The 57,671-nt window shown below is 35.2% G+C and carries 48 protein-coding genes and 4 tRNA genes (2 of these 52 only partly in view); 13 read left to right on the top strand and 39 right to left on the bottom strand.

The annotated features are described in order from the left end of the window. A protein-coding gene (locus BIW12_RS11120; protein WP_071185172.1) for a cation:proton antiporter crosses the window boundary here: on the bottom strand, nt 1-346 show its start. Its footprint begins 1,802 nt before the window's first position; 346 of the gene's 2,148 nt are visible here — the first part of the coding sequence; it begins with the start codon at nt 344-346; its stop codon lies beyond the left edge, outside the window. A 292-nt stretch (nt 347-638) separates the two neighbouring features. Between BIW12_RS11120 and BIW12_RS11115 the strand changes: the two genes are divergently transcribed. The 7 genes from BIW12_RS11115 to scpA all read left to right on the top strand — a co-directional run bounded on the left by BIW12_RS11115 (nt 639) and on the right by scpA (nt 8,520). Then, nucleotides 639-1,520, top strand: coding sequence for an SDR family oxidoreductase (locus BIW12_RS11115; RefSeq protein ID WP_071185171.1), 882 nt, complete (start codon nt 639-641; stop codon nt 1,518-1,520). A 482-nt stretch (nt 1,521-2,002) separates the two neighbouring features. Next, nucleotides 2,003-2,794: a hypothetical protein gene (locus BIW12_RS11110; protein ID WP_071185170.1), complete on the top strand. Its 792-nt coding sequence runs from the start codon at nt 2,003-2,005 to the stop codon at nt 2,792-2,794. A gap of 248 nt (nt 2,795-3,042) precedes the next feature. Next, on the top strand, nt 3,043-3,651 hold the full coding sequence (gene udk, locus BIW12_RS11105; RefSeq protein WP_071185169.1) for a uridine kinase: 609 nt from the start codon (nt 3,043-3,045) through the stop codon (nt 3,649-3,651). Nucleotides 3,652-3,745: 94 nt separating this feature from the next. Continuing rightward, nucleotides 3,746-4,072 (top strand): FtsB family cell division protein, encoded by a 327-nt coding sequence (locus BIW12_RS11100; RefSeq protein WP_071185168.1) that lies wholly within the window; start codon nt 3,746-3,748, stop codon nt 4,070-4,072. A 125-nt stretch (nt 4,073-4,197) separates the two neighbouring features. Then, on the top strand, nt 4,198-5,565 hold the full coding sequence (locus BIW12_RS11095) for a methylmalonyl-CoA mutase subunit beta (RefSeq protein ID WP_071185167.1): 1,368 nt from the start codon (nt 4,198-4,200) through the stop codon (nt 5,563-5,565). Between the two features lies 1 nt (nt 5,566). Next, entirely contained in the window at nt 5,567-6,346 is a 780-nt protein-coding gene (locus tag BIW12_RS16575; protein ID WP_071185166.1) for an energy transducer TonB, read from the top strand. 2 nt (nt 6,347-6,348) lie between these two features. Beyond that, entirely contained in the window at nt 6,349-8,520 is a 2,172-nt protein-coding gene (gene scpA / locus BIW12_RS11085) for a methylmalonyl-CoA mutase (protein WP_071185165.1), read from the top strand. 232 nt (nt 8,521-8,752) lie between these two features. Here scpA and BIW12_RS11080 read toward each other — a convergent pair whose 3' ends face one another. The 5 genes from BIW12_RS11080 to dapF form a co-directional block, all read right to left on the bottom strand. After that, nucleotides 8,753-9,391 carry a peptidoglycan-binding protein LysM gene (locus BIW12_RS11080; protein ID WP_071185164.1) on the bottom strand — a complete coding sequence of 213 codons (639 nt, stop codon included), beginning with the start codon at nt 9,389-9,391 and terminating at the stop codon, nt 8,753-8,755. Between the two features lie 97 nt (nt 9,392-9,488). Beyond that, on the bottom strand, nt 9,489-10,379 hold the full coding sequence (locus BIW12_RS11075; RefSeq protein WP_232227081.1) for a DUF2279 domain-containing protein: 891 nt from the start codon (nt 10,377-10,379) through the stop codon (nt 9,489-9,491). A 26-nt stretch (nt 10,380-10,405) separates the two neighbouring features. Beyond that, nucleotides 10,406-11,446: an endolytic transglycosylase MltG gene (mltG, locus tag BIW12_RS11070; RefSeq protein WP_071185163.1), complete on the bottom strand. Its 1,041-nt coding sequence runs from the start codon at nt 11,444-11,446 to the stop codon at nt 10,406-10,408. 10 nt (nt 11,447-11,456) lie between these two features. Beyond that, nucleotides 11,457-11,990 (bottom strand): GNAT family N-acetyltransferase, encoded by a 534-nt coding sequence (locus BIW12_RS11065; RefSeq protein ID WP_071185162.1) that lies wholly within the window; start codon nt 11,988-11,990, stop codon nt 11,457-11,459. 24 nt (nt 11,991-12,014) lie between these two features. Beyond that, nucleotides 12,015-12,797, bottom strand: coding sequence for a diaminopimelate epimerase (dapF, locus tag BIW12_RS11060; protein WP_071185161.1), 783 nt, complete (start codon nt 12,795-12,797; stop codon nt 12,015-12,017). 135 nt (nt 12,798-12,932) lie between these two features. On the opposite strand from dapF, the gene BIW12_RS11055 reads away from it, so the two are divergent. Together BIW12_RS11055 and BIW12_RS11050 are read left to right on the top strand one after the other, a co-directional pair. Beyond that, complete coding sequence (locus tag BIW12_RS11055) at nt 12,933-14,336, top strand: Do family serine endopeptidase (RefSeq protein ID WP_071185160.1); 1,404 nt, start codon at nt 12,933-12,935, stop codon at nt 14,334-14,336. A gap of 100 nt (nt 14,337-14,436) precedes the next feature. Then, complete coding sequence (locus tag BIW12_RS11050; protein ID WP_071186345.1) at nt 14,437-15,555, top strand: lactonase family protein; 1,119 nt, start codon at nt 14,437-14,439, stop codon at nt 15,553-15,555. 62 nt (nt 15,556-15,617) lie between these two features. Here BIW12_RS11050 and BIW12_RS11045 read toward each other — a convergent pair whose 3' ends face one another. The 5 genes from BIW12_RS11045 to BIW12_RS11025 form a co-directional block, all read right to left on the bottom strand. Further along, nucleotides 15,618-17,072: a peptidoglycan endopeptidase gene (locus BIW12_RS11045; protein WP_071185159.1), complete on the bottom strand. Its 1,455-nt coding sequence runs from the start codon at nt 17,070-17,072 to the stop codon at nt 15,618-15,620. 212 nt (nt 17,073-17,284) lie between these two features. Next, nucleotides 17,285-19,546: an aconitate hydratase gene (locus BIW12_RS11040; RefSeq protein WP_071185158.1), complete on the bottom strand. Its 2,262-nt coding sequence runs from the start codon at nt 19,544-19,546 to the stop codon at nt 17,285-17,287. A 125-nt stretch (nt 19,547-19,671) separates the two neighbouring features. After that, nucleotides 19,672-22,443 (bottom strand): bifunctional aconitate hydratase 2/2-methylisocitrate dehydratase, encoded by a 2,772-nt coding sequence (locus tag BIW12_RS11035; protein ID WP_071185157.1) that lies wholly within the window; start codon nt 22,441-22,443, stop codon nt 19,672-19,674. Between the two features lie 316 nt (nt 22,444-22,759). After that, the gene (locus tag BIW12_RS11030) at nt 22,760-23,734 is read right to left on the bottom strand and encodes an AAA family ATPase (RefSeq protein ID WP_071185156.1); all 975 of its coding nucleotides are present in this window, start codon (nt 23,732-23,734) and stop codon (nt 22,760-22,762) included. 77 nt (nt 23,735-23,811) lie between these two features. Continuing rightward, complete coding sequence (locus tag BIW12_RS11025; RefSeq protein WP_071185155.1) at nt 23,812-25,239, bottom strand: peptidylprolyl isomerase; 1,428 nt, start codon at nt 25,237-25,239, stop codon at nt 23,812-23,814. A 313-nt stretch (nt 25,240-25,552) separates the two neighbouring features. Here BIW12_RS11025 and BIW12_RS11020 point away from each other — a divergent pair, with 313 nt between their 5' ends. Then, nucleotides 25,553-27,142, top strand: a complete 1,590-nt coding sequence (locus BIW12_RS11020) for a peptide chain release factor 3 (protein WP_071185154.1) — start codon at nt 25,553-25,555, stop codon at nt 27,140-27,142. 67 nt (nt 27,143-27,209) lie between these two features. On the opposite strand, the gene BIW12_RS11015 is transcribed toward BIW12_RS11020, so the two are convergent. The 20 genes from BIW12_RS11015 to BIW12_RS10920 form a co-directional block, all read right to left on the bottom strand. Beyond that, the gene (locus BIW12_RS11015; RefSeq protein WP_071185153.1) at nt 27,210-27,563 is read right to left on the bottom strand and encodes a hypothetical protein; all 354 of its coding nucleotides are present in this window, start codon (nt 27,561-27,563) and stop codon (nt 27,210-27,212) included. 174 nt (nt 27,564-27,737) lie between these two features. Further along, nucleotides 27,738-28,040, bottom strand: coding sequence for a DUF3467 domain-containing protein (locus BIW12_RS11010; protein ID WP_071185152.1), 303 nt, complete (start codon nt 28,038-28,040; stop codon nt 27,738-27,740). Between the two features lie 91 nt (nt 28,041-28,131). Beyond that, nucleotides 28,132-32,439, bottom strand: a complete 4,308-nt coding sequence (gene rpoC, locus BIW12_RS11005; RefSeq protein ID WP_071185151.1) for a DNA-directed RNA polymerase subunit beta' — start codon at nt 32,437-32,439, stop codon at nt 28,132-28,134. Nucleotides 32,440-32,676: 237 nt separating this feature from the next. After that, complete coding sequence (rpoB, locus tag BIW12_RS11000) at nt 32,677-36,489, bottom strand: DNA-directed RNA polymerase subunit beta (protein WP_071186343.1); 3,813 nt, start codon at nt 36,487-36,489, stop codon at nt 32,677-32,679. 266 nt (nt 36,490-36,755) lie between these two features. Beyond that, nucleotides 36,756-37,127 carry a 50S ribosomal protein L7/L12 gene (gene rplL, locus BIW12_RS10995; protein ID WP_071185150.1) on the bottom strand — a complete coding sequence of 124 codons (372 nt, stop codon included), beginning with the start codon at nt 37,125-37,127 and terminating at the stop codon, nt 36,756-36,758. Nucleotides 37,128-37,214: 87 nt separating this feature from the next. Beyond that, the gene (rplJ, locus tag BIW12_RS10990; RefSeq protein WP_071185149.1) at nt 37,215-37,712 is read right to left on the bottom strand and encodes a 50S ribosomal protein L10; all 498 of its coding nucleotides are present in this window, start codon (nt 37,710-37,712) and stop codon (nt 37,215-37,217) included. Between the two features lie 22 nt (nt 37,713-37,734). Beyond that, nucleotides 37,735-38,424, bottom strand: a complete 690-nt coding sequence (gene rplA, locus BIW12_RS10985) for a 50S ribosomal protein L1 (RefSeq protein ID WP_071185148.1) — start codon at nt 38,422-38,424, stop codon at nt 37,735-37,737. Between the two features lie 13 nt (nt 38,425-38,437). Further along, on the bottom strand, nt 38,438-38,875 hold the full coding sequence (gene rplK, locus BIW12_RS10980; RefSeq protein ID WP_071185147.1) for a 50S ribosomal protein L11: 438 nt from the start codon (nt 38,873-38,875) through the stop codon (nt 38,438-38,440). A gap of 66 nt (nt 38,876-38,941) precedes the next feature. Beyond that, nucleotides 38,942-39,493, bottom strand: a complete 552-nt coding sequence (gene nusG, locus BIW12_RS10975; protein WP_071185146.1) for a transcription termination/antitermination protein NusG — start codon at nt 39,491-39,493, stop codon at nt 38,942-38,944. 9 nt (nt 39,494-39,502) lie between these two features. Next, nucleotides 39,503-39,700 (bottom strand): preprotein translocase subunit SecE, encoded by a 198-nt coding sequence (secE, locus tag BIW12_RS10970; RefSeq protein ID WP_071185145.1) that lies wholly within the window; start codon nt 39,698-39,700, stop codon nt 39,503-39,505. Nucleotides 39,701-39,718: 18 nt separating this feature from the next. Continuing rightward, a tRNA-Trp gene (locus BIW12_RS10965) sits at nt 39,719-39,789 on the bottom strand. A gap of 59 nt (nt 39,790-39,848) precedes the next feature. After that, nucleotides 39,849-41,036 carry an elongation factor Tu gene (tuf, locus tag BIW12_RS10960; RefSeq protein ID WP_071185144.1) on the bottom strand — a complete coding sequence of 396 codons (1,188 nt, stop codon included), beginning with the start codon at nt 41,034-41,036 and terminating at the stop codon, nt 39,849-39,851. Nucleotides 41,037-41,090: 54 nt separating this feature from the next. Next, nucleotides 41,091-41,162, bottom strand: a tRNA-Thr gene (locus BIW12_RS10955). Nucleotides 41,163-41,218: 56 nt separating this feature from the next. Beyond that, a tRNA-Tyr gene (locus tag BIW12_RS10950) sits at nt 41,219-41,299 on the bottom strand. A gap of 57 nt (nt 41,300-41,356) precedes the next feature. Then, nucleotides 41,357-41,433, bottom strand: a tRNA-Thr gene (locus BIW12_RS10945). Between the two features lie 91 nt (nt 41,434-41,524). Next, entirely contained in the window at nt 41,525-41,827 is a 303-nt protein-coding gene (hpf, locus tag BIW12_RS10940) for a ribosome hibernation-promoting factor, HPF/YfiA family (RefSeq protein ID WP_071185143.1), read from the bottom strand. Nucleotides 41,828-41,845: 18 nt separating this feature from the next. After that, on the bottom strand, nt 41,846-42,754 hold the full coding sequence (locus tag BIW12_RS10935; RefSeq protein ID WP_071185142.1) for a tyrosine-type recombinase/integrase: 909 nt from the start codon (nt 42,752-42,754) through the stop codon (nt 41,846-41,848). 74 nt (nt 42,755-42,828) lie between these two features. Next, on the bottom strand, nt 42,829-43,023 hold the full coding sequence (gene rpsU, locus BIW12_RS10930) for a 30S ribosomal protein S21 (RefSeq protein ID WP_035659878.1): 195 nt from the start codon (nt 43,021-43,023) through the stop codon (nt 42,829-42,831). A 159-nt stretch (nt 43,024-43,182) separates the two neighbouring features. After that, nucleotides 43,183-44,325 (bottom strand): acyl-CoA dehydrogenase family protein, encoded by a 1,143-nt coding sequence (locus BIW12_RS10925; RefSeq protein ID WP_071185141.1) that lies wholly within the window; start codon nt 44,323-44,325, stop codon nt 43,183-43,185. A gap of 15 nt (nt 44,326-44,340) precedes the next feature. Then, entirely contained in the window at nt 44,341-45,231 is an 891-nt protein-coding gene (locus tag BIW12_RS10920; protein ID WP_071185140.1) for a ComEA family DNA-binding protein, read from the bottom strand. Nucleotides 45,232-45,416: 185 nt separating this feature from the next. On the opposite strand from BIW12_RS10920, the gene BIW12_RS10915 reads away from it, so the two are divergent. Further along, nucleotides 45,417-46,898: an amino acid permease gene (locus BIW12_RS10915; RefSeq protein WP_071185139.1), complete on the top strand. Its 1,482-nt coding sequence runs from the start codon at nt 45,417-45,419 to the stop codon at nt 46,896-46,898. A gap of 57 nt (nt 46,899-46,955) precedes the next feature. Here BIW12_RS10915 and BIW12_RS10910 read toward each other — a convergent pair whose 3' ends face one another. The 4 genes from BIW12_RS10910 to BIW12_RS10895 form a co-directional block, all read right to left on the bottom strand. Beyond that, nucleotides 46,956-47,183, bottom strand: a complete 228-nt coding sequence (locus BIW12_RS10910; RefSeq protein ID WP_035659873.1) for a PspC family transcriptional regulator — start codon at nt 47,181-47,183, stop codon at nt 46,956-46,958. 52 nt (nt 47,184-47,235) lie between these two features. Next, on the bottom strand, nt 47,236-48,507 hold the full coding sequence (locus tag BIW12_RS10905; RefSeq protein ID WP_071185138.1) for a DUF2851 family protein: 1,272 nt from the start codon (nt 48,505-48,507) through the stop codon (nt 47,236-47,238). 73 nt (nt 48,508-48,580) lie between these two features. After that, on the bottom strand, nt 48,581-49,063 hold the full coding sequence (locus BIW12_RS10900) for a 3'-5' exonuclease (RefSeq protein ID WP_071185137.1): 483 nt from the start codon (nt 49,061-49,063) through the stop codon (nt 48,581-48,583). Between the two features lie 6 nt (nt 49,064-49,069). Then, complete coding sequence (locus BIW12_RS10895) at nt 49,070-51,022, bottom strand: putative porin (protein WP_071185136.1); 1,953 nt, start codon at nt 51,020-51,022, stop codon at nt 49,070-49,072. 292 nt (nt 51,023-51,314) lie between these two features. Between BIW12_RS10895 and BIW12_RS10890 the strand changes: the two genes are divergently transcribed. Continuing rightward, entirely contained in the window at nt 51,315-51,974 is a 660-nt protein-coding gene (locus tag BIW12_RS10890) for a ribonuclease HII (RefSeq protein WP_071185135.1), read from the top strand. A 155-nt stretch (nt 51,975-52,129) separates the two neighbouring features. Here the strand turns inward: BIW12_RS10890 and lipB are convergent, their stop codons facing one another. The 3 genes from lipB to BIW12_RS10875 form a co-directional block, all read right to left on the bottom strand. After that, nucleotides 52,130-52,825 carry a lipoyl(octanoyl) transferase LipB gene (lipB, locus tag BIW12_RS10885; protein WP_071185134.1) on the bottom strand — a complete coding sequence of 232 codons (696 nt, stop codon included), beginning with the start codon at nt 52,823-52,825 and terminating at the stop codon, nt 52,130-52,132. 229 nt (nt 52,826-53,054) lie between these two features. After that, nucleotides 53,055-53,819, bottom strand: coding sequence for a hypothetical protein (locus BIW12_RS10880; RefSeq protein WP_071186341.1), 765 nt, complete (start codon nt 53,817-53,819; stop codon nt 53,055-53,057). A gap of 153 nt (nt 53,820-53,972) precedes the next feature. Continuing rightward, nucleotides 53,973-54,785 (bottom strand): hypothetical protein, encoded by an 813-nt coding sequence (locus tag BIW12_RS10875; RefSeq protein ID WP_071185133.1) that lies wholly within the window; start codon nt 54,783-54,785, stop codon nt 53,973-53,975. A gap of 295 nt (nt 54,786-55,080) precedes the next feature. Here BIW12_RS10875 and lysS point away from each other — a divergent pair, with 295 nt between their 5' ends. Beyond that, nucleotides 55,081-56,784, top strand: a complete 1,704-nt coding sequence (gene lysS / locus BIW12_RS10870) for a lysine--tRNA ligase (protein ID WP_071185132.1) — start codon at nt 55,081-55,083, stop codon at nt 56,782-56,784. A 63-nt stretch (nt 56,785-56,847) separates the two neighbouring features. Here the strand turns inward: lysS and BIW12_RS10865 are convergent, their stop codons facing one another. Next, nucleotides 56,848-57,671, bottom strand: the 3' portion of a protein-coding gene (locus BIW12_RS10865) for a 2-hydroxyacid dehydrogenase (RefSeq protein WP_071185131.1). It continues 202 nt past the right edge of the window; the window shows 824 of its 1,026 coding nt (coding positions 203-1,026); its start codon lies off the right edge, out of view — the gene reads right to left on this strand; the stop codon is at nt 56,848-56,850.

Genomic DNA, 57,671 nt, shown 5'->3' with positions numbered 1-57,671 from the left:
AACCTATAGCCAACGGAAAAATAAAGGTGCAAAAACCAAACAGAAGACTCTTATTTCTATTAGCCTTAAACTCATTCATATCCAATTCTAAGCCGGCTATAAACATGATATACAACAATCCGATAGTCGAAAACAAATCGATAGCTGAATTTTTTTCCAAAATATTCAAACCATGAGGTCCAATAACAACTCCCGAAATGATTAAACCAATAATACCGGGAATATTCAGCCTTTTTAAAAGAATGGGAGACAATAATATAATGAACAAAATCAATGAAAAAACCAATACGGGGTTTCCTAATGGCAATTCAAATTCATGTATTAGGTGATTTATAAAATCGGTCATATTTTGATTTATTTTTTAATAAATGATTCGTTAGTTTAAAAGAATCGAATGTTCTAAAAACTGACTTAACAACAAAAAAACACAATTATTTTGCTGCAACAAACACAAGGTCATTTTAACAAATATAAAAACATATACATAAAACACCGCACGATTAATTTAATTTAAGACAGATTTAATATTCAAATAGCTTCAATTTTGTGACATTGGGAGCTTTCAATTAAAAAATCTTAATTTTAAATTCCTGAAAAAATTAGTCTAATTTGTATATTTACCATAAAACGATAAACAAATGAACTTTAGCCAAAAAATGTTACGGGACGATGCCCTCCAAGGAAAAGTAATTGTTGTTACCGGTGGAGGTAGCGGACTGGGAAAAGCTATGACCAAATATTTCCTGGAACTGGGCGCTAAAGTAGCCATCACTTCCCGCGATTTAGAGAAATTGAAAAATACGGCTGCCGAATTAGAAGCGGAAACTGGCGGAATTTGTTTGCCTCTACAATGTGATGTGCGTCATTATGAAGAAGTCGAAAACATGTTGCAACAAGTCTTGAAGGCTTTTGACAAAGTAGATATTTTACTCAACAACGCTGCGGGCAACTTCATCTCTCCTACCGAACGCTTATCGGCTAATGCCTTTGATACCATTATTGATATTGTTCTAAAAGGAACCAAAAACTGCACCCTGGCTTTTGGAAAACACTGGATTGACAGCAAGCAAACTTCGGCTACCGTTTTAAATATTGTGACCACCTATGCCTGGACGGGTTCAGCCTATGTGGTGCCCAGCGCCACTGCCAAGGCAGGCGTTCTCGCCATGACCCGAAGTCTTGCCGTGGAATGGGCTAAATACGGCATCCGAACCAATGCCATTGCGCCAGGACCATTTCCTACCAAAGGCGCCTGGGACAGATTGCTTCCCGGTAATCTTGCCGAAAAATTTGATATGGCTAAAAAAGTACCACTCAAACGCGTGGGTGACCATCAGGAATTAGCCAATTTGGCCGCTTATCTGGTTTCTGATTTCTCAGCTTACATCAACGGTGAAGTCGTGGTAATTGACGGTGGCGAATGGCTCAAAGGCGCCGGACAATTTAACATTCTGGAAGCCATTCCTGAAGAACTTTGGGACCAACTCGAAATGATGATTAAAGCCAAGAAGAATAAATAAAACCTTTTTATTTTTTTGAGCGTTCCCCCGCCTCCACTCTGTTACGGCGAGGTCAGGCTGTACGCTATATCTTTTGTGAAGTCCCGAAGTTTCGGGACTCCACAAAAGGATACCGCTTCCATCCTTAACGCGAACCCAACACTATCAAGTTTGTCTTTACAAGGAAGAACTCTAATCATGATTAAAAGTCGAAGTAATCTCTACACTGATTTTCAATATTTTCAATTAAAAACGGAGTTACTTGTGAAGATTCCTCCTTCGTCGGAATGACAAGATTGTGGATATAAATACCTTAAAAAAGTTTCACACAAGCCAAAACCGCCCAGTTTGTCATTCCGACGAAGGAGGAATCTCAGTATTACTTTTCAGAATTCAATAGAAAAGCAAAAAAATACCAAGTTACTTTCTGTAAATATTTATTGATATATTTGAGAAATTATAAAACGCTAAAAAAATTTTAGTCTATACTATCAGAAACAAATATGAGAGAATTTAATACAAAAGAAAAGTTAATAATAAAACAAATAGCTAATATAGATGTAAGTTCTATGGCAACTTGTAGCAAGTTTCTCCAAGATAATTTCTTTACAAAAGACACCAAAAAAGCTTTAATTGTAAATCACACTACAAAAGACATCCTGTTTTATATTGAGCCAAATCTTTATAATGATATTAATGAAATAAGAAAATCTAATTATGAACTTTTTGAATTACTTGTTCTTTTGAAATACCTAAAAGAAAACCGCTATATATCTTTAATCACGACTAAACAACCAGTATCGTCCTTCGAAGCACTATATTCAGAGTTTGATTCTTCAATTTCACAAAATGGCAATCAATTAATTTTAAACACTAATGGAGATTATCTTCTTACCAATCAACCGGATTTAATTAAAGATTCAAACAATCAAATAATTCTTAAAGGAGGGCTGTTAAATGAATATTATGATTTAATTAATGATACTGTATTTGGCCTTATATTTCCTAGTCAAGAACTTATTCAATTAGTGAAGCATAATTTTAAGTCAAAAGAAGATAGAAAACATAGACAGAATATTTGTGCAGCTTGGTTTGGGATAGTAATTGCATTAATTTTAGGATTATTAGGTATATGGAATCCTTTAGAAAATGATTCTGAGGTAAAAACAAAACAAAGCATTCAAATTTTAAACAAACTGGATACAATAAAAAATAATAGCTTAAAAAGCTCTTCGTATCTAAATGAAATAAACACAAGACTTAAAAAACAATATACCCAAAAAAAGAAACCCTAAATAAAAAACACCTTAACTCCGCAAAGTTTGCAACTTTGCGGCAGTGATTATCGGTTTACAACCGATACTATAGCTGTCACAGACAGCAAAACGCTTTCTCAAAGTCAAAGACTTTGAGGAGCAAAAACAGACCGTTTCTTTTAACGTTTCCAAAAAACTATCCGTATTAATCCGTTTAATCTGTGTTATCCGTGGCCTAATGCGATTAAATTCCTATTTTTGTTTTATAATAACTACAAAACCATTTTATGCTCATTATAGGAATTGCAGGCGGAACAGGAAGTGGAAAAACAACGGTGGTGCACCAAATCATGAAGCAATTGCCTGATGCCGAAGTAGGCGTTATTTCTCAGGATTCTTATTATAAAAAAACGACCAATCTCAGTTATGACGAACGCGCTTTAATCAATTTTGATCATCCCAGAGCCATCGATTTCGACTTATTAGTCACACATTTGCAGGAACTCAAGGAAGGCAAAACCATTCAGCAGCCCGTATATTCTTTTGTGACCCACAACCGTACCGAAGACAGCATCAGCACACATCCCCGAAAAGTAATGATTGTGGAAGGAATTTTAATTTTGGCTCATGCCCAATTAAGGGATTTGTTTGACATCAAAATCTACGTTCATGCCGACGCCGACGAAAGACTCATCCGCCGACTAAAAAGAGACATTGCCGAGCGCGGTCGTGATATGGATGAAGTTTTAAACCGTTATCAACAAACCTTAAAACCCATGCACGAACAGTTTATTGAGCCTACAAAAGCATTTGCCGATATTATTATCCCCAACAACAAATACAACACCGTAGCCATAGACATGCTTCGCACAGTAATAAATCAAAAAATTCTATAATTTTATTGTAATTTTATAATAACACACTAAAATACTAATGCCGTTTTACTTTTATCAAAAGCTGATTTTAGTTTAACCTGACATAAAAAAACTAATGAAAAACCCCTATAAAGACAAAGCCTGGTTTCAATTTTTAAGCAACAAATACATTTGGTCCTTATTGTTTTTTGTAACCTGGATGCTATTTTTAGACAATTACTCCTATTTTGACCACAGTGTTTTAAACGACCAAATTGAAGAATTAGAAGACAATAAAACCTATTATCAGGAAGAAATTATAAAGGATGAAGCCCAAATTAAGCAGCTTAAAAATCCGCAGCAGGTAGAAAAATATGCCCGCGAAAAATACTATATGAAAAAAGACAGTGAGGATATTTACATCATTGAATTTGAAGGCGACACTATCGAAAAGAAACAATAAATTATTAACTTTCTCGAAGTTTACACAGAACTAAAAAAAATCTGTGCAAATCTGTGTAACCTGCCTGTCGGCAGATAGGTCTGCGGTAAAAAAACAGAAGCAAAGCTTCAAAAAATCAAATTAAAATGGCTACTAATCTATTCGAAGATTTCGACCCTGTTTCATCAAAGCAATGGAAACAAAAAATCCAGTTTGAATTGGATGGAGCCGATTATAACGAAAGCTTGGTTTGGAATTCGCCAGAAGATATTAAAGTCAAACCCTTTTACCATCGGGATGATTTTAGTAAAACCACCACGGCTGCCACAAAAGCATCGCAATTTAAAATCTGCCAAAACATTTTTGTCTTTGATGTAGAAAAATCCGTAGAAAGAGCCTTGGATTCTTTAAAAAGAGGAGCCGAAAGTTTACGATTTACAATCGAAAATGAATCTGTTGACATCCAAAAACTGTTGGAAAAACTTCCGCTGAAAAACACGGCAATTTACTTTGACTTAAAGTTTTTATCGGTTGCTTTTATTTCGAAAGTTAATACCATTGTAGAACAAAAAAAAGCTACTGTATTTTACAATCTGGATCCTATTGGACAATTAGCCAAAGAAGGCAATTGGTTTTCGACCAAAGAAAAAGACAATTTTGAAACGCTTCGTTTATTGTCGAAAACAACCAGAGAAAGTTCTTTAATCAGCATTAATTCTGCTTTATATCAAAATGCAGGAGCGAACATCGTTCAACAAATTGCTTATAGTCTGGCTCACGCCAATGAATACCTAAACCGGATTCCAACTATTCATCAAGCCATTGTTTTTGAAGTTGCCGTAGGAAGCAATTACTTTTTTGAAATCGCCAAATTGCGTGCGCTACGCTTGTTATTTCAATTGATTGCAAAAGAATATTATCACGATAAAGATTGTCATATTTTGGTAACGCCTACAAAACGCAACAAAACATTGTATGATTACAATATCAATATGTTGCGCACCACGACCGAATGTATGTCGGCAATTTTAGGCGGGGCGGATGCCATTGCCAATTTGTCTTACGATTCCATTTATCATAAAAACAATGAATTTGGAGACCGAATAGCCCGCAATCAATTACTGATTCTTAAAAACGAAAGCTATTTTGACAAAGTAAACAATCCTGCCGACGGAAGTTATTACATCGAAACCCTAACACAACAACTGGCCGAAAAAGCCTTGACTTTGTTTAAAGAAATAGAAGCCAATGGTGGCTTTTTAAAGCAATTGAACGACGGAATTATCAAAAGAAAAATTCAGGAAAGCGCCGATAAAGAACAACAACTTTTTGATTCGGGTAAAGAGATTCTTATTGGAACCAATAAATATTTGAATCCAAAAGACAAAATGAAAGAGCAAATCGAATTGTATCCTTTTGTAAAAATAAAGCCTCGAAAAACCCTGATTACGCCAATTATAGAAAAAAGATTGGCAGAAAAATTAGAACAAGAACGACTAGAAACAGAAAAATAATATGAAAAAAATTGCCTTACTTATTTTACTGGTGAGCTCACAAATAATGCTTGCTCAAACTAAAATTTATTCGGAGAAAGAAGTTGATAATCAGCCCTATTTTCCTGGCGGATGGAACGAATGGATTGGTTTTGTTGAAAAAAACATGAAATGGATACCTGAAAAAAAGGGAGCACAAAATATCCAAATAGAATTTACTGTACAGGCAAATGGTGCAATTACTGATATTAAAGTAATTAATCCTAAACCAAATATAAATGAAAAAGAAGCATTGCGTGTTATGGCATTGAGCCCAAAATGGATTCCAGCAACCTTAGCAGGAAAAAAAGTACCCTGCCGTCTAAAATATGGCATGTTCAATCCTTGGGCTGATACTGAACCCGCTTTAACTGTAGCCCCTTTCAGCAATTCAAATCGCATTACACCTGTAATAAATGACGATGATAATTTAATTTACAGTGCTGCAGGTATAGAAGTAAAACCCAAATTTCCTGAAGGATTCGAAAAATTCTACCAATTTTTCAACAACAACTTCCAAGCACCTGATGAAGAAGGCTTAAAAGGAAAGGTTTATGCAACCTTCATTGTAGAGAAAGATGGTAGCTTATCGGATATAAAAATTCTTCGTGACATTGGCTATGGAACGGGTAAAGAAACAATTCGAGTATTAAATCTTTCACCTAAATGGAATCCCGGAATACAAAATGGAAAACCAGTACGAGTAATGTACTCAATGCCTTTTACAATTGGAGGAATTAAAACCTTGCCAGAAACAAAATAATTATGTTGAGAAAAGACCTCCGACATATTCAACTCAATCCTCAGCCATCCGAAGCTAATGCTAGCTTCGAATTTTCTTTTGCCAAAGAAAAAGAAAATGCAGCTGCTGAAAACTTTGTAACAGCTGAAGGAATCGAACTAAAACAAAGCTATTCGGAGCAGGACATTGAGGATTTAGAACATTTGGATTTTGGAGCAGGTTTCCCTCCTTATTTACGCGGTCCACATACAACTATGTACGTTCAAAAACCCTGGACGATTCGTCAATATTCCGGTTTTTCAACTGCCGAGGAAAGCAATGCATTTTATAGAAAAAATATCAACGCGGGACAGGAAGGACTTTCTATTGCATTTGATTTGGCAACCCATCGCGGCTATGATTCCGACCATGAACGCGTAGTGGGCGATGTTGGAAAAGCAGGCGTAGCAATTGATACTGTTGAAGATTTCAAAATATTATTTGACCAAATTCCATTGGATAAGATGTCGGTTTCGATGACCATGAATGGAGCTGTTTTACCCATTATGGCATTTTATATCGTAGCCGCAGAAGAACAAGGTGTTCAGCCAGACCAACTTTCGGGAACCATACAAAATGACATCTTAAAAGAGTTCATGGTACGCAATACTTATATTTATCCACCGGAAGCTTCGATGAAAATTACTGCTGCCATTTTTGAATACGTCAGCAAAAAAATGCCCAAATTCCATTCGATATCCATATCAGGTTATCACATGCAAGAAGCGGGAGCCACTGCCGATATTGAATTAGCTTACACCCTTGCCGATGGATTAGAATACATCAGAACCGGACTTTCAACGGGAATGAAAATTGATGAATTTGCTCCTCGATTATCATTTTTCTGGGGAATTGGCATGAATCATTTTATGGAAATTGCCAAAATGAGAGCGGCAAGAATGATTTGGACCAAACTAATCAAAAGCTTTAATCCAAAAAATCCTAAATCACTAACCTTGCGCACCCATTGTCAAACCAGCGGTTGGAGTTTAACGGCTCAGGATCCGTTTAACAATGTAGCCCGTACCTGTATTGAAGCCAGTGCCGCAGTATTTGGCGGAACACAATCGCTTCACACCAATTCCTTAGATGAAGCTATGGCCTTGCCAAGTGATTTTTCAGCTAGAATTGCGCGAAATACTCAATTATTTTTATTAGAAGAAACTAAAATAACAAAAACAGTCGATCCTTGGGCCGGCAGTTATTATGTTGAAAGTTTGACCAATGAAATTGTAGAAAAAGCATGGAAACTAATTGAAGAAATAGAAGCCCTTGGCGGAATGACCAAAGCATTAGCTACTGGAATTCCAAAATTGCGAATAGAAGAAGCCGCAGCAAGAAAGCAGGCACGTATTGACAGCAAACAGGATATAATTGTAGGCGTTAATAAATTCAAATTAAAGAAAGAAGCGTCTTTAAATATTTTAGACATTGATATTGAAAAAGTTCGAACACAACAACTCGAACGTCTCCATCAGGTAAAAACAAGCCGAAATACTTTAAAAGTAAAAGAAGCTTTAGAAAAAATTACTCTTTGTGCTCAAACCGGAGCAGGAAATTTACTGGAATTAGCCATCTATGCTGCCAGAGAAAGAGCAACATTAGGCGAAATTAGTCAGGCGTTAGAAACAGTATTCGGAAGACATAAGGCTCAAATTAAATCTTTTAGCGGTGTGTATAGTAAAGAAATAAAAGAAGACGAAAGCTTTGAAAAAGCAAAACAACTGGCAGATGCTTTTGCCAAACAAGAAGGTCGGCGCCCTAGAATTATGATTGCAAAAATGGGACAAGACGGGCACGATAGAGGTGCAAAAGTAGTTGCTACTGCATTTGCCGATATGGGTTTTGACGTTGACATTGGTCCGCTTTTTCAAACTCCGGCTGAAACTGCTAAACAGGCTATGGAAAATGACGTTCATATACTGGGTGTTTCTTCCCTTGCCGCTGGTCATAAAACACTGGTTCCACAAGTAATCGAGGAACTAAAAAAACTGGGACGTGAAGATATTATGGTTATTGTAGGCGGGGTTATTCCTCCACAGGATTACCAATTCCTGTTTGATGCCGGTGCTGCAGCGGTTTTTGGACCGGGCACTAATAGCAGTAAAATAGCAGTTACAATTCTAAGTCTCTTTGTAAAAGACGAACAAAATTGATAAAAAATTAGAAGATGAGCATTAAAAAAACGGGCACAAATTACACAAATAAACGCAAATCAAATCCCGCTTTAATTACATGAATCTACCGAAGCCGGATAGAAATTTATGTCATCCGATTTTAATTTGATTGGAATTAGTTACGATTAGTATAATATTTTTTTTAAAGTACACAAGCCAAAAAAGCCCATTTGCATCAAAACAAACGGGCTTCTCTATTTATGCTGAATAATTAAAGTGTAACTACTGCATTAACATTAGGCACAATAAACGAAGTGTCATAACCTCCAAAGGCTTTCAAATAACTTCTTATAGAAGTACCGTAGGCATCTCTAATGTACCTTTTGCCATTACTTCTAAAGTATTTTTTTACTGAACCTGCCCCACCCAAATGAGCGGCTGCTAAAATACCTGATTCAGTTACCAAAATACCGTTTACGACCTTTCCGTCGTATTTAGCAATAACATCCTTTAAAATTGATTTGTTTTTAGATAATAAAGCAACAAATGCTTTTTCTTGTAGTTTAGGACTCTTTAGGAATTTATCTGTATCGTGAATTCCAATAGACCTTAAAGTTTCATTTCCGAATTGGTACTTTCCTAAATACCCTAATGAATTGACTTTTTTGTACTTGTTTTGGGATTCTTTAAACCCAATTGCTTCTTTGAAGCCGATGAAGAAATTCCCTGTAAAAGGAATATTCGAATTAGTATATTCTTGCTTTTCTAATGATGGTAATGAATATGAAACTCCATCATTATTCTTTGTAAAAAACCACTCATTTGTATCCAATTTGTGTGGTTTAAAACTGTAACTTAAAAAGACCACAATTACAGTCAGACTAGTGTAAAAATACCATTTTTTTATCATAAATTATATTTCTTCTAAACCTGTCACTTTTAGAAATTACTGCATGCAAATATACAACTTTTTAACAGAAAGCTGTAAATCAACATATTAAAGTTTTCTAAAAATACAAAAGATGAGCTCTAACCCCCTCGTTAGCCGAGTATTCGATAGTGGGTGCCGGAATTTTCAAAACTGAAAAAACAGAAAAAAATGTCTTTAAAAAATGGGATTTAGTCTCAATTTTTGTCAAATCGAGGTCTAAACTAAGATAAAATTGTCGTGATTTAGGCTGATTTAGGTCTGAAATAATTACGGAATTTTCGTCTTTTCCGGTCAGCATTCTATCGGCTCCATAGCCTATGGCAATATTCAAAATTTTTGGAATTTTTGCCTCTTTAAAAAAGGACTTAAAATTGACCGATAACCAATAGGTTTGACCATTGTAATCTTTTAAAATTTGTTCGCTAAAATTACTGCCTAAAACTTCAGGTCGGTATTGTGCAAATCGGGTGGTATGAAAAGAAAATTTGGGTGTAATACGCTGTTCTTTCCAAAGCAATTCCTGAGAAACATACAAAGCCGTTCCGCTAGCATTAGCAATCACATCCCCTGTTGAAGCTCCCCATTCAGAAGAAAAACCGTCCAGGACTTCCACAGCGGTTAAAAATGCAAATCCTAATCCTGACCCATAAATTAATTGCTGTTTAGTACCTGCACCACTCCATTGCAACATTTCGCTACCCAAACGACCAATATGATAAGCCGAAAAAACATGTCCAGCCTTATCCATTTGCAACCACTCCTGATTGTCATTTATAAAATGAAAGTTGGATCTTGGATAATCGGCGTACCATAACTGGTTCAAACCGACTAAACTTATAGCAGAAAAAGCTGCTTCCGAAACGAAAACAGCTTTTTGTCTTTTAATATTTAAAGTATCCGAAGGTTTCAAAAAAGATTGTATTCCACTTTGAGCCACACAATTTGAAATTGCAAGCAACAAACTCAAGAAAAAAAAGCTTTTAAACTTCAAAACTATCTTTTAATTCCCTGAGCATTCACCCAATCAGAATATTTTTTAGCATTAATATTGTGCTCTGCCAAAGTAGCCGCAAATTCATGATATCCAAAACGATCCACACTTGCACAGAAATAAATAAAATCATTTTTCTCGGGATTTAAAACTGCTTCTAAAGCCGTAATATCAGGCATAGCAATAGGTCCGGGAGGAAGACCAACCACTTTATAAGTGTTGTATGGTGAACTCAAAAACAAATCGTTATAGAAAACTCGTTTGATAACCTGATTAAAATCGTTATCCTTTTTCTTTTTAGCAAAAATAACCGTCGGATCAGCCTGAAGTGGCATTCCAGCGCGTAATCTGTTTAAATAAACACCTGCAATTCTGGGTCTTTCGTCTTTTTTAACCGATTCTTTATGTACAATAGAAGCCAATGTTGTTACTTCTATGGGTGTTAATCCTTGTTTTTCAGCTTTGGCAACACGCTCTTTATCCCAAAAATTACGGTATTCCTTAATCATTTTATCTCTAAACTTCTCTGCCGAAGTATTCCAATATACCTCATAAGTATTAGGGATAAACATGGATAAAACGTTCTCTTCGGTAAAACCATTTTCTTTTAAAAATATAGAATCTTTAAACGAATTCAACAAAGACAAACTATCAGCTTCAATTTGAGAACCTACACGACCTGCTAAATTCTCTATTCGTTCCTGATTGTTAAAAGCTAATTTTACAGCTACATTGTTTCGCATTGCTTTAACCAATTCGTAACTATTCATTCCCTTGGTCAACAGGAAACGCCCTGATTTTACATTTTCAGGATAACTCATTTTATTAGCGACCATTTCAAAACGATCTAAATTAGTTACATAAAGAGTCAACGAATCCAAGGCTTGTTGGTATGTTGCATCGGTTGGAATATGAACATAAACTTCGTTCTCTGCAAATTTAGTATTATCTGAAAATATCTGGCTAATTAAAACAAAGCCATAAATAATCAATGCCGAAATAATCGTAATAAAAGCGATTGAAATAATTTTTTTTGGGGTCAAAGCTAAAAATTTAAAATTGTTGATTAATTAATTGATAGATGGCTTCGTCTTGATACACTCCGTTGATAAGATTCCAATCCTTTTTAACACCTATACATTGAAAGCCAAATTTAGTAAAAAGTGCTTTACTTGCTTCATTTCCCATAGCAATATTTGCATACAACTGATGTAAATTAAGATGATGGAATGAATAGCGAATCAATAATTCTAATGCTTCAGAACCAATTTTCAGATTTCTATTCGCATCATTTAAAATCATAATCCCTACTCCTGCCCTATTATTTTTAGGATCAAAATCAAACAAATCAATTAAACCCAAGGCCGGAAAATCCTGATCCTGACAAATGGCTAATCGCAATTGCTTGGCTTCATAAATATCCTGATGCGCATTTTCAAGATATTGACGAATTAAAAATCGGCTATAAGGAGTTTGAGTATTGCTCACTTCCCAAATACTTTGATCATTTTCTACGGCATAAATAAATTCCAAATCATTGGGTTCTAATGCTCGTATGTAGATATTATCTCCTTTTAAAGTAATCATTTTGAAGTGAGTTTCTATTGATGATTATATTTCGATAGTACCTTCAAAAACAAATTTTGCCGGACCGTTCAGGAAAACATTAACATATTTATTACCTTCTTTTTCGAAAGAAACTGATAATTTTCCACCTTCAACATTCATGTTAATAGCAGTCAAATCGGTTTGTCCGGTAGCGTTCATTGCAATAGCTGCTGCAGTTGCCCCGGTTCCACAAGCTAAGGTTTCGTCTTCTACTCCACGTTCATAGGTACGAAGTGCAAAAGTGGAATTATCTATTTTTTTTACAAAATTGATATTACTTCCTGCTTTGCCATACAATTCTCCGTAACGAATGGCAGCACCGTTTTCTTTTACATTATAATGTTCTAAATCATCCACTAATTGTACATGATGCGGCGAACCTGTATTTAAAAAACTATAATCCGGGTTAATTTTTATACTATCAACATCAATCATTTGCAAAGAAACAATTCCGTCTTTATCGACTGAAGCATGATGCAATCCATCTACAGCATTAAATGAAGTACTATCACCAATTACATTTAATTGTTTCGCAAAAGCGACCAGACATCTTCCACCATTTCCACACATAGTACTTTGATTCCCATCTGAATTGTAATACACCATTTTAAAATCGGTTTCTGGATCATTTTCAAGCAACATCAATCCGTCCGCTCCTATTCCAAATCGTCTGTCACAAAGACGTTCAATTAGTTTCGTATCTTCTTTCGGAAAAAAATTGGTACGATTATCGATGATTACAAAATCGTTTCCGGTACCTTGGTATTTATAAAATTGTATTAACATTATTTCTAAATTTGTTTTACAAAAGTACAAACTATTAATGAAATGTTAATCATTGTTAAACAGCGTTAAAGTGTTTTTTAACATTCGATTTTCATTATAAATTTACTTTACAAATAACAAAAACTGTTAGCTATTATGAAACAATTCTCAAGTCTATTTTTAGTCTCACTTTTAAGTGGAGCCACTACTTTAGGGGCTTATAAATTATTATTTGACAATGACGGTTATTTTTCGAATGACAAAAAAACCTTAACAACACTAGCTTCTGACCCTTACGCAAAAAGAGTTGGCTTATCTTCAAACGTATTAGATTTTACGGAAGCAGCAGATAAAACTATCCATACAGTTGTTCACGTAAAAAACGTTTCGTATCAAAAAGTAAGCGACCCTATTCTTGAATTTTTCTACGGCTACAGAGGTGGAGGACAATCTCAGGAACAGGTAGGTACGGGTTCAGGGGTTATCATTTCGGAAGACGGCTATATTGTAACCAATAATCACGTAGTAAAAGATGCTTCAGAAATTGAAATTACCTTAAACAACAAAAAATCATATAAAGCAAAATTGATTGGCACCGATTCTAAAATGGACATTGCGCTACTAAAAATTGATGCCGATGAAAAATTACCTTATAGCACTTTTGGAAATTCCGACGATGTAAAAGTGGGCGAATGGGTACTTGCAGTAGGAAATCCGTATAATCTGACCTCTACAGTAACTGCGGGAATTGTATCGGCAAAAGCCAGAAATCTTGGTACTGATGGCATTCAGTCTTTTATCCAGACAGATGCTGCAGTAAACCCGGGAAACAGTGGTGGCGCATTAGTAAACACCCGTGGTGATTTAATTGGAATCAACACCATGATTACTTCTATGACAGGTTCCTACGTAGGTTATTCTTTTGCAGTTCCGTCTAATATTACCCGAAAAATAATCGAAGATATTATGGAATTTGGTAATGTACAACGCGGAATTTTAGGAGTTGAAGGTGGTGAGCTGAATGCAAAAGCATCCAAAGAATTAGGTATCAAACAAACGGAAGGTTTCTATATTAATAATGTTCGAAAAAATACCGGAGCCGATAAATCAGGTTTGAAAAAAGGTGATATTATCATAAAAATTGACAACCAAAATATTGCGACTTTTGCTGATTTATCCGGATATATTAATACCAAGCGACCAAATGACAAAGTAGCGGTAACCATTATCAGAGAAGGCAACAGCCAAACTATTCCTGTTACATTGAGCAAAAATGAATTTTTTAATACCGAGTTCAAAGGAATCGAATTAGAGAATATTTCGGCCGCTGATAAAAAGAAATTCCGTGTTGATTATGGTGTAAAAATCAAATCAATTAACAACGAAAACTTAAGCCAATACGCCGAAGAATTAAAAGGTAATATCATTATAAGTATAGACAATGTCAAAATCAAAGACATTGAAACGGCTTCAAAACTTTTGAACAACAAAGACGAACGTCAAAGCGTTCGAATTGAAATGATTAATAAAAACGGAGAAATTATTCGAATTATTATTTAATTTTTGAACAACTCACTATCTAAAAAGCCGGTAATTTTACTGGCTTTTGTTTTTTATAAAAAAAGAAATACTTTTAACTTCTACCCATAAAACTAAAAACTTGAAAAAACCATTCCTACTATTACTCGCTTTAATTAGTTTTCACATTACTTATTCTCAAAACAGCTATGTCTTTTTTGGTTCTTATACCCCTGATAAAAGCGCAGAAGGAATCTATATTTACCAATTAGATACCATTAAAGGTAAATTATCTAAAATAACCAGTATCAGTAACATTTCAAATCCTTCTTATTTGAGTATATCAAATGAAGGTCAATTTATATATGCCTGTACCGAAAGCAAAACCCCAAACGCAGGCAGTGTTAGCAGTTTTAAATTTGACCCTCAAAACAAAAGTCTGACATTTTTAAACAGTCAAAAAACAAATGGAGAAAACCCTGTCTATCTTTCATTAGATCACACCGGAAAATGGCTTGTCGACGCGAATTATACAGGAAGCAGCATCTCAATATTTCCTATTGCAGAAGATGGAAAAATAAATCCAATTGTACAACACATCCCTTTTACTGAAGGAAGCATCAATCCTGAAAGACAAAAAAGTTCTCACGTACATTCGGTGTTTTTTTCTCCAGACAACAACTATATTATTTCTCCTGATCTGGGTGCTGATAAAATTAGAATCTTTCCTTTTGACAACAACAAAAAAGAACCTTTAGATATCAGCAACAGTAATTTTGTAAAAAGTACTCCGGGAAGTGGCCCTAGACATTTTGCGTTTCATCCCAATAAAAAATGGGGGTATTCTATTGAAGAAATTGCCGGAGCCATTAGCTCATACACCTTTGAAAAAGGGCAGCTAAACCTTATTGAGAGAATTAAAATTCAATCTAAAAAAGAGTCAAAAGATTTTGGCAGTGCTGAAATTCTCATTAGCTCAGATGGAAAATTTTTATATGTTTCGAATAGAGGAATTGAAAATAGTATCTCTATTTACGGTATCCAAAAAAACGGCACACTAAAAAGTGTTGCTACCCAATCCAGTTTAGGAAATCACCCTCGTAATTTTGCTATTAGCCCTTCCGGAAAGTTTTTGATTGTTGCCAATATGAATAGTGAAAACGTAATTGTTTTTAAAAGAAATCCAAAAACAGGTTTATTAAAAAAAGTAAGCGAATTGAAACTTAAAAACATCTCCTGTGTTAAAATAAAAAACATTTAAGTTTTTAAAACAAAAAAAGTGCTATAGCAGCACTTTTTTTGTTTATAATTTCAATTCAAATTCTATAAAACCCGATTGATTTGAGTTACTCTCGTACTATAATATTTTTCTTTTATTGACGAAATAATAACACCTCCGCCAACAGAAGCGTGAATAAATTTAATATCTCCATCAGTAACTTCAACAACCATTCCTACATGATTAATTTGACTTCTTCCATTAGTCTTGAAAAATATTAAATCTCCTTTTTGAGCATTTTCAGCATCAATTTTCACTCCGTAATGTGACTGCTCAAAAGACGACCTTGGCAACTGAATATCAAATGCTCCAAAAGTAGAACACATCAAACCCGAACAATCAAAACCTTCCTTAGTAGTACCTCCAGCTCTGTAACGTACACCAATATTTTCGGAAGCTCTGGAAATCAATTGGTCTATAAAATCAGGTCCATAAATAGATTTTACATCATTACCAACCATATCAGTTGTAAAAGAATCATCACTAAAATCAAATTTTACTGCTGGTTTAGCATTTAATTTAGATGTACGAATTGTTAATTTTTCACCTACTAAAAGCTTATTTACAATCTTAGGATTCTGATTTTCTAACTCTTTTACCGTAAGTCCGTATTGTTTTGCAATTCCGTATTTCGTTTCTTTAGCTAAAACTTCATGACTCAACTCTACCTGAATATCATCTGTAACCTTAACTTCTTCACTTACTACAATTGTAGCCGACTCCTTTTTAGATTCAACCTTTACTTCCTCTTTATTAACAGCAACACCGCTATTTTCTTCAAACAATCGCTTATTGGTAGTTGGAATTACAATTTTCTGACCGATTCTTAGTGCTTGTTTTTCTAATATTGGATTGGCTTTTTCAATATCAGCTACTGAAACGCCATATTCTTTAGCAATACCATAAAGTGTTTCTTTTGCTAATACTTCTTTTAAAATATTCCCTTTAAAATCATTAACAACAACCACCAAAGTATCTTCCTTTACAGGAATTGGCTGAGAAATAAGTTCTTTTTTAACCTCTTTAATTTCTGCTTTTGAAACTTCCTTTTGAGGAATAGTATTCTCTGCTATTAAATCCTTCGATTCAACAACCGGTACATTAACAGTATTCCCAACTTGCAAACCTCTTTTCTCTAACAGAGGATTCAAAGCATATAAATCAGCAACTTTAACTCCGTATTGTTTAGCTATCCCATACAAAGTTTCTTTAGCCAAAACTATATGTTCTTTTTGAGCAACATTTGATTTAGAGACTTCAACCAACGGTTTTTTGATGGCTGATATAGCAACCGGTACCAACAAAATTTCTTTGAATTTTATTCCTTTCTTAGCATCGGGATTAATTTCATAAATAGCGGCTGGTTTTATATTATACTGTTCTGCAATTTTAGATATTGTTTCTCCTTTAGCTACTGTGTGCTTCATGTATTTTTCCTGAGAAAAACCATTAAACTTACAAAACAGAACCAAGAAAACAATCCAAAATTTAGACCTCATAAAACTTTTTTAAATTAATAATACAGCTCACTCATTTACAACACATTAGAAAATAAAGGATTTTCTAACAACAAAAAATTGATAAAAGCGAATTTAACATTTTAATACCAATAAACCCAATCTTACCAGTACTTTAAGTTATTTTTTAGCATATATTTAAAAAAAATGTGTCCTGATTAAACAGAACGCATTATATCGCAATAAAAAATAAATTATACTTGAGCTGCAATCAAATTCAATGCTGAACCGGCAACAAACCATGCTATTTGACTTTCATTGTAAGTATGATTAGCCACAACCTTATCTTTAGAACCATCAGCATGAACAAACTCAAGGGTTAAGGGTTTTCCCGGAGCAAAATCGACTAAATCAACAAAATTGATCGTGTCATCTTCCTGAATTTTATCATAATCCGTTTCATTAGCAAAAGTCAATGCCAACATCCCTTGTTTTTTCAAATTCGTTTCATGGATACGGGCAAATGATTTCACCAATACTGCTTTCACCCCCAAGAAACGAGGTTCCATAGCGGCATGCTCGCGAGAAGAACCCTCGCCATAATTATGATCCCCCACAACAATTGAAGGAATCCCGGCAGCTTTATAAGCTCGCGCTACAGCAGGAACAGCATCATACACTCCCGTAAGTTGATTTTTAACAGAATTCGTATTCTGATTGTAGGCATTAACCGCTCCAATCAACATATTGTTCGAAATATTATCTAAATGCCCTCGGTAGCGCAACCAAGGTCCTGCCATAGAAATATGATCAGTTGTACATTTCCCATAAGCTTTAATCAACAATTTAGCATCCACAATATTTTTACCATCCCAAGCTTCGAAAGGTGCTAAAAGCTGCAATCTGTCCGATGTAGGAGAAACCACTACCTCTACTCCTGTACCGTCTTCTGCCGGAGGCTGAAAACCTGCATCTTCCACATCAAATCCTCTTGATGGTAATTCATCTCCATAAGGAGTACTTAACCTTACTTCCTCTCCTTTATCATTAATTAAAGTATCAGTCAAAGGATTAAAATCCAATCTTCCTGAAATTGCCAAAGCAGCAACCATTTCCGGTGAAGTCACAAAAGCATGAGTATTGGGATTTCCATCCGCACGTTTTGAAAAATTACGATTAAAAGAATGTACGATAGTATTTTTTTCGCCCTTATCAGCTCCTGCTCTATCCCATTGTCCTATACATGGCCCACAAGCATTGGTAAACACTTTAGTACCCATTTTTTCGAAAGTAGCAATTATACCATCCCTCTCGATAGTATAACGAATTTGCTCAGATCCCGGATTAATACCAAACTCCGCTTTGGGAGTTATCCCTAATTCAACCGCCTGATTTACTATAGAAGCCGCACGAGCCATATCTTCATATGAAGAATTAGTACAAGAACCAATTAATCCCCACTCTACTTTTAACGGCCATCCATTAGCCTCGGCCTCTGCTTTCATTTTTGAAACCGGAGTTCCTCTGTCTGGAGTAAATGGACCATTAATATGAGGTTCTAATTCTGATAAATTAATTTCAATTAACTGGTCAAAATATTGCTCCGGATTAGCATAAACTTCAGTATCAGCCGTTAAATAAGAAGCTACTTTATCCGCTGCATCCACAACATCCTGACGTCCTGTTGCTGCTAAATACCTTCTCATAGAATCATCATATCCAAAAGTAGAAGTTGTAGCACCAATTTCTGCTCCCATGTTACAAATAGTCCCTTTACCGGTACAAGACATATTGGTTGCACCTTCACCAAAATACTCAACAACAGCTCCTGTTCCTCCTTTTACAGTCAGAATATCAGCCACTTTTAATATTACGTCTTTAGGAGCTGTCCAACCCGATAATTTTCCGGTTAATTTTACACCAATTAATTTAGGAAATTTCAACTCCCACGACATCCCCGACATTACATCGACAGCATCAGCTCCACCAACTCCAATTGCCAGCATGCCTAATCCTCCTGCGTTTACAGTATGTGAATCGGTACCAATCATCATTCCGCCTGGGAACGCGTAATTTTCCAACACAATTTGGTGAATAATTCCTGATCCCGGTTTCCAAAAACCAATACCATATTTATTCGAAACTGATGACAAAAAATCAAACACCTCTTTAGATTGAGTGTTTGCTACAGCTAAATCCGTAGAAGCTCCAACTTTAGCCTGGATTAAGTGATCACAGTGAACCGTTGTAGGCACTGCCACCTTTGACTTCCCAGCATGCATAAATTGCAACAAAGCCATTTGTGCAGTCGCATCCTGACAAGCCACTCTATCAGGAGCAAAATCAACATAATCAACCCCTCTTCCGTAGGCTTGCTTCGCAATACCATCCCAAAGATGACTGTATAAAATTTTCTCTGTTAAAGTAAGCGGACGACCAACAATTTTACGTGCTGCATCAACACGACTCGCCATGTTAGCATACACTTTTTGAATCATTTCAATATCAAAAGCCATAAGTTCTATATATTTTATGTTATTCTATTTTAAACCATACAATATACAAAAAATAAAAGAGCCTATAAAGAAAAAGCCCGAGTTTTACAACTCGGGCTTTAGATATGATTAACTAATCTAATTGTTTATTTAACTAATTGTTTATGAGAAGGTGCAAACTTAGTCAAGTTAATACCATCTACTGCAGCTGTATATTCGTCTATAGTAGGAGTTCTACCAAGAATTGTAGAAAGAACTACAACCGGCGTAGAAGAAAGTAATGATTCTCCTTTTTTAGTATCAGTATCTTCTACAACTCTTCCTTGGAAAAGACGAGTAGATGTTGCCATTACTGTATCACCTTTAGCCGCTTTTTCCTGGTTCCCCATACAAAGGTTACAACCTGGACGCTCTAAATACAACATGTTTTCATATTCTGTACGTGCTGCCGCTTTAGGAGCATTATCGTCAAATTCAAAACCTGAATATTTTTGTAAAACTTCCCAGTCACCTTCTGCTTTCAATTCATCAACAATATTGTAAGTTGGAGGTGCTACTACAAGTGGTGCCTGAAATTCCACTTTACCTTGTTGCGCTTCGATGTTTTTAAGCATTTGAGCAAGGATTTTCATATCTCCTTTATGAACCATACAAGAACCGATAAATCCAAGATCTACTTTTTTCTCTCCACCATAGAAAGAAAGTGGTCTGATAGTATCGTGCGTATAACGTTTAGAAACATCAGCGTTATTTACATCCGGGTCAGCAATCATTGGCTCAGCAATTACATCAAGATCAACCACTACTTCAGCATAATATTTAGCATTCGCATCCGGAGTTAAAGCTGGTTTTTCACCAGATCTAATCTCAGCAATTCTCTTATCTGCTTTAGCAATTAATCCTTTCAATACTTGCTTAGCATTATCCATACCTTTATCAATCATGATTTGGATTCTACCTTTAGCAATCTCTAATGATTCAATCAAAGTTTCATCTTCAGAAATACAGATAGACGCTTTAGCTTTCATTTCAGCAGTCCAATCCGTAAATGTAAAGGCCTGGTCAGCAGTAAGTGTTCCAATGTGAACCTCGATAATTCTACCTTGGAATACATTTTCACCACCAAATTGCTTCAACATTTGCGCTTGTGTAGCATGAACAACATCACGGAAATCCATGTACGATTTCATCTCCCCTTTGAAAGTTACTTTTACAGACTCTGGGATTGGCATAGAAGCCTCACCAGTAGCTAATGCAAGAGCAACAGTTCCTGAGTCAGCACCAAAAGCAACACCTTTTGACATTCTTGTATGAGAGTCACCACCAATAATGATAGCCCATTCATCAATAGTAATATCGTTAAGTACTTTGTGGATTACATCAGTCATTGAATGATATACTCCTTTAGGGTCACGAGCAGTAATCAAACCGAAATCATTCATAAATTTCATTAATTTAGGAATATTAGCCTGCGCTTTTTTATCCCAAACTGAAGCAGTATGACAACCTGATTGGTAAGCACCATCAACGATTGGCGAAATTACTGTAGCTGCCATAGATTCTAATTCCTGAGCAGTCATCAAACCCGTTGTATCTTGAGATCCAACAATGTTTACTTCTACACGAACGTCTGAACCAGCGTGCAATACTTTCCCCGGAGTTGTTCCTACAGCATTTCTGTTAAAGATTTTCTCAACAGCTGTAAGACCTTGTCCTTCATGAGAAATTTCTTTTGATGGAGCAAATACAGCAGGAGCTTCAATTCCTAAAGTTTTAGCAGCGAATGTTTGCAATTTTTTACCAAATACAATCGCATAAGATCCACCAGCTTTGATGAATTCCATTTTTTGAGGAGTGAATGATCTTGAAATATCAATCAACTCTTGGTCTCCATTATATAATTTTTTTGTTTTTGTATTAATTGTTAAAACAGTACCTGTAGCAACAGAATATGCTTGCTCTAAAATCGGCTCACCACTTTCGTTACGAACAACATTTCCTTCTGCATCAACTTTCTTTACCCAGTTTTTAAGATCTAAACCAATACCTCCGGTTACATCAACAGTAGTTAAGAAAATTGGAGAAATACCATTTGTTCCACCTACAATAGGAGCAAAATTCACAAATGGAATGTATGGACTTGCTTGCTTTCCTGTCCAAAGTGCTACGTTATTTACACCTGACATACGAGAAGAACCAACTCCCATTGTTCCTTTCTCTGCAATCAACATTACTGATTTATCCGGATGTTGTGCCTGCAAAGCTTTGATTTCCTCTTGTGCCTGAGGAGTAATCATACATTTTCCGTGTAATTCACGGTCAGAACGAGAGTGAGCTTGATTTCCTGGAGAAAGTAAATCCGTAGAAATATCTCCTTCACCAGCAATAAAAGTTACCACTTTGATTTCTTCGGCAACTTCAGGAAGTTTAGTAAAGAACTCTGCTTTAGCATAACTTTCGATAATCTCTTTAGCGATAGCATTACCATTTTCGAAAGCTTCTTTCAAACGGCTGGTATCTGCATCATAAAGATATACTTGAGTCTTAAGAACGCTTGCAGCTTCTTTAGCAATTGCAGCATCATTACCCAAGGCTAAATCCAGTAAAACTTTAATAGAAGCTCCACCTTTCATGTGTGATAACAACTCAAAAGCAAAAGCCGGAGTGATTTCTTTCACTACAGATTCGCCCAAAATAATCTCTTTTAAAAACTTAGCCTTCTCTCCAGCAGCACTGGTAGTTCCCGGCAAAGTGTTGTAAATAAAAAATTGAAGAGAATCTTCTCTGTTGGCGTTATCTAAATCTTTAATTTGTGCAATGATTTCGCTTAACAATTGAGCATCATCAATTGGCTTTGGGTGAAGTCCCTGAATTTTTCTTTCTTCGATCTCCTTGATGTAATCGCTATAAATGTTCATAATTGAATTCTTTGTTAATGGCAAATTCCTTGATTACTCAATTCCAAAAGCCACAATATTTAGGTGATTTTTATTTATTTGTGATGCAAATTTAGGTATTTAAGCCGAGAATTAAAAACAATTTAATTCCTCCAGACTACCAAAACATTTATTATTGAAAAATACGCACTCAGAAAGCATTAAACTAAGAAAAAAACAAATTTTAACTTAATTTATAAACAATCAATAATGCGAAAACTATTTTCTAACAAACTTAAAACAACTTGTTATAGCGAAAAGTATGTTTTTCAGCATAAACAGTCTATTTCAAAAAAAATTAAACAAGTTTAGCTATTATCATTTCTTCAGTAATTCCCTCGGCATCAGCTTTGTAGTTTTTAATTATTCGATGCCTTAAAATCGAAGTCGCAACAGCAATTACATCTTCAATATCCGGAGAGAATTTTCCGTTGAAAGCAGCATGAGCTTTAGCTGCCAAAATTAAATTCTGAGAAGCCCTGGGTCCTGCTCCCCAATCCAAATAATTCTTAACAAAATCTATTGCAAATTGACTATCCGGACGCGTTTTACTCACCAAAGTCACAGCATATTCAACCACATTATCAGCCACAGGAATCCTGCGAATTAAATGTTGAAAATCTATAATTTCCTGCGCTGTGAATAATGGATTTATTTTATGAACCAAATCAGAAGTGGTTCTTTTTACCACCTGAACTTCCTCTTCAAAAGAAGGATATTCTAATTTCACAGCAAACATAAAACGATCCAACTGTGCTTCCGGCAAAGGGTAAGTCCCTTCCTGCTCAATTGGATTTTGAGTTGCCAAAACAAAATAAGGCAAATCTAATTTATGATTCACCCCGGCAATTGTCACCGAACGTTCCTGCATAGCCTCCAGCAAAGCTGCCTGAGTCTTAGGTGGTGTTCTATTGATTTCATCTGCTAAAATAATATTTGAAAAAACAGGCCCTTTTACAAATTTAAACTGACGATTTTCCTGCCCGACGGCAGGCGTGGCATCCAGAATTTCACTTCCTAAAATATCCGAAGGCATTAAATCCGGCGTAAACTGAATTCTTTTAAAATGAAGTCCTAGAGCCTCCGAAATAGTATTCACCATCAATGTTTTGGCCAAACCAGGAACCCCCACTAAAAGCGCATGTCCTCCTGAAAAAACACATAATAATATTTGATCTATTACTGCTTCCTGACCTACAATAATTTTTGCTATTTCTTTTTTCAACTCAGTTCGTTTCTGAACCAAATTATGTATTGCCGCTACATCAGACATTATAAACTATTTTAAATTAAAAAAGAGCTAACTCTATGAATTCATAAAGCTAACTCTTTTTAGTTATTTTGACCAAATTATTTTTTCAACCAGTTATTTGTAAAACTACAATCTCTGTATTCTCCAATAATTTTAATATACGTCTCTTTAATTTTTTCATCAAACCATTTACCGATAGCCTTGATTTGCTTTTCCTTTAATGCCAAATCTTTAATCTTAACATAATCCTGAGCATAATCTGCGGTATGTTCGTTGATTCGGTTAGTAACAGTCACAATTTTATATTGTTTTTTTCCTGATTTTGTTTCGTCTAAAACCGGTAACGAAATCTCACTATCTTTTAAATTTGAAACTTGCGAATACAATTCAGGATCCATTTTAGTCAATTCAAAACGAGTATCCTGTGTGTTTGGATTAATCAAAACACCACCATTAGCTCTTGTTTCTTTTTGATCCGACATGGTTCTTGCAGCATCTGCAAATGAAATTTCCTTATCTACAATTCGCTTTCTAATCAAATTGATTTTTTCTTTTGCTTCGTCTAATGCTTCTTTGCTAACTGTTGGCGTTAACAATATATGACGCAATTCTAATTCCTGCCCTTTTATCTTCTCCAAATAAATAATATGAAAACCATATTCGGTTTCAAAAGGAGCCGATATTTCACCTTCTTGTAAGCTAAAAGCAACATCTTTAAACTCTTTTACAAAAGGTGTTTTACGGGTCATTTTATAAAAACCACCACTGGATCTGGAACCCGGATCCTGAGAATACAAAACAGCCTTGGTCGCAAAACTGGAGCCTTCCTGAATGTCTTTTTTAAAACCATTCAATCGATCTATCACTTTTTGTTTTTCAACTGCAGTTATTTTAGGCTCAATAATTATTTGTGAAACTTCCATTTCGGCACCAAAAACAGGCAATTCATCTTTTGGCAATTTTTTGAAAAAATTACGAACCTCTTCCGGAGTAATTTCAACTTCATCAACTATCTTTTTTTGCATTTCAGAAGTCAGCTTATTTTCTTTCAAAATATCAAAAAAATAACTTCTAAATTCCTCCTCTGTATCTTTTTTGTAATATTTAATTACTTTCTCCATCGAACCAATTTGCTGCACCATATAACTCAATCGTTCATCCATCAGCGATTTTACTTCAGTATCAGTTACCTTCACACTATCCTGAATAGCCTGATGTGCATATAATTTATCTTCCAATAATTTCCCTAACATCTGGCATCTTGGAATATCTTTAACGGAACCACCCTGACTGGTGATTTCCAAAAAAGCCTTATCAATATCCGAATCCAAAATAATATAATCCCCTACATTAGCAATAACTCCGTCTATTTTTTGTCGTTTAGACGTTGTTACTTTTTTCTCTACAACAACGCTATCTTTTATTATTTCCTGAGCATTAACTGTTGTATTCAATAAAAATATTATAAAAAATAAAAGTGATTTTTTAATATTTATGGATTTCATTCTTATGGTTTTTAAAGGCATTTGCTTTGGGAATTTTATTTTTTAGTTGTCATCTGATATTCTATCAATTGATAAGAAAACAACATAAAAGTATATTATTTATAATTTGTTATAGTAAAAACGAACAAAAATAACAATTCAATTACATTATACAACTATCCACCTGACTATTAACAAAAAATTATAGTCAAAAAAAACAAACCATATCCACAATACCTTTAGTTCAATTATCACCAACCTAATCTCTACGTAAAACTCTTCCAATTAACAGAGAACTTATTTATTTTCAAATCGCATATATAAATAGTACTTTTGCAAACTATTTATACGAAATATGAGCTTTTTAAAAGAAATACAACGCCGAAGAACCTTTGGAATTATCTCGCATCCTGATGCCGGAAAAACAACTCTTACTGAAAAACTACTACTTTTTGGAGGTGCAATCCAGGAAGCAGGTGCGGTAAAAAACAACAAAATTAAAAAAGGAGCTACCAGTGACTTTATGGAAATTGAACGTCAGAGAGGAATCTCGGTATCGACTTCTGTTTTAGCTTTTAACTATAAAGACAAAAAAATCAACATCCTGGATACTCCGGGACACAAGGATTTTGCCGAAGACACTTTTAGAACCTTAACCGCTGTTGACAGTGTTATTGTGGTAATTGACGTAGCAAAAGGAGTCGAGGAACAAACTGAAAAGTTAGTCGCAGTTTGTAGAATGCGTAAAATTCCGATTATTGTTTTCATCAACAAATTAGATCGTGAAGGACATGACGCTTTTGATTTGATGGATGAAGTAGAACAAAAACTGGGACTTACTGTTACTCCGTTGAGTTTTCCTATTGGAATGGGTTATGATTTTCAGGGAATTTACAATCTTTGGGAACAAAACATCAATTTATTTAGTGGAGACAGCCGTAAAAATATCGAAGAAACAATTGCTTTTGAAGATGTTCAAAGTCCTGAATTAGAAAAAATAATTGGACAAAAACCTGCTGATCGTTTACGTGAAGAATTAGAGTTGATTGATGAAGTTTATCCAAAATTCAATCAGCAGGATTATCTGGACGGAAAATTACAACCTGTATTTTTTGGTTCGGCTTTGAACAATTTTGGTGTTAGAGAATTATTAGATTGCTTTGTTGCAATTGCTCCATCACCAAGAGCAAAAGAGTCTGAAACACGTTTAGTTGATCCAAAAGAAGAAAAATTATCAGGATTTGTATTTAAAATCCACGCCAATATGGATCCGAAACACCGAGACCGTTTGGCTTTTATAAAAATTGTTTCAGGAACTTTCGAAAGAAACAAACCGTATTATCACGTACGTCAAAAGAAAAATCTAAAATTCTCCAGCCCGAATGCCTTTTTTGCTGAGAAAAAAGAAATTGTTGACATCTCTTATCCTGGAGATATTGTAGGGCTTCACGATACTGGAAATTTCAAAATTGGTGACACCTTGACAGAAGGTGAAATCATGAATTTTAAAGGAATTCCAAGTTTCTCTCCGGAACATTTTAGATACATCAATAATGCCGATCCTATGAAGGCAAAACAGTTGGATAAAGGGGTTGACCAATTAATGGACGAAGGTGTTGCACAGTTGTTTACTTTAGAAATGAACAACCGAAAAGTGATTGGTACTGTTGGTGCACTTCAATATGAGGTAATTCAATACCGTTTAGAGCATGAGTATGGCGCAAAATGTACTTATGAAAATTTCCCGGTACACAAAGCTTGTTGGGTAAAACCTGATGATGCAAAAAATGAGGAATTCAAAGAATTCAAACGAATCAAACAAAAATTCCTTGCCAAAGACAAATACGATCAACTAGTCTTCCTGGCAGATTCGGATTTCACAATCCAAATGACTCAAAATAAATACCCAAGTGTTAAATTGTTTTTCACCTCTGAATTAGAATAAATTCCATAAAAAAAACGGTCTCATGTAATTGAAACCGTTTTTTTTTATGAATTATATTTTTTTAGGCTTAAGACAATGAATTTTCGTAATTCACTACTTTTTTCAAAAAAGCTTTAATTAACAAACGATTAGGAGCCATTCCTGAAGTAATAATTGATTTTTTAGCATTACATTCCTCAGTCGATAAAGTAGAATTTGGATCTTGTTTTGTCCCCATAAACCACAATGCAAATTCCATATTTGAAGTAGCTCTTGAACTTTCTAATTTCACATTTGTTGATTGTACTTTTTCAGCAAAACCAGTATTAGAAATAGCTTTATCCTGTGCAAAAGCAGAAAAAGAAACCATAAAAAACAACACAAACACAACTATTAGTTGGGTTAATTTTGAGTTAGCTTTATTTATTTTTACGTTGTTCATAGTTTTTGTTTCTACAATTATGATTTTATTATGAAACAAATCTATTGCAATAGAAAAACAGTAAAAAACATTTCCGACAAACTACTCTAAAACTCGTTTAGCTACTAAAAAAAAGCAATTTCACATTATAAAAGAATAAAAAAAGGCTCTCAATGAAATGAAAGCCTTTGTATTTTATGCTTGTCCCGCTGGACCAAAATTAAGCGGAATGGGTGCGTGTTCCGTTTCTTTGATTTCGCCATGAGCTACTTCAAAACGGTGAATATTTTCACCTATAGCCTTTAACAATCTCTTAGCGTGTTGTGGAGTCAAAACGATTCTTGACTTCACCTTAGCCTTAGGAACACCGGGCATGATACTTACAAAGTCTAAGACAAACTCCGAAGAAGAATGATTGATTATTGCTAAATTAGAATAAATTCCTTCGGCAATTTTTTCGTCTAATTCAATATTGATTTGTTCTTGTTGATCTTTCATCTTTTTCAATTTTTAAAGTGACAATATAAAAAAAATAGAAAGACTACACGAGGTAATCTTTCTATTTCTTAATTTAAAAACATATTATTTATTAATAAATATATTCTTCTTTGTTTGCCATCATATCGTTGTAATCCTCTTTAGAACCTACAATAGCGTTATCATACTCTCTCATACCTGTACCAGCAGGGATTCTGTGTCCTACAATAACATTCTCTTTCAACCCTTCTAAAAGATCCACTTTTCCTGCTACAGCAGCCTCGTTTAATACTTTTGTTGTTTCCTGGAACGAAGCAGCAGAGATAAACGATTTTGTTTGAAGCGAAGCTCTTGTAATACCTTGTAATACCGGAGTTGCAGTTGCAGTAACTACATCACGGGCAACAACAAGATTTTTATCAGTACGTTTCAATAAAGAATTCTCATCTCTCAATTGACGTGGAGTAACGATTTGACCTTCTTTTAAGTTAGAAGAATCTCCTGCATCCTCAACCACTTTCATACCGTATAACTTATCATTTTCAACGATAAAATCTTTAGTATGAATCAACTGATCTTCCAAGAACAATGTATCTCCCGGATCCTGAACCTGAACTTTACGCATCATTTGGCGAATTACAACCTCAAAGTGCTTGTCGTTGATTTTTACCCCTTGCAAACGGTAAACCTCTTGAATTTCATTTACCAAGTACTGTTGAACAGCAGATGGTCCTTGAATTCTTAAAATATCATCCGGTGTAATTGCACCATCAGATAATGGAGATCCTGCTCTTACAAAGTCATTTTCCTGTACAAGAATTTGACTGGATAATTTCACCAAGTATTTCTTAACTTCTCCAAATTTAGATTCGATGATAATCTCACGGTTACCTCTTTTGATTTTTCCAAAAGAAACTACACCATCAATCTCAGAAACCACAGCTGGGTTAGAAGGATTACGAGCCTCTAAAAGCTCAGTAATTCTAGGTAAACCTCCGGTAATATCTCCTGATTTAGAAGAACGACGTGGGATTTTAACCAATACTTTACCTGCTTTAATTTTCTCTCCATCTTCAACCATCAAGTGAGCTCCAACCGGTAAGTTATAAGAACGAATCAACTCACCATCTTTACCATAAACTAATAAAGTAGGAATTAATTTTTTGTTTCTGGCCTCAGAAATTACTTTTTCCTGGAATCCTGTTTGCTCATCGATTTCAACCATGAACGTTTGTCCTTGCTCTAAATCTTCATAAGCAATTTTACCGGTAAACTCAGAAACGATAACCCCGTTATATGGATCCCATTTACAAATTACATCACCTTTTCCAATAGACTGACCGTCTTTCACATAAATACTGGAACCGTAAGGAATATTATGTGTATTTAAAACAATACCTGTTTTCTCGTCAATTAATTTCAATTCTGTAGAACGTGAAATAACGATATCCACTTCGTTTCCTTCGTTATCTTCTCCTTTTACTGTTTTCAAGTCTTCTACTTCAAGTCTTCCTGGGAATTTAGCAATAATGCTAGACTCTTCAGAGATACCTCCGGCAACCCCTCCAACGTGGAATGTACGAAGTGTTAACTGTGTACCTGGCTCTCCAATAGACTGAGCAGCAATTACTCCTACTGCCTCACCTCTTTGAGTCATTTTTCCTGTTGCAAGGTTACGTCCGTAACATTTAGCACAAATACCTTTTAAAGCCTCACAAGTTAATGGAGAACGTACTTCTACTTTTTCTAAAGGAGAAGCTTCAATTGCTTTCACAATTGTCTCGGTTATTTGTTGCCCTGAAGCTACTAATACTTCATTAGTAAGAGGATTAATTACATCTTGTAATGCAACACGTCCTAAAATTCTTTCTCCTAATGATTCAACGATTTCTTCATTCTTTTTCAATGCTGAAACTTCAACACCTCTTAATGTTCCACAATCTTCGATGTTAACAATAACGTCTTGAGAAACGTCATGTAACCTACGAGTCAAGTATCCAGCATCCGCCGTTTTAAGAGCCGTATCCGCAAGACCTTTACGAGCACCGTGAGTAGAGATAAAGTACTCAAGAATCGAAAGACCTTCCTTAAAGTTAGAAAGAATCGGGTTTTCAATAATCTCACCACCACCAGCAGTCGATTTTTTAGGCTTAGCCATCAAACCACGCATACCGGTTAACTGGCGAATCTGTTCTTTAGATCCACGAGCTCCAGAGTCAAGCATCATATACACCGAGTTGAAACCTTGTTGGTCTTCTCTAATGTTTTTCATTGCTAATTCTGTCAATTGTGCATTCGCAGAAGTCCATACGTCAATAACCTGGTTGTAACGCTCGTTATTTGTAATAAGCCCCATGTTATAGTTAGCAGAAATTCCTTCTACTTGCTCTCTTGCGTCAGCAATCAATTGTGTTTTTTGCTCAGGAATTCTAATATCACCTAATGAGAATGATAATCCTCCGCGGAATGCGAATTTATACCCCATATCTTTCATGTTGTCCAAGAAGGCAGCCGTTTCAGGTACACTTGTTGAATTTAATACGTGACCGATAATATCTCTAAGGTTTTTCTTAGTCAATACTTCATTGATATATCCAGCTGCAGGAGGAACTACTTCGTTAAATAATACACGTCCGGCAGTTGTTTGGATAATTTGGTAAACCAATTCTCCTTCTTCATTAAAATCTTTTGCTCTAATTCTCACACGAGCATTCAATTCTAATCTTCCTTCGTTTAATGCAATATTTACTTCTTCAGCAGAGTAAAAAGTAAGCCCTTCACCTAAAATTTTCTTTTCCGGAGTAGACAAACGCTCTTTGGTCATATAATAAAGACCCAAAACCATGTCCTGAGATGGTACCGTAATAGGAGCACCGTTAGCAGGGTTCAAGATATTGTGAGAAGCCAACATTAATAATTGAGCTTCAAGGATTGCTTCTGGTCCTAATGGCAAGTGAACTGCCATCTGATCCCCGTCAAAATCCGCGTTGAAAGCCGTACATACTAATGGGTGTAATTGGATCGCTTTTCCTTCAATTAATTTTGGTTGGAAAGCTTGAATACCCAATCTGTGTAATGTAGGAGCACGGTTCAGTAATACTGGGTGACCTTTAATTACGTTTTCAAGAATATCCCAAACTACAGGCTCTTTTTTATCTATAATTTTCTTAGCAGATTTAACTGTTTTCACAATTCCTCTTTCTATCAATTTACGGATAACAAAAGGTTTGTATAATTCAGCTGCCATATCTTTTGGCAATCCACATTCGAATAATTTCAATTCAGGACCAACAACAATTACCGAACGAGCAGAATAATCCACACGTTTTCCAAGTAAGTTTTGACGGAAACGTCCTTGCTTACCTTTTAAGGAATCTGATAATGATTTTAAAGGTCTGTTAGATTCTGTTTTAACAGCAGAAGCTTTACGAGTGTTATCAAATAATGAATCTACCGATTCTTGCAACATACGTTTTTCGTTTCTCAAGATCACTTCAGGAGCTTTAATCTCCATTAATCTTTTCAAACGGTTGTTACGAATAATTACACGACGGTATAAATCATTTAAATCTGAAGTTGCAAAACGACCTCCATCAAGTGGCACAAGCGGACGTAATTCTGGTGGAATAACAGGAACCACTTTCATAATCATCCACTCAGGACGATTCTCTCTGTTCAGGTTAGACTCACGGAAAGATTCAACAACTTGTAATCTTTTTAATGCTTCTGTTTTACGTTGTTTAGACGTTTCGTTATTAGCTGAGTGTCTTAATTGGTAAGACAATTGATCTAAATCAATACGAGCTAATAAATCCATAATACATTCTGCTCCCATTTTGGCAACAAATTTATTAGGATCAAAATCATCTAAATATTGGTTATCCTGTGGAAGTGTATCTAAAATATTCAAATACTCTTCTTCAGTTAAGAAATCTAATCTTTGTAATGATTCTCCATCTGCATTTTTAGCGATACCTGCCTGGATTACTACGTATCTTTCGTAGTAAATGATCATATCTAATTTCTTAGATGGAAGACCAAGGATATAACCTATTTTATTAGGAAGAGAACGGAAATACCAAATGTGGGCAATAGGCACAACTAAGTTGATGTGACCAACTCTATCTCTACGTACTTTTTTCTCAGTAACTTCAACACCACAACGGTCGCAAATAATTCCTTTGTAACGGATTCTTTTGTATTTACCACAAGCACATTCGAAATCTTTTACAGGTCCGAAGATTCTTTCGCAGAAAAGTCCGTCACGCTCTGGTTTGTGTGTTCTATAGTTGATAGTTTCTGGCTTTAAAACTTCACCTCTTGATTCTTTCAAGATTGATTCAGGAGAAGCTAGTCCTATCGAAATTTTGTCAAACCTTTTTACCTGGTTTTTCTCTTTATTATTTCTATTATTCATCATAGTTTTTACTATTGATTTATTTGCAATTAAAAATTGATTTTTGTTAAAGTCGAATTAACAACTCCAACACTACCTCGAATTACTTCTCTAAACTTCAAACGACAATTATGAAGTGCTAGTTATAAAACCTCTTTGGTTTTTATAAAAAATCGGAACGGTTTACGGGTATAAATCCTAAAAACTTTAAAATGAGTAATCAGCCCCATGAAAATGAGACTGATTAACTCTAAATGTATATTACTCTTCTAATCTAATATCTAATCCAAGACCTTTCAATTCGTGCATTAATACATTGAATGATTCAGGTAATCCTGGTTCTGGCATAGTTTCACCTTTTACGATAGCTTCGTAAGTTTTAGCTCTACCAATTACGTCATCAGATTTAACAGTCAAGATTTCACGAAGTGTACTAGAAGCACCATAAGCCTCAAGTGCCCAAACCTCCATCTCTCCAAAACGCTGACCTCCAAATTGAGCTTTACCTCCAAGTGGCTGTTGAGTAATCAACGAGTATGGTCCGATAGAACGTGCGTGCATCTTATCGTCAACCATGTGTCCTAATTTCAACATGTAAATTACACCCACAGTTGCTGCCTGATGGAAACGCTCTCCTGTACCACCATCATAAAGATGCGTATGTCCAAAACGTGGAATTCCAGCTTCGTCAGTCAATTCATTAATTTGGTCAAGAGAAGCACCATCAAAAATAGGAGTAGCATATTTTCTACCTAATTTTTGTCCAGCCCATCCAAGAACAGTCTCATAAATCTGACCGATGTTCATACGTGAAGGTACCCCAAGTGGGTTCAACACGATATCAACTGGTGTTCCGTCTTCAAGGAAAGGCATATCTTCGTGACGAACGATTCTTGCAACAATACCTTTGTTACCGTGACGTCCTGCCATTTTATCCCCTACTTTCAACTTACGTTTCTTAGCGATATAAACCTTAGCTAATTTCAAAATTCCTGATGGCAATTCATCTCCAACAGTAATCGTGAATTTCTCTCTTCTTAACGCTCCTTGTAAATCATTCAACTTAATTTTATAGTTATGAATCAAATCATTAACTAACTTATTAGTTGCATCATCAGCTACCCATTGACCTTTGCTTAAGTGAGCAAAATCTTCAACTGCGTAAAGCATTTTTTGAGTATATTTTTTACCTTTTGGTAAAACTTCTTCACCCAAATCGTTCATTACACCTTGTGATGTTTTTCCGTTTACGATTAAGAAAAGTTTTTCAATTAATCTATCTTTCAGTTCAGTAAATTTAACTTCAAACTCCATTTCAAGTGCTCCTAAAGCATCTTTGTCCTGAGTACGTTTACGTTTATCTTTTACTGCTCTTGCAAATAATTTTTTGTCTAAAACAACACCGTGTAAAGATGGAGAAGCTTTTAATGAAGCATCTTTTACATCACCAGCTTTGTCCCCGAAAATTGCACGAAGCAATTTCTCTTCCGGAGTTGGATCTGATTCTCCTTTTGGTGTAATTTTTCCAATTAAAATATCACCAGGTTTAACCTCGGCACCAATTCTAATCATACCGTTTTCATCTAAGTCTTTAGTAGCCTCTTCAGAAACGTTAGGAATATCATTCGTTAATTCTTCGTTACCTAATTTAGTATCTCTTACCTCTAATGAGTAATCGTCTACGTGGATTGAAGTAAAGATATCATCACGAACAACTTTCTCAGAAATTACAATCGCATCCTCGAAGTTGTACCCTTTCCATGGCATGAACGCTACTTTTAAGTTTCTACCTAAAGCTAATTCACCATTTTCAGTAGCATATCCTTCTGACAATACTTGTCCGGGAACAACTCTATCACCTTTTCTTACGATAGGTTTCAAGTTAATACTAGTTCCTTGGTTGGTTTTTCTGAATTTAATTAAGTTATATGTCTTTTCATCAGCATCAAAACTTACCATTCTTTCTTCCTCAGAACGATCGTATTTGATAGTAATGATATTAGCATCTACATATTCTACAGTACCATGCCCTTCAGCATTAATCAATACTCTAGAGTCAGAAGCTACTTGACGCTCTAAACCAGTACCTACAATTGGAGCTTCAGGACGTATCAATGGAACGGCCTGACGCATCATGTTAGATCCCATCAACGCACGGTTCGCATCATCATGCTCCAAGAAAGGAATCAAAGATGCAGAAATCGAAGCGATTTGGTTAGGAGCAACGTCAGTATAATGTACTTTAGAAGGATCGATAACCGGGAAATCTCCTTCTTCACGCGCAATTACGTTTTCAGCAGTAATTTTTCCAGAATCTTCCATTTCAATGTTGGCTTGCGCAATCAACATTCCTTCTTCTTCTTCAGCACTTAAGTAAGTTGGCTCAGAAACTAAATCAACTACACCATTAGTTACTTTACGGTAAGGAGTTTCAATGAATCCCATTCCGTTTACTTTAGCATAAACTCCAAGAGAAGAAATCAAACCAATGTTTGGTCCCTCTGGTGTTTCAATAGGACATAAACGTCCGTAGTGCGTATAGTGAACGTCACGAACCTCAAATCCGGCTCTCTCTCTCGAAAGTCCACCTGGTCCAAGTGCAGATAATCTTCTTTTGTGTGTAATCTCAGCTAATGGATTCGTTTGATCCATAAATTGAGATAACTGGTTAGTTCCAAAGAAAGAGTTGATAACTGATGATAATGTTTTAGCATTAATCAAATCAATTGGTGTAAACACCTCGTTATCTCTAACGTTCATTCTCTCACGAATAGTTCTAGCCATACGTGCTAAACCAACACCGAATTGTTGAGACAATTGTTCTCCAACTGTTCTAACACGACGGTTTGATAAGTGGTCAATATCATCGATATCTGCCTTAGCGTTTATCAACTCAATTAAATACTTCACGATAGTAATGATATCTTCTTTGGTCAAAACTTGTTTGTCCATAGGAATATCAAGACTTAATTTCTTGTTCATTCTGTAACGACCTACTTCACCTAAGTTGTAACGTTGGTCAGAGAAGAACAATTTATCTATAATACCACGAGCAGTTTCTTCATCAGGCGGTTCTGCGTTACGCAATTGTCTGTAGATATGCTCAACAGCTTCTTTTTCAGAGTTTGTTGGATCTTTTTGTAATGTATTATGAATGATAGCGTAATCAGCCTGATTAGCATCTTCTTTATGCAACAAAATAGATTTAACGTTAGAATCAATGATTTCTTCAACATTATCTTTATCGATAATTGTATCACGATCAAGGATAATCTCATTACGTTCGATAGAAACTACCTCACCAGTATCTTCATCTACGAAATCTTCATGCCATGTATTCAATACACGGGCAGCTAATTTTCTACCGATATATTTTTTAAGTCCTGTTTTAGATACTTTAATTTCTTCAGCTAAGTCAAAAATTTCAAGGATATCCTTATCTCTTTCGAAACCGATAGCACGGAATAAAGTTGTTACAGGTAATTTTTTCTTTCTGTCGATATAAGCGTACATAACGCTGTTGATATCAGTAGAGAATTCTATCCAGGAACCTTTAAAAGGAATTACTCTGGCAGAATATAGTTTTGTTCCATTTGCGTGGAATGATTGTCCGAAGAAAACCCCTGGAGATCTGTGTAATTGAGAAACAACAACACGCTCAGCACCGTTAATAACAAAAGTTCCACTTGGAGTCATGTAAGGAATTGTACCAAGATAAACATCCTGAACAATAGTTTCAAAATCCTCGTGCTCCGGGTCAGTACAATAAAGTTTTAACCTTGCTTTTAAAGGCACACTATGTGTAAGCCCTCTTTCTATACATTCTTGAATAGTATAACGTGGTGGATCAACAAAATAATCCAGGAATTCCAATACAAAGTTATTTCTTGTATCTGTAATTGGAAAGTTTTCCATGAAGGTATTGTATAAACCTTCGTTGCCTCTTTCATCTGATTTAGTTTCTAATTGAAAAAAATCTTGAAAAGATTTAACCTGAACATCCAGAAAATCCGGATACTGAGGTATATTTTTTGTAGAGGCAAAATTCAATCTTTCAGTCTGATTTGTTATCATCAATGGACAAAATTTTGATTTAAAAAAAGTAGTTTTTTGTGTAAAAACACTGTTTAATTGATACTTTCTTTTTGTAACCAATACATCTTTAAAAACAAACCAATAAAAAATAAGTCCTGCTTTTTGTCTTCGTATTGATCAAAAACTTTTTCGTATTTTAAACTAAATATATTATAATAAAATGATGTATTTTATTATACGAAAAATGGTTTAGGCATTGAGTGATTAACTCAATACCTAAACCTAGTTCTTAAAACCGAGTTGAATTATTTTAATTCAACTACAGCTCCAGCTTCTTCTAATGATTTTTTAAGACCTTCAGCCTCTTCTTTAGAAACACCTTCTTTAACGTTTGATGGAGCACCGTCAACTACGTCTTTAGCTTCTTTAAGACCTAAACCAGTTAATTCTTTAACTAATTTTACAACTGCTAATTTAGAAGCACCAGCTTCTTTCAATACAACTGTAAATTCAGTTTGAGCTTCTTCAGCTGCACCACCGTCTCCTCCAGCAGCAACTACTACAGCTGCAGCAGCTGGTTCGATACCGTACTCATCTTTTAATATTGTTGCTAATTCGTTAACTTCTTTAACTGTCAAGTTAACTAATTGTTCTGCGAATTGTTTCAAATCTGCCATTTTTTCTATCTTTTAAAATGATTTGTGAAATTATAATTTATTTATTGTGCGCACACTTAAATAAAACAGAGCGTTAGCTCCATTTTACTATGCTTCTGTTTCTTCTCCAGAAAACTGGTTTTGAAGTGCAGAAATAATTCTTTGAGCAGGAGATTGTAATAATCCAATGATTTCTCCAATAAGCTCTTCTTTAGATTTAATAGTAGCTAATGCATCTAATTGATCATCACCAATATAAATTTCAGAGTTGATGTAAGCTCCTTTCAAAAGTGGCTTAGCAGCTTTTTTTCTGAAATCTTTGATAACTTTTCCAGGCGCATTTGCAACATCTGAAATAAAGATAGCGCTGTTACCAGTCAATACTGAAGGTAAATCACCATAATCATTATCAGAAGCTTCCATTGCTTTTGCAAGCAAAGTATTTTTTACTACCTCTAATTTAATACCTGCTTTAAAACAAGCTCTTCTCAAGTTTGAAGTTGTTTCTGCGTCTAACCCAGAAATATCAGATACATAAACTATGTTTGTACCAGCTAACTGTGCAGTTAAATCTTCAATCGCGATTGATTTTTCTTCTCTAGTCATACTAAAAATTTTTAACTACCAATTATACTGCTTTTGGGTCTAATGCAATCGCAGGACTCATTGTGCTTGTAAGGTGAATACCTTTAATGTAGGTACCTTTAGCAGCAGTTGGCTTAAGTTTGATTAATGTTTGAATAATTTCGTGTGCATTGTCATAAATTTGCTCAGCTCCAAAAGAAACTTTACCAATTCCTGCATGTACGATACCAGTTTTATCTACTTTAAAGTCAATTTTACCAGCTTTTACCTCTGCAACAGCTTTAGCAACATCCATAGTTACAGTTCCTGTTTTAGGGTTTGGCATTAAACCTCTAGGTCCTAAAATACGACCTAATGGACCTAATTTACCCATAACAGCAGGCATAGTGATGATAACATCAACATCTGTCCAACCGTCTTTAATTTTTTGTAAATAATCATCAAGACCTACATAGTCTGCACCAGCTTCTTTAGCTTCCGCTTCTTTATCTGGAGTAACTAATGCTAATACTTTTACATCTTTACCAGTTCCATGAGGCAATGTTACTACACCTCTCACCATTTGATTCGCTTTTCTTGGATCAACACCCAAACGTACTGCGATATCAACAGACTCATCAAATTTTGCAGAAGCAACAACTTTAATTAATGCAGCTGCATCTTTTAAAGAGTATAATTTGTTCTTTTCAATTTTTGAAGCAGCCTCTTTTTGCTTTTTTGTCAATTTTGCCATGTCTTTCTCTTAATTAAAAAGGAGCGTCTCCTGATACGGTTATACCCATAGATCTAGCTGTTCCAGCAACCATACTCATAGCTTTCTCAATTGTGAAAGCGTTTAAGTCTGGCATTTTGTCTTCAGCAATAGTTCTAATTTGTTCCCAAGTAACACTTGCTACTTTTTTACGATTAGGCTCACCTGAACCAGATTTTAGCTTTGCAGCTTCCAATAACTGAACTGCTGCAGGAGGAGTCTTAACAACAAAATCGAATGATTTGTCTTTATACACAGTAATTTGTACTGGGCATATTTTGCCAGGTTTATCTTGTGTTCTAGCATTGAACTGCTTACAGAACTCCATGATATTAACCCCAGCAGCTCCTAAAGCAGGTCCAACCGGTGGCGACGGATTCGCAGCACCTCCCTTAACTTGTAGTTTAACTACCTTACTAATTTCTTTAGCCATTTTTTAAAAAATTTAACACAACAATTTACGGAAGCAATTGAAGTGATTATTATAGTGTAACGAAAATTATACTTTTTCTACTTGCATAAAACTTAATTCCAATGGTGTTTTTCTACCGAAAATCTTAACCATAACTTCAAGTTTACGCTTTTCTTCATTAATTTTTTCAACCGAACCATTGAAACCATTAAAAGGTCCATCAATAACCTTAATTGTTTCGCCCAAGCTGAATGGAATTGACTTTGTATCTGTATTCACAGCTAATTCATCAACCTTACCAAGCATTCTGTTCACTTCAGAAAGTCTTAACGGAACTGGTTCCCCTCCTTTAGTTTCACCCAAAAAGCCAATAACACTTGTTATTGATTTAATGATATGAGGAATCTCCCCAACTAAATTTGCTTCTATCATTACATAGCCAGGAAAATACACTTTTTCCTTAACTAATTTCTTTCCATCTTTTACTGATACTACTTTTTCAGTAGGCACAAGAACCTGAGACACATAATCAGACATTCCTAATCTTGCGATTTCTGTCTCTATATATGCCTTTACTTTATTCTCTTGTCCACTTACTGCTCGAACAACATACCATTTTTTAACATTATTATCTGCCATAACAAAAAACTAAGCTTTCATCCAGTTAAAAAATCCTTCTAATGCTTTTGCAAAAAACTCATCCACTCCCCAAGTAGCCAAAGCGAATAATACTGAAAAAACAGCAACAACAATTGTTAGACTTTGAACCTGAGCCCATTCTGGCCAAGTTACATTTGACTTTAACTCTTCAAATGCTTCTGATATGTAATTAACAATTTTTGCCATTATGATATATTTTTTTTGCACGGGCGGAGGGATTCGAACCCCCATCAACGGTTTTGGAGACCGCTATTCTACCCTTGAACTACGCCCGTAATTAAAGCCAGTGACTTCAATTAAGAAAATCAACTGGCTTTTTTTTATTTTAATAGAATTACTCTACGATTTCAGTTACCTGACCTGCACCTACAGTTCTACCACCTTCACGGATAGCAAAACGTAAACCTACGTTCATAGCAATTGGACTCAATAAAGAAACATTGATTGTCAAGTTATCCCCTGGCATAACCATCTCTACACCTTCTGGTAAAGTAATAACTCCTGTTACGTCAGTTGTACGTACGTAGAACTGTGGACGGTAGTTATTATGGAATGGTGTATGACGACCACCTTCTTCTTTTTTCAAGATATAAACCTCAGCTTTGAAAGTAGCGTGTGGTTTTACTGAACCTGGCTTAATAATAACCATACCACGTTTGATATCAGCTTTATCAATACCTCTTAACAATAAACCTACGTTATCTCCAGCTTCACCTCTATCAAGGATTTTACGGAACATCTCAACTCCAGTAATAGTAGAAGTTAATTTTTCAGCTCCCATACCAATGATTTCAACAGGATCTCCAGTGTTAGCAACTCCAGTTTCGATACGACCTGTAGCAACAGTTCCACGACCTGTAATTGTAAATACATCTTCAACTGGCATCAAGAATGGTTTTGCTACGTCACGTACTGGCTCTTCGATCCAGTTATCAACAGCTTCCATCAATTCAAGAATTTTAGGAACCCAAGCAGCATCATTATTCAATCCTCCTAAAGCAGAACCTTGAATTACTGGACAGTTATCTCCATCATACTCGTAGAAAGATAATAAATCTCTGATTTCCATCTCAACAAGCTCTAACAACTCAGCATCATCAACCATATCCACTTTGTTCATGAAAACAACGATACGAGGAATACCTACCTGACGTCCTAAAAGGATGTGCTCACGAGTTTGTGGCATTGGACCATCTGTAGCAGCAACTACTAAGATAGCACCGTCCATTTGAGCAGCACCAGTAACCATGTTCTTAACGTAATCCGCGTGACCTGGACAGTCAACGTGAGCGTAGTGACGGTTAGCCGTTTCATACTCTACGTGAGATGTATTAATAGTAATACCTCTTTCTTTCTCTTCTGGAGCGTTGTCGATTTGATCAAAAGACTTAGCTTGACAGTATCCTGCATCAGATAATACTTTAGTGATCGCAGCAGTCAAAGTAGTCTTTCCGTGATCTACGTGTCCGATAGTACCAATATTCAAGTGTGGTTTCGAACGATTAAAACTTTCTTTTGCCATTTTACTTAATTTTTAATCTTAGTTATATATTAATTTCAATTTCCTACTTATTTGAGCCAATGTCGGGATTTGAACCCGAGACCTCTTCCTTACCAAGGAAGCACTCTACCCCTGAGCTACACCGGCAGAGAGTTCTGATTTTAGAATTCAGATTTTGAATCTGCAATCTAAAATTTAACCTGTGGGGAGAGCAGGATTCGAACCTGCGAAGTTCACACAGCAGATTTACAGTCTGCCCTCGTTGGCCGCTTGAGTATCTCCCCTAATTTTTAAAATCACAATATTTTAAAGAACCTATTCCAAATCGCATTTAGAATATCTGGAGCCGATAGAGGGACTCGAACCCACGACCTGCTGATTACAAATCAGCTGCTCTAGCCAGCTGAGCTACATCGGCATTTACAATAAAAAAAGTCCGCTATTTCTAACGGACTGCAAATGTATAGATTTTATCTCTCAATCAAAACATTTTTTGAAAAAAATTTCATTTATATATGAGTTCTTATTTTTTCTTTCCTTTTTACAAGCAAACGCTCCAATGATTCTGCAGACAACTCAACAGCTTCTTCAAAAGTTTTACATTGTTTTTTTACCAGAAAATCATCTCCCGGCACATTAATTTTTACCTCCACAATTTTATTTTCTTTCTCACTCGTCTTCTCTACTTTCAAATAGACATCTGAAGAAACCACCCTGTCATAGTATTTTTCCAACTTATTCATTCTTCCTTGAACAAAATCTACTAGCTTTCCATCAACATTGAAGTTAACAGCATGAACATTTACCTTCATAATTAATATTTTTTATGGTTAAACTTTAGAATCATCACCACCTCTAGGATGCGCTACAGCATGGACTTTTTTCAACTCTAATAAACTATTATGAGTATAAACCTGCGTCGAAGCCAAACTAGAATGCCCTAATAACTCTTTAACAGAATTCAAATCAGCCCCGTTATTCAACAAATGAGTCGCAAACGTATGCCTTAACATGTGCGGACTCTTTTTTACCTTTTCCGAGACTTTACTAAAGTATGAATTTATTAATCGATACACAAACGATTCACTTAATTTTAACCCTTTTTTTGTTAGAAAAAAATAGTCCCTATCCTTAATCAACTCCAAATCACCCCTCTCCTTTAAATACAACTGCATTTGTTTTAACACCACAACCAATACCGGAATTATTCGCTCTTTATTCCTTTTTCCCAAAACCTTAATTGTCGAATTAGAAAAATCAACCGCATCTATCTTTAAATGAATCAATTCCGACCTCCTCATCCCTGTAGAATACAACAACTCCACCAACAACCTATCCCTAACTCCTTCAAAACCTTCCTCCAACTCAACATCCTCCAAAACACCCAACAACTCTTTCTCAGAAAAAGGAATCTGAACCCTCTTAGACACCTTTAAAGATTTATGCTTCAATAAAGGACTAACCTCTATCTGTTTTATTTTTAAAAGAAATTTATAATACGCCTTCAAAGAAGCCACCTTTCTATTTACAGAAATAGTCGACAAACCGTTTTCAACCAAAAGCACTACCCACGATCGAATTTGAACATAATCAACACAATCAACATTCTCCTGCTCAAAATCAGCTAAATTATAACTCTGAAATTCAGACACATCTTTCACGTAAGCACATACAGTATGTGGAGAATATTTTTTCTCCTTTTTAAGATAATCCGCAAATGCCTCTAAATTTGTAGCCATAAAAAAACCGTTAGCATCAAATTTATAAAAAATCTGACCACTAACGGTATTATTTTGTTTCCAAAAAAAACTTATTAACTCTCTAAGCTATCTTTCAAACCTTGAATGTAAGCCGCTTTCTGGAATTTCATTCTATTTTTAACTGACGGTTTAATAAAAGCAGTACGTGCTCTTAATTGACGAACTGTTCCAGTTTTATCAAATTTTCTTTTATAGCGCTTTAGTGCTCTATCGATATTTTCTCCGTCTTTAATTGGTATAATTAACATAATTTTGACACCTCCTCTCGTTAAGGCTGCAAAAGTAGAAAATTAATTATGAATTACAAATCATTAATTGTAAATTATTTCAAAAAGAATAAGGAACACAGAAAAAAGAAAACAGACTCACTTAAAACTTCCAACTTTCTCCGATAGCTATCGGGACTTCTAACCCTTCAACAAATTTCTTGAAATCACTACCTTTTGAATTTCGGTAGTTCCTTCTCCTATAGTACACAGCTTAGCATCTCTGTAAAATTTCTCCACAGGATAATCCTTAGTATAACCATAACCTCCATGTATTTGAACCGCTTCATTAGCCACTTTCACACACATCTCAGAAGCGTACATCTTAGCCATTGCACCAGCCGTAGTCACTGCACGATGTTGTTGTTTTAAGAAAGCAGCCTTATGCAACAACAATTCCGAAGCTTCAATTTCAGTAGCCATATCGACTAATTTGAATGAAACTCCCTGAAATTCTGAAATCGCTTTTCCAAACTGATGTCTTTCTTTCGAATATTTTAATGCTGCCTCATAGGCCCCTTTTGCTATTCCTAATGACAGGGCTCCAATAGAAATCCTTCCTCCATCGAGAATTTTCATCGCCTGAACAAAGCCTTCCCCTACTTCACCTAATCGGTTTGCATCCGGAATTCGACAATTATCAAAAATTAATTCGGCTGTTTCACTGGCACGCATTCCCAGTTTATTTTCTTTTTTTCCCGAAGAAAAACCTGGAGTTCCTTTTTCAAAAACAAAAGCAGTCATCCCTTTAGAATCGCCTTTCTCTCCAGTTCTAACCACCACCACAGCGATATCACCAGAAATAGCATGAGTGATAAAATTTTTAGCTCCGTTTACAACCCAATGATCTCCGTCTTTTTTTGCCGTAGTATTCATACCTCCTGCATCCGAACCCGTATTGTGTTCCGTCAATCCCCAGGCACCAATATGTTCACCTGAAGCCAACTTAGGAATCCATTTCTTTTTTTGTTCTTCGTTCCCAAAAGTCAAAATGTGATTTGTACACAAAGAATTATGTGCCGCTACCGACAATCCTATAGATGGATCTACTTTAGAAATTTCTTCAACTATAGTAATATATTCATGATAACCCAAACCCGAACCTCCTAATTCTTCTGGAACCAAAACCCCCATAAACCCCATTTCACCTAATTGTCTAAACAAGGGAACCGGAAAAACCTGAGCCTCGTCCCATTCCATTATGTAAGGTTTAATATTTTTTTCTGCAAAATCCCTTATAGATTGAGCAATCATATTTTGTGTTTCACTGTAATCAAAATACATCATTATGGCTTTTTTTTAAAAGTCCAAATATAAGGCTATAATATTTGCATTCTCAATAGACATTCCTTTAATTTTTGTTAAATCGCTTGCATTTTTAATATCTCCATTCATACTCCTGTAAATCACAATCTCTCTAGCCAAGCTATATTTGAAATACGGAAACTGCGCTAATTCTTTTACGGAAGCATTATTAATATCGATTTTTTTTATATTCGAAGTCGTTCCAACCTTAAAAGAAGCATTCAAATGTTCAATCACTTCGGGCGACAAACCCCAGACATCTTTCATTTGTTCCATCGAAACAAATCCGCCCAAACTTTCTTTAAATTTCAAAATTCGCATCGAAATTGCATCTCCTATTCCATAGACTTTAATCAAATCTTCCTGAGTCGCCTGATTAATATCTTTCACAACTATTTTTTCTTTTCTCGAAAAATGTTCTGATTTTGTATTCGAAAAGGCAACTAATTTAGATGTCGGTTTATTTTTTACCCAATCAGGAAATTTAAAATAAGGCGCTATCACTTTTAACAAAGAATCCGAAACTCCGGTTACTGCCTGAAATTCCTTGGCCGAATTCACATATTTATTTCCTTCCCTAAAAGTATGTAATCTGTCTATTTCCGCTACCGACATCCCTAACTTATACCCTTTATAATCGGTGATAAAATTAGGATTAAAAGGGTATATTTTAGGAACACTATCCTTTAAATGATGTTCTATTGAATCTATTGGGGCCTCAAGTGCAAGCCATTTTTTCCCCTCTGAATCAATTACGGACGTGGTTTTAAAATCCATAAAATAACAAGCCAATTGCAATACAATAATCACAAAAAACAACAAAAAGATTCCCTTTTGTTGGTCTTTCGAAAAATTAAAATAGTTCCTGATTGTTTTAAAATTCATCGGTAGCTGCTAAATGAGTTTTTTGCAACTAAATATAAAAAATAAATACCTAAAACTAACCAATCATAAAGAAAACCCAAAATAAAAACAACTTTAACATTAATACGACAACTTAAATCCAAAGTCATTGTTCTTTTCATAAAAAATAATACATTTGGCACTTAACAATAACAAACCTCAAAACCATGTCTATTTGGAACAAGAAACCACTAATCAAACTCTTAGCCGAAGCAGAAGATTCTGAAAAAGGATTAAAAAGAACCCTTACAGCCTGGTCTTTAATCGCTTTAGGAATTGGAGCAATTATTGGCGCCGGATTATTTGTAAGAACCGCTACAGCCGCAGCACAAAGTGCCGGTCCATCAGTAACCTTAGCCTTTGTTGTTGCAGCCATTGGTTGTGCTTTGGCAGGACTTTGCTATGCCGAATTATCTTCTTCAATACCTATTTCGGGAAGTGCCTACACTTATACCTATGCAACAATGGGCGAATTTCTGGCCTGGATTATTGGCTGGGATTTAATTTTAGAATATGCTGTAGGAGGAGCCACAGTAGGAATTGCCTGGAGTGAATACCTTAATGATTTATTGGTAAACATTTTACATACCAGCCCAATCCCCTATGAATTCTCACACTCCCCATTTCAAACTTCTCCGGAAGGTGTTCAGGGAATCATTAATTTACCGGCTTTATTTATAGTTACAGTTATTAGCTTATTATTAATTAAAGGAATTCAGGAATCGGCTTTTGTTAACGGTTTAATTGTTATTCTAAAAACAACTATCGTAATCCTTATCATATATATCGGATGGAAATTCATTAATCCGGTTAATCACACTCCATACATACCGCAAAGTTCTGTTTTTACTGACGAACATGGAATTGATCATTCTTTTGGAGGAATAATGGGAATCCTTGGAGCAGCCGGTACCGTTTTCTTCGCTTTCATTGGCTTTGATGCGGTAAGTACTGCAGCACAGGAAACCAAAAACCCAAAAAAGGCAATGCCAATTGGAATCTTAGGTTCATTAGCAATCTGTACCGTGTTATATATTCTTTTTGCACACGTTCTTACAGGTGTTGCTACAGTAGAAGATTTTAGAACAGGCGGTAAAGAAGCCTCAGTAGCATTTGCCATAAACAAATACATGATAGGATATGAATGGCTTGGAGAATTTGTTACGATAGCTATTCTGGCAGGATTCTCTTCGGTAATTCTGGTTTTACTTTTAGGACAATCAAGAGTTTTTTATGCTATGGGTAGAGATGGATTATTGCCTAAAATGTTTAGCGATATACATCCTAAATTCAAAACGCCATACAAAGCCAATCTTGCAATTCTTATAATCGTTGGCGGATTTGCGGCATTTATTCCCGGAGACATCGTAGGAGACATGACCAGTATAGGAACTTTATTTGCATTTGTTCTTGTTTGCATCTCGGTAATTATTCTAAGAAAAAAAGAGCCCGATATGGTTCGCGAATTCAAAACCCCATTTGTACCATTTGTACCAATACTAGGTGCTCTTGTATGCTTAGCAATGATGTACGGACTGGGATGGGTAAACTGGATGCGACTTTTTATCTGGATGGGACTTGGAGTCATTGTCTATTTTTCTTTTAGTAGAAAAAACAGTGTTTTAAACAATCCCGAAGAGAAAAAATAATACCATAAAAAACCTAAAAAAATCCCTCTGAAATTAAAATTTTCAGAGGGATTTTTTTTATAAATCAAAAACTGATGTCCGTTTAGCTCTAATCAAATCCTTTAGTCGAATCCAAAATGCAAGTGTTAAATACACTCCAAATCCTAATCCAACGGTTACAAAAGAAATATAAATAAAAAACAAACGCACACTTGTAACCCGCATGCCCAGTTTATCGGCAAGACGTGAAGAAACATGAAAACCATATTTTTCGAAAAAAAACTTAAGTTTGATTATAGCCGACATTGAAATACTGTTTTTTTTTAAATTTTTGGACAAAATTACAAAAATAGAATCATTAACCACTCTTCAACAACTCCATTCCTATAGCACAGTCTAAACATTTTCCGCTAACACAATATTCATTCTTTAATTGCAACAAAGATTGTGTTTCAAACGAATTACTGGCTTTTACACCAAACGATTCAAACTTATCAATAATTGCATTTTTCTCAGGAGCAACCTCCACTAACATTGCCATCAAATCCTCAGTCACTTCCTTTCCCAGACTTTTAGCATACGCAAACTGAATAGGGATAATCGTATTAATCAATACTAAATCGACAAAAGATCTTGATAATTTCTTTGACTTCTTCGGACTCACTTTATCAAATTGATAATGCGTTTCCCAATAAACCGAAGTTCCCAGTTGAAACAATTGATAAATAGTTGCTATCGAAGAAACACTATTAATTTTCGAAAAAAGATTTTGATGAATATGATACAAATGAGCCAATTGTGACAATCGAATCGTGGGAAAATTATCCGGACGATGTTTAAAAAACTGTACTTGTCCTTCATTTTTAGATTCCAATTGGTATTTGTGAAGCAAATAAAAATAGCGAAATTTTAAATCCTTAAAATAAGTATCTTCCTTTTCTGCCTGCAATAAAGCCGCTTGACCAAACAATAGCGCTTCTAAATTTTCGACTTCAAAACTTTCTTTTCTTATAACTGAAAAAGGAATTGATTGGGCAATTTTCAGAAAAACTTCACCATTAGTATTCAAACCGAAATTTTTAGCCAGCATACAAAACAAGACAGCTTCCCAATCCCTATTGGTTTGTTCTAATAAATCATATATAGCCTTTGATTTTCGCTCTAACCGTTCAAAAAACAAACGTTCCTGCCAATTTTTCAAAACAAAATCATCAAAATACTTTAGTTGTTTTTCGCAAAAAATCCATGATTTTGGTGCAACTAATCTTTGATAATTAGCTAAAACTTCCTTACTAACATAATTCTTAAGTTCCAAAACCGGAATCTCCGAATTGTTTTTTCTAAAAACTTCCACATCATGTTCCCAAACTACATGAAGAATTACATTTTCATAAGCCATGTCATTTTCATGATGATGCACATACCAGTCCGATGATTTCAGGTGAATTTCGACATTACCCGCCCACTTTTGGTTTCCAATGGAAATTTGAGCATTAAAAAAATCAGGACCTGCTTGCTGCAAATACTGACCAACAGTAATAATTGAAATTTCCTGCCCGGCGGTAGTTTTTAAATAGAGCGTATCAAACTTCCTGAATTTCCAGAGATAATGTAAAAAATCTTCTTTCATCTTAATGACCTAAAAAAGTTAGCACACTAATTTAATGAAAAAACTTACGCTATTAACTTTGGAATAAAATTTCTTATCGCTTCAAATACAATTGAGCGCAAGCCCTGGCATCAGACAATGCTTCGTGATGATTCAGTTGGATTTTCATTTCGCGGCAACAATCACTGAGCTTGGTAGGTTTTATTCCTTTTGCCTTATAAATTTTCACGGTACATTCCCAACGGGAAGCAATATTCAAATTACCGTAATCCAAACCATAATAATCCATCGACTTTAACAAAACATTGCGATCAAAACTCTCGTTGTGCGCTACAACCACTCTATTTTGAAGGCGTTTTTGAATTTCCGGAAATACCTGAAGAAAATTTTTAGCCCTGGCTGTGTCACTTGGATAAATTCCGTGAACCTGAATTGTATAAGGATTATAAAGATTATTTGGCGGTTGAATCAAAGTAACAAATTCGTCCACAATAATCCCATTTTCTACAGTAACAATCCCTACAGAACAGGGATGAAAAGCTGTAGCGGTTTCAAAATCTATAGCGGTAAAGGTCATTTTGAACTAATTAAAGAAATTCCAAATCAAACCAAAACGAATCGTCATATCACGATACGGATTATTAGGAGCCGAATAATAATTGTTTCCTGTGTAAGCCGCATTAAAGTGTTCCGCTTTTAGATAAACTCTTGTTCTTTGGATTTTAGCGTTAATAAAGAAATCCAGATTAGGATAATTACCTATTTGTTTGTTTTGCTGCACAAAAAACTCTCCAATAACAGGATTATAATCGTTGGCAAAATAATTCGTAAAATAATTCAAAGTAACTCCTGCCTGAAGAAACAATGCTTTATGAAAGAAATAATTAGTATAGTAAATTGTATTTCTGGTTACAAATTCAGGCACATTTAATACCGCTTGCTGCTGATCGACTTTTTGATACAAAAGGGTATTGTTTAAAGCAAATTTCCCAAAAGTCAACTCCTTGTTTAATTTAAGAGAAAGGTATTTAATCGTTCCGCCAAATTGGTTAGGTGTAACTATTTGTTGCAATTCATCGACGGCTGTATTTTCAAAATACAAATAATCCGTTAAAGCCGACAACTGTAACGAAGCCTCAAACCAAGGCGTAACAGCACTTCCGCTTAACACATTGATTTTTTCGTTTTTAAAATTATTCGACCAGTTGTAGTTTACATAATTACTTTGGTACAAATTATAATTATCGTTAGGCAACTTACTCAGATTTTGGTATCCAAAAACAAACTGGAAATCGTCATTCAAATCATAATTTAATTTGGCTTCTAAATTAGATATGGACTGAGCTGTAATTGATCTGGAAAGCAAAAATTTCCCATGCCATTTATTTTTCCAATATTCGTATTGTCCCCCAACACTATTGATATTTCGGGATAGAACCGACGAAATAGTATCTGTATCTCTAATCAATATTCGATTGTAATAAAAATTACTACGATAATCATCTATATAAAACTGAAATTTTCCCAACAAATTATTCTCATACATTACAGCCGCTTTGTTATACATCTTATTGTAATGTGTTTGGTCTTTTAAATTAGAAGTCACAATGGCATCACCAAATCGTTTTACAGATTGTGTTCCAACCGCAGAAAGTATTGTTGGCTGAAAATATTCAAAAAACTTATTCTCATAATTCAGCTGGTGTGACACATATAAATTATTATCCCCCTGAGTTGGATTGATTCTAAAACTATGATCGGCAAAAATGCGTTTGGCTTTCAAAAAAGATTCCGCATCGGTCAAATAGACCTGCAAACGCTGTCTGTTTTGAAAATCAGGATCTTCACTTTCAAAATCCTCTATAGTTGTTATTCCTCCATTTTCCTCATTTAAAGCATCCTGACCTGTAAAATGTGCATTCAAATAATAACGTTTACTGGCATTGTTATAACTGGCTGTAAACCTAAAACTACCTATACTGGTTAACTGATTAATATACTTCCCTTCTGAACGCAATCCTTTGTAAGCAATGGATAAATTCAAATTTGGCGAAAGATTCAACGTAAAATAAGAATCGACTGAATGCCCTCTCCCTAAAGTGGATTTAAAAAACAATTCGGTTACAGGAGTCGCAACCGAGCCATATCGAATTTGATTGGCTTCTAAAAAATTGAAATGCTTTGCCTTAAAACCAAATTCAGGATAAGGTGAATTTTGTCCTAAATTATAATAAAGTGTGTTATAAGCTTGTCCTTCATTAGGAAAAGCTAATAATCCAAAAAGATCTCTACGGAGAAAATTATGACTGTATTCCTTGTCAATGGTTAGCGAAGTATCTAAATAAGTTGTATCTCTTTCTAAGGTAATAAATCGGTACATATCTATTGACGCAACCTTAGTTGTGTCTTTATCCTTGCTATTTGCCCCTTTTAACCGATCCGAAAAACTCCTTTTAGGTGTATCTTCTCTTGAATCTACTTGAGAAAACAACAATGTAGGCAGAACTAAAAAATATAGAAAAAAGAGAATTCTCATTCGTGAAAAATATATAATTAGGCTTTTATTTTAAAACTAATAACGGAGCAAAGGTAAATGATAAAAACGTATAAAAAAACAACTTAATTGAGCTCGACATCTAAGCAAATAGAAGATTAACGAACAATTATCTTAAAAATTTTATAATCTTTGCCTTCCGAAAACTTTTCTATACCGTTTGTTATTTCAAATCAGTTCAATAATCCCGATAGCTATCGGGAGGACTAGATGAAATATACAACGGCATTATACAGGAACAATTGGATTAAAAAATAATTATAAACGGTATAATATGCTTGCCTCTACTTTTTCAAAATTGATTCTTGAAGCCGGAACCGACGAAGCGGGTCGTGGTTGCCTTGCCGGGCCTGTTACTGCTGCTGCAATAATTCTACCAACAAATTTTAGCAATTCTATTTTAAACGACAGTAAACAACTTTCTGAAAAAGTTAGAGAAAAATTACGTCCCATAATCGAAGATGAAGCAGTTACTTTTGCTGTAACTCATTTATTTCCTGATGAAATTGACGAAATCAACATCTTGAACGCTTCGATGAAAGGCATGCAGGAATCCGTTTTGAAATTAAATATCGTTCCTGAATTTATTATTGTGGATGGGAACAGAAGTTTGAATGCCAAATTAGGTTTAAAAAACACCACTGGAAAACAATTCACCATTGAGGAAATCGAATTATTAAAATCAATTCCGAATCAAAGTATTATAAAAGGCGACTCCAAATATTTAAGCATTGCTGCGGCTTCTGTTTTGGCAAAAACTTATCGTGATGAATATATGAACCGAATTCACGAAGAATTTCCTATGTACAATTGGAAAAAAAACAAAGGCTATCCTACTAAAGAACACCGCGAAGCTATCCGAAAATATGGCACGACAAAATACCACAGAATGAGTTTTAGATTGTTGCCGGAACAACTTGCTTTAGATTTATAGTTTTTTTTTGCCACGAAGACGCAAAGACACTAAGTTTTTTTTTAACCGCAAAGAACAGAAAGATTTTCGCAAAGAAATAAAGAAAAATCTGTTTTAATCTGCTAAAATCCGTTAAATCTGCGTGCCAAAATTTACCGCTAAAGCATGAAGTTTTATTAAAATTCCGCTTCGAATAAATCTGTAAAATGTTTCAGGATTTTTGCTTTCACTTCTTCCTCATCTACTTTTTCGACACCGAGTTCTACATTTAAAGTAGTCACCGCTTTTCCTCGAATCCCACAAGGAATAATATTATCAAAATAACCCAAATCGGCATTGACGTTTAGGGCAAATCCGTGCATGGTTACCCAACGCGAAGCGCGCACACCCATAGCACAAATTTTACGGGCAAATGGCGTTCCTACTCCAAGCCAAACTCCTGTTTCGCCATCGCTGCGTCCAGATTCGATTCCGTATTCAGCTAAAGTCAGAATAATGGCTTCCTCCAGAAAACGCAGGTATTTATGAATATCAGTAAAGAAATTTTCCAGGTCAAGAATAGGATAACCTACAATTTGTCCCGGACCGTGATAGGTAATATCCCCTCCACGATTGATTTTGTAGAAAGTAGCTCCTTTTGCTTCCAATTGCTTTTCGGATAACAATAAATTTTCAAAATCACCACTTTTCCCCAAGGTATATACATGCGGATGCTCTACAAAAAGGAAATAATTAGGCGTAGGAAGATTAGTTTCCTCTCTGCGGTTTTGGATTTTTAAATCGACAATTCCTTTGAATAATTCTTCCTGATATTCCCAGGTTGATTTATAATCCTTATTGCCTAAATCTTGAAGTTGGATTTTTTTATTCATTAGTCATTGCAAGACACGAAGCAAAGCAATCTTACTTCGTTCTTTAATTAGTGAAGTGCAAAAATACGATTAATTATTTTCTTTTGCCACGGAGTAATTAGCTGTAGAAAAATTAACCGCAGATTCACAGATTTTAATTTTTAAACTTCAGCCAAAAAATGAAATCTGCGACCCAAGCGAAAGCGAATAGGCGAAGCAATCTGCGGTTAAAATAAAATCTGATTTACTATTATTCAAAAACCACATTCAGATTCAACTTCTCCGGATTTTCGCTATAATCCGTAAAAGGATATTCCACCGTAATAGTTTTTCTATCGGCACTGAACATGGCATCCGGATTAGAAACCGATTTTACCGCCTTAGGAAAATGGTATTTCAAAGTATATTTGGATGAAGCAAAAATCATCTTAGCCATTCCTGTTGAGTCAGCCGCTATTTTTTTGATTTGGTCTTTTAAAACTATCACTTTTCGGCTAAAATTTTTCCCATTATAACTAAAGCTTAATTTAGAATTATCAGTGCCAATACTACTCATCATAGCAGCAGGATTACTATTTTTATCTGATTTACCTTTAAGGTCTTTCAATGCCCCCATACTTTCCATAACACCATCTAAGTCATTGATACTTTTAAACGGAGTGTCCATAGAAAACAATAATTGTTTCGCTTCGGGATTCATTTTAATTTTCATCACAAAGTTTTCCAACTTTTTCAGAGCCGCTTGTTGCTCTGCTGACAATTTAGCAATACTGTCTTTCTTTTCTTCAAAAATCTGTTTGAACGAAAACGTAGAATCTATTGCCTTAGTTCCTTTTTTACCAGACAATTCACTCCCCATTTTATCCCCTGCCATAGCCATAAAACCGGAACCATCAACTTCCAGAGAAAACTTTCCTGTTCCATCGGGACGCACTTCAATGTTCTCGGTGAAATTGCAGCTTGCAAACATTAGTACTAAAAGAGAAAGGCTAAGTATTTTGTATAATTTTATCATGATTTGTTTTTTTTCAAATGTACGAACTAATGCCACGAAGTCGCTAAGACACAAAGTTTTTAAAATTATTTTTTTTGAAATTCAACCAGATATAGATTGCGGACACGGATTGCAAATCCGCATTATCTGATACTATCTGGCATCAGTATGTTGCTATAATCTTTCAAACGTCTTTCGAGTTAGGAGATAACTATCTTCATTATTGAATATTGCAAATATTTCTGAAAAATGAGGAATGTCTAACTTTTTATTGTAGGCTACATATTGAAGTTCTCGTAACAAGTCTACCCAATATCTTATTATATGCAGCGTGTATAATTGTCGATACTTTGCCACTGCACTTGCAACACCTGTTTGATAACTGGATGTTTCAATATCATTCAACTCTAATCCAGTTTCACTTAAATGTTGAACTATTGAAAGCCCATCTAAAATACGACCAGCCATTTCCGAATTGAATTTTATTTTATCTTTTTGGGCTTGCGAAACCCTTTTCTCAAAAAGAACCTGATCAACTTTTAAGTACCAATCCTTTATCGGATCATTTTTGGGATTCTTATTCACAAGAAAATCTATATTTGAATATCTGTCTCCTTTGGCAAAATTGGAAAGTATAGATAAAATTTCAATATAAATAGGATCTTCTAAGTCTTGCAAATAATTTAATTTAAAATCAAAATGAGAAATTATCTCCTTAGATTTTTTATATAGTTCTTGCAAGTCGTGACCGATGTCATTTTTTAAAGTTTTTGCTGATGGATAATCTCCATTATTTCTGATGCAGTAATCTAATATCAAACAAATTTTCCCAATTCTTTCTAATCCAGTAGAAATAGAAGTGAAAGATGTAAAATATAATCCTTTTTTTGCATAATTTACTTTTCCAAGTTGTGTAATACCGCTTGCTAATATTTCAAAAGTAAATTGTGCTTCTTTTAGAAATGATATAAAATTTTTACTAAACATTTATCTGGCAATTACTGGTAACTATTAAATATCCACAAGTTTAAATAACTTTTTTGAATTTACAACGCAATTACAACAGTTCTTACTTTTACTTCCTCTTAAAAACTAAAACCTCTAATCTAGCCCTGATGGAAACGGCATCCTTTTATGCCGGTGTTCGGCATAAAAGATATAGTGAACAGCAGGACAAATCCTGATTAAAAACAGGAATTTTCTGCTCCTAAAAATTCTAAAAAGGGGTTTCTAAAATCTGCAATCAATTTGTTATCTTTGCGGTCTTAAAAATCAGACTATAATGGCATTATCAGAACAAGAAATCATCCGAAGAGAAAAACTTCAATCTTTACGCAACTTGGGAATCAACCCTTATCCTGCTAATCTTTTTCCTGTAAATCATACTTCGAAGCAGATTAAGGAATCATTTGAAGAAGGTAAGAAAGTGATTGTTGCCGGGCGTTTGATGAGTGTGAGAGATCAGGGAAAGGCTTGTTTTGCTGAATTACAGGATAGTGAGGGGCGTATTCAATTGTACGTGAATCGCGATGTTTTGTGTGAAGGTGATGACAAAACATTGTACAACCAAGTATTCAAAAAATTGACCGATTTAGGTGATTTTATTGGTATTGAAGGCGAATTGTTTACTACACAGGTTGGTGCGAAATGTATTCGTGTGAGCGGATTTACTTTCTTGAGTAAAACTTTGCGTCCGCTTCCTTTGCCAAAAGTAGATGAAGATGGAAAAGTTCACGATGCTTTTAACGATGCCGAATTGCGTTACCGTATGCGTTATGTGGATTTAACAGTGAACCAAAACGTAAAAGATACTTTTATCAAAAGAACGAAATTGTTCAACGCTATGCGTGGATTCTTTAATGACGCTGGGTATCTTGAAGTAGAAACTCCGGTTTTGCAAGCAATTCCGGGTGGTGCTGCAGCGCGTCCGTTTATTACGCATCATAACTCATTGGACATTCCATTGTACATGCGTATTGCGAATGAGTTGTATTTAAAAAGATTGATTGTTGGTGGATTTGATGGTGTATATGAGTTTTCGAAAAACTTCCGTAACGAAGGAATGGACAGAACCCACAACCCGGAATTCACGGCAATGGAAATATATGTAGCCTACAAAGACTACAACTGGATGATGGAATTCACCGAGAAATTGTTAGAGCATTGCGCTATTGGCGTGAATGGTACCAGCGAAGCTACTTTTGGCGAACACCAAATTAGTTTCAAAGCGCCTTATGCCCGTGTAACGATGACCGATTCTATCAAACATTTCACCGGTTTTGATATTTCCGGTAAAAGTGAAGCCGAATTGTACGAAGCTGCTAAAGGAATGGGAATTGAGGTTGACGAAACCATGGGTAAAGGAAAACTGATTGATGAAATTTTTGGAGCTAAATGTGAAGGAAATTATATTCAGCCTACATTCATTACCGATTATCCAAAAGAAATGTCGCCTTTGTGTAAAGAGCACCGTGACAATCCGGATTTGACGGAGCGTTTTGAATTAATGGTTTGTGGTAAAGAAGTTGCCAATGCGTACTCTGAACTAAACGACCCAATTGACCAAAGAGAACGTTTTGAAGACCAAATGCGTCTGGCTGCCAAAGGTGATGATGAAGCTAATGGAATTATCGATGAAGATTTCTTAAGAGCATTAGAATACGGAATGCCACCAACATCTGGTTTAGGAATTGGAATGGATCGCTTGATGATGTTCTTGACGAATAATGCTTCTATCCAGGAAGTATTATTGTTCCCTCAAATGCGTCCTGAGAAAAAACAAGCGTCAGTAGAACTTTCTGATGAAGAAAAATTCATTGTAGATTTATTGAAAAAAAGTGAAAATAAAATGGATTTGACGCAATTAAAAATTACTGCAAATTTAAGCGGTAAAAAATGGGATGCGTCTATGAAAAACTTATCTAAACACGGTTTGACTAAAGTAGCTGTTGAAGGTGAAAGCAAAGTAGTGGAATTAGTGGGATAATTTTTTTTATTTGAATAATATTAAAACCCGTCTCGTTTTTTAGAACAAGACGGGTTTTGTGTTTTAAACCAACAAAGCAGCTTTGTTATCAATATCATTTTGAGTAAGTAGTGATTCAATATTACTAAAAGTTACTAAAGCGATCTGCGTCAACGCTTCATTGGTAAAAAAAGCCTGATGGGCTGTAACCAGAACATTCGGGAAGCTCATTAAACGCTGAATAGCATCGTCCTGAATAATATCTTCCGACAGATCTCTGAAAAAAAGTTTTTCTTCCTGTTCGTAAACATCAATTCCTAAATAACCTATTTTTCCTTTTTTCAATGCTTCAATCACATCCAAAGTTTGAATTAAAGCTCCACGACTGGTATTGATAATCATCACATGCTCTTTCATCATCGAAAGTGATTTTTTATCAATAAGATGTTTGGTTTTTTCATTCAACGGACAATGCAACGAAATAATATCCGATTCTTTAAAAATAGTTTCTAATGAGACAAAAGTTACTCCGTTCTTCTCCATTTCAGAATCGGTAACGATGTCAAAAGCCAAGACTTTGCAACCAAAACCTGTTACAATCTTAGCAAATGCTTTCCCGATATTTCCAGTTCCAATAATCCCAACCGTTTTGCCATGTAAATCAAAACCCAACAATCCGTTTAAGGAGAAATTTTGTTCCCGAACCCGATTGTAGGCCTTATGCGTTTTTCTGTTTAATGTCAAAATCATTGCCATCGCATGTTCAGCAACCGCTTCAGGAGAATAAGCAGGTACGCGACATACTTTTAGATTATATTTTTTGGCAGCTTCTAAATCTACATTATTAAAACCTGCACAACGCAAAGCAATGATTCGCACCTTTCTTTCTGCCAGTTGTTTGATGACTG

The organism is Flavobacterium commune (assembly GCF_001857965.1).
GTDB lineage: Bacteria > Bacteroidota > Bacteroidia > Flavobacteriales > Flavobacteriaceae > Flavobacterium > Flavobacterium commune.
The sequence above is the reverse complement of the archived record's forward strand: the minus strand, read 5'-3'. Positions and strand labels throughout refer to the sequence as shown.

What these genes read in the sequence shown, in the direction of transcription:
- BIW12_RS11015 (WP_071185153.1), bottom strand. Translation starts at nt 27,563, where the DNA reads ATGAACAACGTAAAAATAAATAAAGCTAACTCAAAATTAACCCAACTA.
- dapF (WP_071185161.1), bottom strand. Translation starts at nt 12,797, where the DNA reads ATGTTAATACAATTTTATAAATACCAAGGTACCGGAAACGATTTTGTA.
- secE (WP_071185145.1), bottom strand. Translation starts at nt 39,700, where the DNA reads ATGGCAAAAATTGTTAATTACATATCAGAAGCATTTGAAGAGTTAAAG.
- udk (WP_071185169.1), top strand. Translation starts at nt 3,043, where the DNA reads ATGCTCATTATAGGAATTGCAGGCGGAACAGGAAGTGGAAAAACAACG.
- BIW12_RS10895 (WP_071185136.1), bottom strand. Translation starts at nt 51,022, where the DNA reads ATGAGAATTCTCTTTTTTCTATATTTTTTAGTTCTGCCTACATTGTTG.
- BIW12_RS11115 (WP_071185171.1), top strand. Translation starts at nt 639, where the DNA reads ATGAACTTTAGCCAAAAAATGTTACGGGACGATGCCCTCCAAGGAAAA.
- rplL (WP_071185150.1), bottom strand. Translation starts at nt 37,127, where the DNA reads ATGGCAGATTTGAAACAATTCGCAGAACAATTAGTTAACTTGACAGTT.
- BIW12_RS10935 (WP_071185142.1), bottom strand. Translation starts at nt 42,754, where the DNA reads ATGGCTACAAATTTAGAGGCATTTGCGGATTATCTTAAAAAGGAGAAA.
- lipB (WP_071185134.1), bottom strand. Translation starts at nt 52,825, where the DNA reads ATGAATAAAAAAATCCAACTTCAAGATTTAGGCAATAAGGATTATAAA.
- BIW12_RS11040 (WP_071185158.1), bottom strand. Translation starts at nt 19,546, where the DNA reads ATGGCTTTTGATATTGAAATGATTCAAAAAGTGTATGCTAACATGGCG.
- BIW12_RS11035 (WP_071185157.1), bottom strand. Translation starts at nt 22,443, where the DNA reads ATGAACATTTATAGCGATTACATCAAGGAGATCGAAGAAAGAAAAATT.
- BIW12_RS11020 (WP_071185154.1), top strand. Translation starts at nt 25,553, where the DNA reads ATGAGCTTTTTAAAAGAAATACAACGCCGAAGAACCTTTGGAATTATC.
- rplK (WP_071185147.1), bottom strand. Translation starts at nt 38,875, where the DNA reads ATGGCTAAAGAAATTAGTAAGGTAGTTAAACTACAAGTTAAGGGAGGT.
- rpoC (WP_071185151.1), bottom strand. Translation starts at nt 32,439, where the DNA reads ATGATGAATAATAGAAATAATAAAGAGAAAAACCAGGTAAAAAGGTTT.
- BIW12_RS10920 (WP_071185140.1), bottom strand. Translation starts at nt 45,231, where the DNA reads ATGAATTTTAAAACAATCAGGAACTATTTTAATTTTTCGAAAGACCAA.
- BIW12_RS10880 (WP_071186341.1), bottom strand. Translation starts at nt 53,819, where the DNA reads ATGATAAAATTATACAAAATACTTAGCCTTTCTCTTTTAGTACTAATG.
- BIW12_RS10925 (WP_071185141.1), bottom strand. Translation starts at nt 44,325, where the DNA reads ATGTATTTTGATTACAGTGAAACACAAAATATGATTGCTCAATCTATA.
- lysS (WP_071185132.1), top strand. Translation starts at nt 55,081, where the DNA reads ATGGCATTATCAGAACAAGAAATCATCCGAAGAGAAAAACTTCAATCT.
- scpA (WP_071185165.1), top strand. Translation starts at nt 6,349, where the DNA reads ATGTTGAGAAAAGACCTCCGACATATTCAACTCAATCCTCAGCCATCC.
- BIW12_RS11010 (WP_071185152.1), bottom strand. Translation starts at nt 28,040, where the DNA reads ATGAAAGATCAACAAGAACAAATCAATATTGAATTAGACGAAAAAATT.
- BIW12_RS11065 (WP_071185162.1), bottom strand. Translation starts at nt 11,990, where the DNA reads ATGATTACTTTAAAAGGAGATAATATCTACATACGAGCATTAGAACCC.
- BIW12_RS10915 (WP_071185139.1), top strand. Translation starts at nt 45,417, where the DNA reads ATGTCTATTTGGAACAAGAAACCACTAATCAAACTCTTAGCCGAAGCA.
- rpsU (WP_035659878.1), bottom strand. Translation starts at nt 43,023, where the DNA reads ATGTTAATTATACCAATTAAAGACGGAGAAAATATCGATAGAGCACTA.
- BIW12_RS11055 (WP_071185160.1), top strand. Translation starts at nt 12,933, where the DNA reads ATGAAACAATTCTCAAGTCTATTTTTAGTCTCACTTTTAAGTGGAGCC.
- rpoB (WP_071186343.1), bottom strand. Translation starts at nt 36,489, where the DNA reads ATGATAACAAATCAGACTGAAAGATTGAATTTTGCCTCTACAAAAAAT.
- BIW12_RS10910 (WP_035659873.1), bottom strand. Translation starts at nt 47,183, where the DNA reads ATGTCGGCTATAATCAAACTTAAGTTTTTTTTCGAAAAATATGGTTTT.
- BIW12_RS16575 (WP_071185166.1), top strand. Translation starts at nt 5,567, where the DNA reads ATGAAAAAAATTGCCTTACTTATTTTACTGGTGAGCTCACAAATAATG.
- BIW12_RS11110 (WP_071185170.1), top strand. Translation starts at nt 2,003, where the DNA reads ATGAGAGAATTTAATACAAAAGAAAAGTTAATAATAAAACAAATAGCT.
- rplJ (WP_071185149.1), bottom strand. Translation starts at nt 37,712, where the DNA reads ATGACTAGAGAAGAAAAATCAATCGCGATTGAAGATTTAACTGCACAG.
- rplA (WP_071185148.1), bottom strand. Translation starts at nt 38,424, where the DNA reads ATGGCAAAATTGACAAAAAAGCAAAAAGAGGCTGCTTCAAAAATTGAA.
- hpf (WP_071185143.1), bottom strand. Translation starts at nt 41,827, where the DNA reads ATGAAGGTAAATGTTCATGCTGTTAACTTCAATGTTGATGGAAAGCTA.
- nusG (WP_071185146.1), bottom strand. Translation starts at nt 39,493, where the DNA reads ATGGCAGATAATAATGTTAAAAAATGGTATGTTGTTCGAGCAGTAAGT.
- BIW12_RS10875 (WP_071185133.1), bottom strand. Translation starts at nt 54,785, where the DNA reads ATGTTTAGTAAAAATTTTATATCATTTCTAAAAGAAGCACAATTTACT.
- BIW12_RS11095 (WP_071185167.1), top strand. Translation starts at nt 4,198, where the DNA reads ATGGCTACTAATCTATTCGAAGATTTCGACCCTGTTTCATCAAAGCAA.
- BIW12_RS11045 (WP_071185159.1), bottom strand. Translation starts at nt 17,072, where the DNA reads ATGAGGTCTAAATTTTGGATTGTTTTCTTGGTTCTGTTTTGTAAGTTT.
- tuf (WP_071185144.1), bottom strand. Translation starts at nt 41,036, where the DNA reads ATGGCAAAAGAAAGTTTTAATCGTTCGAAACCACACTTGAATATTGGT.
- BIW12_RS11030 (WP_071185156.1), bottom strand. Translation starts at nt 23,734, where the DNA reads ATGTCTGATGTAGCGGCAATACATAATTTGGTTCAGAAACGAACTGAG.
- BIW12_RS11025 (WP_071185155.1), bottom strand. Translation starts at nt 25,239, where the DNA reads ATGCCTTTAAAAACCATAAGAATGAAATCCATAAATATTAAAAAATCA.
- BIW12_RS10905 (WP_071185138.1), bottom strand. Translation starts at nt 48,507, where the DNA reads ATGAAAGAAGATTTTTTACATTATCTCTGGAAATTCAGGAAGTTTGAT.
- BIW12_RS11100 (WP_071185168.1), top strand. Translation starts at nt 3,746, where the DNA reads ATGAAAAACCCCTATAAAGACAAAGCCTGGTTTCAATTTTTAAGCAAC.
- BIW12_RS11080 (WP_071185164.1), bottom strand. Translation starts at nt 9,391, where the DNA reads ATGATAAAAAAATGGTATTTTTACACTAGTCTGACTGTAATTGTGGTC.
- BIW12_RS10900 (WP_071185137.1), bottom strand. Translation starts at nt 49,063, where the DNA reads ATGACCTTTACCGCTATAGATTTTGAAACCGCTACAGCTTTTCATCCC.
- BIW12_RS10890 (WP_071185135.1), top strand. Translation starts at nt 51,315, where the DNA reads ATGCTTGCCTCTACTTTTTCAAAATTGATTCTTGAAGCCGGAACCGAC.